At 69.1% G+C, this 48603-nt stretch carries 42 protein-coding genes and 1 pseudogene; 22 read left to right on the top strand and 21 right to left on the bottom strand.

The window, feature by feature from the left end; translation table 11 throughout:
- Positions 1–548: cation transporter (locus tag H0B54_RS30345; protein WP_188262951.1), on the bottom strand; the 548-nt coding region annotated here is incomplete at its 3' end.
- A 171-nt stretch (positions 549–719) separates the two neighbouring features.
- Complete coding sequence (locus H0B54_RS27360; RefSeq protein ID WP_188262950.1) at positions 720–1646, bottom strand: cation diffusion facilitator family transporter; 927 nt, start codon at positions 1644–1646, stop codon at positions 720–722.
- A 188-nt stretch (positions 1647–1834) separates the two neighbouring features.
- Between H0B54_RS27360 and H0B54_RS27355 the strand changes: the two genes are divergently transcribed.
- The 3 genes and pseudogenes from H0B54_RS27355 to H0B54_RS27345 all read left to right on the top strand — a co-directional run.
- Positions 1835–2272 carry a CBS domain-containing protein gene (locus tag H0B54_RS27355; protein WP_145628624.1) on the top strand — a complete coding sequence of 146 codons (438 nt, stop codon included), beginning with the start codon at positions 1835–1837 and terminating at the stop codon, positions 2270–2272.
- Between the two features lie 181 nt (positions 2273–2453).
- Positions 2454–3485, top strand: coding sequence for a response regulator (locus H0B54_RS27350; RefSeq protein WP_188262949.1), 1032 nt, complete (start codon positions 2454–2456; stop codon positions 3483–3485).
- A gap of 362 nt (positions 3486–3847) precedes the next feature.
- Positions 3848–7354, top strand: a pseudogene (locus H0B54_RS27345) (indolepyruvate ferredoxin oxidoreductase family protein); the annotation flags it as partial.
- A gap of 22 nt (positions 7355–7376) precedes the next feature.
- Here the strand turns inward: H0B54_RS27345 and H0B54_RS27340 are convergent.
- The 5 genes from H0B54_RS27340 to H0B54_RS27320 form a co-directional block, all read right to left on the bottom strand.
- On the bottom strand, positions 7377–8042 hold the full coding sequence (locus H0B54_RS27340) for an SGNH/GDSL hydrolase family protein (protein ID WP_188262947.1): 666 nt from the start codon (positions 8040–8042) through the stop codon (positions 7377–7379).
- A gap of 174 nt (positions 8043–8216) precedes the next feature.
- Entirely contained in the window at positions 8217–9164 is a 948-nt protein-coding gene (locus tag H0B54_RS27335) for an anti-sigma factor family protein (RefSeq protein ID WP_188262946.1), read from the bottom strand.
- On the bottom strand, positions 9164–9673 hold the full coding sequence (locus H0B54_RS27330) for a sigma-70 family RNA polymerase sigma factor (RefSeq protein WP_014239953.1): 510 nt from the start codon (positions 9671–9673) through the stop codon (positions 9164–9166). Before H0B54_RS27330 ends, H0B54_RS27335 begins: the two co-directional genes overlap by 1 nt.
- Positions 9674–9884: 211 nt before the next feature.
- Positions 9885–11123 (bottom strand): YeeE/YedE family protein, encoded by a 1239-nt coding sequence (locus tag H0B54_RS27325; RefSeq protein ID WP_246472883.1) that lies wholly within the window; start codon positions 11121–11123, stop codon positions 9885–9887.
- A 72-nt stretch (positions 11124–11195) separates the two neighbouring features.
- Entirely contained in the window at positions 11196–12158 is a 963-nt protein-coding gene (locus H0B54_RS27320) for a sulfurtransferase (protein ID WP_188262944.1), read from the bottom strand.
- Between the two features lie 270 nt (positions 12159–12428).
- Between H0B54_RS27320 and H0B54_RS27315 the strand changes: the two genes are divergently transcribed.
- Positions 12429–12725: a DNA-binding protein gene (locus H0B54_RS27315; protein ID WP_188262943.1), complete on the top strand. Its 297-nt coding sequence runs from the start codon at positions 12429–12431 to the stop codon at positions 12723–12725.
- A 75-nt stretch (positions 12726–12800) separates the two neighbouring features.
- Here H0B54_RS27315 and H0B54_RS27310 read toward each other — a convergent pair whose 3' ends face one another.
- Entirely contained in the window at positions 12801–14723 is a 1923-nt protein-coding gene (locus H0B54_RS27310) for a propionyl-CoA synthetase (protein ID WP_188262942.1), read from the bottom strand.
- A 183-nt stretch (positions 14724–14906) separates the two neighbouring features.
- Positions 14907–16034: an extracellular catalytic domain type 1 short-chain-length polyhydroxyalkanoate depolymerase gene (locus tag H0B54_RS27305; protein WP_188262941.1), complete on the bottom strand. Its 1128-nt coding sequence runs from the start codon at positions 16032–16034 to the stop codon at positions 14907–14909.
- A gap of 246 nt (positions 16035–16280) precedes the next feature.
- On the opposite strand from H0B54_RS27305, the gene H0B54_RS27300 reads away from it, so the two are divergent.
- From H0B54_RS27300 to queG, 11 genes are all read left to right on the top strand, one after another.
- Positions 16281–16637: a hypothetical protein gene (locus H0B54_RS27300; RefSeq protein WP_188262940.1), complete on the top strand. Its 357-nt coding sequence runs from the start codon at positions 16281–16283 to the stop codon at positions 16635–16637.
- A gap of 137 nt (positions 16638–16774) precedes the next feature.
- The gene (locus H0B54_RS27295) at positions 16775–18580 is read left to right on the top strand and encodes a M3 family oligoendopeptidase (RefSeq protein ID WP_188262952.1); all 1806 of its coding nucleotides are present in this window, start codon (positions 16775–16777) and stop codon (positions 18578–18580) included.
- A gap of 81 nt (positions 18581–18661) precedes the next feature.
- On the top strand, positions 18662–19063 hold the full coding sequence (locus H0B54_RS27290) for a bacteriohemerythrin (RefSeq protein WP_172428710.1): 402 nt from the start codon (positions 18662–18664) through the stop codon (positions 19061–19063).
- Positions 19064–19242: 179 nt separating this feature from the next.
- Positions 19243–20667, top strand: coding sequence for an FAD-binding oxidoreductase (locus H0B54_RS27285; RefSeq protein WP_188262939.1), 1425 nt, complete (start codon positions 19243–19245; stop codon positions 20665–20667).
- 76 nt (positions 20668–20743) lie between these two features.
- The gene (locus tag H0B54_RS27280) at positions 20744–20893 is read left to right on the top strand and encodes a FitA-like ribbon-helix-helix domain-containing protein (RefSeq protein ID WP_188262938.1); all 150 of its coding nucleotides are present in this window, start codon (positions 20744–20746) and stop codon (positions 20891–20893) included.
- A gap of 71 nt (positions 20894–20964) precedes the next feature.
- Positions 20965–21420: a type II toxin-antitoxin system VapC family toxin gene (locus tag H0B54_RS27275; protein ID WP_188262937.1), complete on the top strand. Its 456-nt coding sequence runs from the start codon at positions 20965–20967 to the stop codon at positions 21418–21420.
- Positions 21421–21471: 51 nt separating this feature from the next.
- Positions 21472–22818, top strand: coding sequence for an ABC1 kinase family protein (locus H0B54_RS27270; RefSeq protein ID WP_188262936.1), 1347 nt, complete (start codon positions 21472–21474; stop codon positions 22816–22818).
- Between the two features lie 72 nt (positions 22819–22890).
- Positions 22891–23910 (top strand): tRNA preQ1(34) S-adenosylmethionine ribosyltransferase-isomerase QueA, encoded by a 1020-nt coding sequence (gene queA / locus H0B54_RS27265; protein ID WP_188262935.1) that lies wholly within the window; start codon positions 22891–22893, stop codon positions 23908–23910.
- Entirely contained in the window at positions 23910–25112 is a 1203-nt protein-coding gene (tgt, locus tag H0B54_RS27260; RefSeq protein WP_188262934.1) for a tRNA guanosine(34) transglycosylase Tgt, read from the top strand. Before queA ends, tgt begins: the two co-directional genes overlap by 1 nt.
- A complete protein-coding gene (gene queF / locus H0B54_RS27255) occupies positions 25105–25569 on the top strand; it encodes a preQ(1) synthase (protein ID WP_188262933.1) in 465 nt (154 codons plus the stop codon). Before tgt ends, queF begins: the two co-directional genes overlap by 8 nt.
- A 67-nt stretch (positions 25570–25636) precedes the next feature.
- Complete coding sequence (queG, locus tag H0B54_RS27250) at positions 25637–26692, top strand: tRNA epoxyqueuosine(34) reductase QueG (RefSeq protein WP_188262932.1); 1056 nt, start codon at positions 25637–25639, stop codon at positions 26690–26692.
- On the opposite strand, the gene H0B54_RS27245 is transcribed toward queG, so the two are convergent.
- The 11 genes from H0B54_RS27245 to H0B54_RS27195 form a co-directional block, all read right to left on the bottom strand.
- The gene (locus H0B54_RS27245; RefSeq protein WP_211109593.1) at positions 26670–27674 is read right to left on the bottom strand and encodes a lysylphosphatidylglycerol synthase transmembrane domain-containing protein; all 1005 of its coding nucleotides are present in this window, start codon (positions 27672–27674) and stop codon (positions 26670–26672) included. The genes queG and H0B54_RS27245 overlap by 23 nt on opposite strands.
- 28 nt (positions 27675–27702) lie before the next feature.
- Complete coding sequence (locus H0B54_RS27240) at positions 27703–28641, bottom strand: glycosyltransferase family 9 protein (protein ID WP_188262930.1); 939 nt, start codon at positions 28639–28641, stop codon at positions 27703–27705.
- A 2-nt stretch (positions 28642–28643) separates the two neighbouring features.
- A complete protein-coding gene (locus H0B54_RS27235) occupies positions 28644–29867 on the bottom strand; it encodes an O-antigen ligase family protein (protein ID WP_246472881.1) in 1224 nt (407 codons plus the stop codon).
- Positions 29868–30003: 136 nt separating this feature from the next.
- Positions 30004–32406 (bottom strand): methyl-accepting chemotaxis protein, encoded by a 2403-nt coding sequence (locus H0B54_RS27230; protein ID WP_094306657.1) that lies wholly within the window; start codon positions 32404–32406, stop codon positions 30004–30006.
- Between the two features lie 122 nt (positions 32407–32528).
- The gene (locus tag H0B54_RS27225) at positions 32529–33761 is read right to left on the bottom strand and encodes a GNAT family N-acetyltransferase (protein WP_343069038.1); all 1233 of its coding nucleotides are present in this window, start codon (positions 33759–33761) and stop codon (positions 32529–32531) included.
- Positions 33758–35413, bottom strand: coding sequence for an acyl-CoA synthetase (locus tag H0B54_RS27220; RefSeq protein ID WP_094306658.1), 1656 nt, complete (start codon positions 35411–35413; stop codon positions 33758–33760). The genes H0B54_RS27225 and H0B54_RS27220 overlap by 4 nt, the downstream gene beginning before the upstream one ends.
- A gap of 151 nt (positions 35414–35564) precedes the next feature.
- The gene (locus tag H0B54_RS27215) at positions 35565–36047 is read right to left on the bottom strand and encodes a YbaK/EbsC family protein (protein WP_094306659.1); all 483 of its coding nucleotides are present in this window, start codon (positions 36045–36047) and stop codon (positions 35565–35567) included.
- A 6-nt stretch (positions 36048–36053) separates the two neighbouring features.
- The gene (proC, locus tag H0B54_RS27210) at positions 36054–36881 is read right to left on the bottom strand and encodes a pyrroline-5-carboxylate reductase (protein ID WP_188262928.1); all 828 of its coding nucleotides are present in this window, start codon (positions 36879–36881) and stop codon (positions 36054–36056) included.
- A 5-nt stretch (positions 36882–36886) separates the two neighbouring features.
- The gene (locus tag H0B54_RS27205; protein WP_094306661.1) at positions 36887–37390 is read right to left on the bottom strand and encodes a type III secretion system chaperone family protein; all 504 of its coding nucleotides are present in this window, start codon (positions 37388–37390) and stop codon (positions 36887–36889) included.
- A 201-nt stretch (positions 37391–37591) separates the two neighbouring features.
- A complete protein-coding gene (locus H0B54_RS27200; RefSeq protein ID WP_188262927.1) occupies positions 37592–37927 on the bottom strand; it encodes an accessory factor UbiK family protein in 336 nt (111 codons plus the stop codon).
- A gap of 117 nt (positions 37928–38044) precedes the next feature.
- Positions 38045–41440 carry an AsmA family protein gene (locus H0B54_RS27195; RefSeq protein ID WP_188262926.1) on the bottom strand — a complete coding sequence of 1132 codons (3396 nt, stop codon included), beginning with the start codon at positions 41438–41440 and terminating at the stop codon, positions 38045–38047.
- Positions 41441–41644: 204 nt separating this feature from the next.
- Here H0B54_RS27195 and H0B54_RS27190 point away from each other — a divergent pair, with 204 nt between their 5' ends.
- Both H0B54_RS27190 and H0B54_RS27185 read left to right on the top strand, forming a co-directional pair.
- Positions 41645–41866, top strand: a complete 222-nt coding sequence (locus H0B54_RS27190) for a DUF4169 family protein (RefSeq protein WP_188262925.1) — start codon at positions 41645–41647, stop codon at positions 41864–41866.
- A gap of 318 nt (positions 41867–42184) precedes the next feature.
- Complete coding sequence (locus tag H0B54_RS27185) at positions 42185–42850, top strand: DUF2189 domain-containing protein (RefSeq protein ID WP_246472880.1); 666 nt, start codon at positions 42185–42187, stop codon at positions 42848–42850.
- Positions 42851–43026: 176 nt separating this feature from the next.
- On the opposite strand, the gene H0B54_RS27180 is transcribed toward H0B54_RS27185, so the two are convergent.
- A complete protein-coding gene (locus H0B54_RS27180; protein WP_094306666.1) occupies positions 43027–43215 on the bottom strand; it encodes a DUF1192 domain-containing protein in 189 nt (62 codons plus the stop codon).
- 211 nt (positions 43216–43426) lie between these two features.
- Here H0B54_RS27180 and H0B54_RS27175 point away from each other — a divergent pair, with 211 nt between their 5' ends.
- From H0B54_RS27175 to H0B54_RS27155, 5 genes are all read left to right on the top strand, one after another.
- Positions 43427–44431 (top strand): NAD(P)H-quinone oxidoreductase, encoded by a 1005-nt coding sequence (locus H0B54_RS27175; protein ID WP_094306667.1) that lies wholly within the window; start codon positions 43427–43429, stop codon positions 44429–44431.
- Positions 44432–44751: 320 nt separating this feature from the next.
- On the top strand, positions 44752–45369 hold the full coding sequence (locus H0B54_RS27170; protein ID WP_014239918.1) for a DUF1013 domain-containing protein: 618 nt from the start codon (positions 44752–44754) through the stop codon (positions 45367–45369).
- A 144-nt stretch (positions 45370–45513) separates the two neighbouring features.
- The gene (locus H0B54_RS27165; RefSeq protein ID WP_188262924.1) at positions 45514–46107 is read left to right on the top strand and encodes a UbiX family flavin prenyltransferase; all 594 of its coding nucleotides are present in this window, start codon (positions 45514–45516) and stop codon (positions 46105–46107) included.
- Positions 46108–46164: 57 nt separating this feature from the next.
- A complete protein-coding gene (locus tag H0B54_RS27160; RefSeq protein WP_188262923.1) occupies positions 46165–46857 on the top strand; it encodes a carbonic anhydrase in 693 nt (230 codons plus the stop codon).
- 215 nt (positions 46858–47072) lie between these two features.
- Positions 47073–48443, top strand: coding sequence for a flagellar hook-basal body complex protein (locus tag H0B54_RS27155; protein ID WP_188262922.1), 1371 nt, complete (start codon positions 47073–47075; stop codon positions 48441–48443).
- Positions 48444–48603 lie beyond the last annotated feature (160 nt).

The raw sequence follows: 48603 nt of genomic DNA, 5'->3' as shown, positions 1-48603 counted from the left end.
GGCGCGTGCCACGCGCGCCGTCCCCCCACCGCCTGCCGCAGCGCCGCCACCGCGGCGGACAGCACCGTGGCAGCGACCACCGCGGCGACCAGATGGTCCGGCCAGCCCTGCCCCATCGTCCATGCGCCCGCCGCCGCCATCATCACCGCGGCGTTGGTCAGCACGCCGTTGCGGGCGCACAGCCAGACCGCGCGCAGCGACACTACGCCGCGCCGTCCGGCGAACAGCAGGACCGCCACCGTCAGGCTCGCCCCCATCCCGAGAAGCGCGACGAGGCTCATCACCGGTGCGTCGGGAACCGTTCCGGCGTAGGCGCTCCACGCCGTCGCGGCCACCACCCCCAGCCCGAGCACGGTCAGCGCCAGCCCTCTCGCCAGCGTCGCCCAGCCGCGGGCCTCCAGCCCCCGCCCCATCATCCACAGGCCGACGCCGTGGGTCAGCGCGGCCGCCAGGAAATCCAGCGCGCTCGCCCGCAGGGCCATGGATTGCGTCTCCAGCCCGGCGGCCAGGGCGACGGCGGCCATCAGCCCGTTGACGAGCAGCGCCATGCGCAGGGTGCGGCGGTAATCGGCTTGTCGTCCACTGTTTGAACGACCATCACTCCCACAGGAGCCTCCACAGCAATTGCCGGCCATCCCGTCGCCCTCCGCCCGCGCCACGCGCTCCGTTTCTCACGGAAAGCTAATGTACGCGGTCCGGCCCGTCCATAGGCCAGGCCGTCATTCAGCCCATTCCGGATCGCTGGTGAAGGCGATGGTGAGCCACCGGTCGGGACTTTCGCCGCCGATCGCCGCGCCGACCTCGTCGCGGATCCTGTCCCACTCCTCAAGCGTGCGCGGCGGCCAGCCGCTCGGGACGATGAAGAACAGCTCGATCTGCCGGCCCCGGCCCACCCGCGCGACGTAGGCGCGGTAAGAGGAGAAGCCGTGGCGCCGCACGATCTCCGACGCCACGGCATCGACATGCCGCTTGAGGTCGACGGGCGTGACCAGCAGGACGTCGGCCAGCGCTTGCCGCATCGTCCCCACCGGAATCGGGATGACCACCAGACAGACCAGGGCCAGCACCGCCGGGTCGATGTAGGGCGACATCCATTGAAGCCGGGTGCCCTGGATCAGGTAGCCGAAGACGAAGGCGACGAGCAGGGCCGCGGTGAGCGCCGCCGACATGATCCAGGCCTTCGCGTCGAGCGCCAGGAAGTCGGAGCGGACCGTCCGGTTCGCCCGCGTCGCGAAGACCGCCATGCCGGCCGCCACGAGAACGGTCACCGCCGCGTAGACGATCGCGTGGTCGAAAGCCAGATCGCGGCCCCCCGTCATCAGGCTGCCGACAGCGTTGATGAGCGCGTAGATCGCCGCTCCCATCAGCAGGGTGGCGTTCAGCCCGAGGACCATCGGTTCGAGATGCCAGAAGCCCATGGTGAAGCGCTCGACCAGTTTGCCGCGGCGTGGGCCGGCACTGGTCGAGGCGGCGATCAGGTTGGACACCAGCAGCGTCACCATCGTCATGCTGGCGTCCACCAGCGAATAGATGCCGTCGAAGACGATGGCGAAGGAGCCCGACAGAAGGCCGAACAGGATGCCGGCTCCCGCCAGAAGCACCGTGACGGCGATGGACAGGCGAAGAACCTTCTGCTCGGCGGTCATGCGTGCTCTCCCTTTCCCCTGTCCATGATTCAGCGGTCGCCATGCTTTCATGCATAACGGCCCCGGCAACACGGCAAATCCGATTTTCCAATCCGGACCGCCAAGCCCTTGCCGGAACCGCCGGCCGCTCCAGGCTCATTTCGAATCGGACCCCGCCGATTCGCCAACTCCAAAATGGGAGGGTGGACATGACCGTCGTTGCCGAGGTTCTGAACCGCAAAGGCCATACCGTCGCCTCGATCCTGCCGTCCGAAACCATCCGGACCGCCGCCCGCACGCTGACCGACCGGCGCATCGGCGCCCTGGTGGTGTGCGACCGCCGGGGCCGGCTGGCCGGCATCCTGTCGGAGCGCGACATTGTCCGCGCCGTGGCGATGCATGGCGCCGACGCGCTGGATATGCCGGTGGAGGATCTGATGACCCGGCAGGTCAAGACCTGCCGGCCGGAGGACACGATCAAGGACCTGATGCAGATGATGACCCTGCGCCGCCATCGCCATGTGCCGGTCTGCAACGAGGCGGGCGACCTTGCCGGCGTGATCTCCATCGGCGACGCCGTGAAGGCCCGGTTGGACGAGCAGGCCCACGAGGTGGCCGTTCTGAAGGATCTCGCCCTGGTCCGCTAGTGGCACCTCGGACCTCGACCGAGCCCCCGGACGGGGGAGCCGAAGACCAAGCGCACTCCATGAGGCGAAGAGGCTCCCCCGGTCGCGCGCCGATTGGCGCTAACACGTCTCCGCGTCCTGAAATCCCAGGGCGGCGTTCGGATATTCGGTAACGCTTCGTTCCCGAACCTTCGGACCCGACATGCCACGCCGCTACCCGACCCACCTGAAGATCCTGGTCGTCGAGAACAACCCGCTGCTGCTGCGGGCTCTGCGGGACATGCTGGAGCATTGGGGGGTCGGTCAGGTCGCCCCCGCCGCCAATGGGCAGGAGGCGATGGAGCTGCTGCGCCGGGAGCCCTACGACCTGATGGTCACCGACTGGGTGATGGAACCGGTGGGCGGCGGGCAACTCGTCCGGTGGGTGCGCAGCTCGGTCAGTTGCCTCAGCCCCGATCTGCCGATCATCGTCCTGACCGCCAACGCCGACGTCGCCACCGTGCGCGCCGCCTGGGACGCCGGGGCTGACACCGTGCTCGCCAAGCCGGCCTCGGCCGCCACCATCGCCCGGCGGATCGAAACCGTGCTGAACAATCCCCGCAGGGGTGGACGTTCCCAGGCCGAGGCGGCCACGGCGAAGCCGATGAACAACAACACGCCTCCCTCCTCCCGCCCGGCGCCGGCCCGTCCGGCGATCTCCTCCGCTCCGGCTCCCCTGCGCCTGCCGCCCCCGCCGCAGCGCCTGCCCGGCGCGTCCACAACGGAAACGGGTTCGCTGCGCTCGACCGATCCGAAGATGGTCCGGCTGGTGCTGGCGCTCGACCGGATGGAAAGGGCGCTGGCCTGCCCTGACGCGCTGGGCACGCGGCTGCGCCACGCGGTGTCCGATCTGCAACTGGCCGCCGCCGGCAACGCCGCGGCAACCGCCATCGTCGCGTCGCTGTCCATCTGCGTCACCTGGGTGGAGCATGACGGTGAGAGCTTCCAGGAGGCGGTGCAGGCCCATATGGACGCCCTGCGCTGGACCATCAGCATCGGTGGCGGGGCAGACTCCTCCGCCGCCTTGCGGGTGATGGTCAGCGCCCTGCGCGCCATGGTGCGCAGCCTCAGCCTGCGCGACGGCAATGGTCCCAGCCTGTGGCCGGACGGCGTCTTCGGCGCGCCGGATCACGGCGGCGACGCGGGTCATTCATCCGGTCATTCTCCTGGCCATTCTCCCCTGCCGCCCGCCTGAAGACTTCCCATATCGGGTAAAGAGCCCCCACCCTAACCCTCCCCCGCTCTCGCAGGGGAGGGGGCTGCCGCCGCTTCGCAGAAGGCACACTCCCTGGCGAAGCGGGGGAGGACCGCGGTGAGGGCAAGGTTCCAGCGCCTATGGACGCGAGCGGGAATGTCCCGCCGGAGGGCGATTCCCGTCCGTCCGTTTCACAGCGCTGCGAGCGCCGGACCGTTCCTTGCTTTTTGCATGGGGAGGCCCGGCGCCGGTTGCCGAATAAGACAGCCTTCGTTACCTTTTTGCTTGTCGAACAAACACAAGAAGCGGCGCGGCGAACGCGCCCCGAACAGCGCTTTTCAGGGCGCCATAAAGGGGATGGAACAATGGCTCTCGCAACCGTGACCCTGGACGACAAGTACGCGCTTGAACAAGGCCGCGTGTACCTGACGGGAACCCAGGCGCTGGTGCGCCTTCCGATGATGCAGCGCCAGCGCGATCTTGCCGCCGGGCTGAACACCGCCTGTTTCATTTCGGGTTACCGCGGATCGCCATTGGGCGGCTTCGACCAGAATTTGTGGAACGCGCGCAAGTTCCTGGAGAAGAACCACATCCGCTTCCAGCCCGGCGTGAACGAGGAGCTGGGCGCCACCGCCGTCTGGGGCAGCCAGCAGGTCGGCATGTTCCCCGGCGCCAAGTATGACGGCGTCTATTCCATGTGGTACGGCAAGGGTCCGGGCGTCGACCGGTCGGGCGATGTGTTCAAGCACGCCAACGCCGCCGGCACCTCGCGCAACGGCGGCGTGCTGGTACTGACCGGCGACGACCACAACGCCAAGTCCTCCACCTTCCCGCACCAGTCCGAACACGCCTTCATGCACGCGATGATCCCGGTGCTGAACCCGTCGGGCGTGCAGGAGATCCTGGATTACGGCCTGATCGGCTGGGCGATGAGCCGCTGGTCCGGCTGCTGGATCGCCATGAAGACGATCGCCGAGACGGTGGACACCTCGGCCTCGGTGTACATCGACCCGCACCGCGTCAGCCCGATCGTCCCCGCCGACTTCCCGATGCCGCCGGGCGGCCTGAACATCCGTTGGCCCGACCCGCCGCTGGAGCAGGAATACCGGCTGATGAAGCACAAGCTCTACGCCGCCCTGGCGTTCGCGCGTGCCAACCGGCTTGACAAGGTGATGATGGCCTCGCCGCGCCCGCGCTTCGGCATCGTCACCACCGGCAAGAGCTATCTGGACGTCCGGCAGGCCTTCGACGAGCTGGGCATCACCGAGGAGATGGCCGCCGACTGGGGCCTCACCGTCTACAAGGTCGGCATGCCCTGGCCGCTGGAGCGCGACGGCGTGCGCCACTTCGCCGAGGGGCTCGACGAGATCGTCGTGGTCGAGGAGAAGCGCGCGGTCATCGAGAACCAGCTCAAGGAGCAGCTCTACAACTGGCACCCCGACGTCCGCCCGAAGGTGGTCGGCAAGTTCGACGAGCATGGCGAGTGGATTCTCCCCTCCGCCGGCGAACTGTCGCCCGCCCAGATCGCCGTGGTCATCGGGCGCCGGCTGGAGCGCTTCGTCGACAACGAGAACCTGAAGCGCCGCGTCGCTTTCCTCGACGCCCAGGAAAAGCAGAAGGCCCATCAGGCCCGCGTCATCCGCAAGCCGACCTTCTGCTCCGGCTGCCCGCACAACACCTCCACCCATGTGCCGGAGGGCAGCCGGGCGCTGGGCGGCATCGGCTGCCACTACATGGCGACGTGGCTGGACCGCAAGACCGACACCTTCACCCAGATGGGCGGCGAGGGCGTGCCCTGGGTCGGCCAGGCGCCCTTCACCGAGGAGAAGCACATCTTCGCCAACCTCGGCGACGGCACCTACTACCATTCCGGCATCCTGGCGATCCGGCAGGCCATCGCGGCGAAGGCCAACATCACCTACAAGATCCTGTTCAACGACGCCGTGGCGATGACCGGCGGCCAGCCGGTGGACGGCACGCTGACCGTCCAGTCGCTCGCCAACCAGCTCCGCGCCGAGGGCGTGGGCCGCATCGTCGTCGTCTCCGACGAGCCGGAGAAGTACGGCATCGGCGACGGCCTGCCGCAATACACCAGCGTCGAGCACCGCGACGACCTGGAGCGCGTGCAGAAGGAGATGCGCGAGGTTTCCGGCGTCAGCGTCCTGATCTACGACCAGACCTGCGCCACCGAGAAGCGCCGCCGCCGCAAGCGCGGCAAGATGGTCGATCCGGCCAAGCGCGTGATCATCAACGAGCTGGTCTGCGAAGGCTGCGGCGACTGTTCCGTCAAATCCTCCTGCGTGTCGGTGGTGCCGCTGGAGACGGAGTTCGGGCGCAAGCGCCAGATCGACCAGTCGAGCTGCAACAAGGACTATTCCTGCACCAAGGGCTTCTGTCCAAGCTTCGTGACGGTCGAGGGCGGGCAGCTCCGCAAGCCCAAGCCCGCGGCCGCCAAGGCCGGGGCCGACCCGTCCGATCTGCGCACCCCCACCCTGCCCGCGCTCGACCGGCCCTGGGGCATCTACGTCACCGGCGTCGGCGGCACCGGCGTGGTGACCATCGGCGCCCTGCTCGGCATGGCCGCCCACATCGAGGGCAAGGGCGTCGGCGTACTGGACATGACCGGCCTCGCCCAGAAGGGCGGTGCGGTGACCAGCCACATCCGCATCGCCGCCACGCCGGAGGACATCCACTCCGTCCGCATCGCGGCGGGCGGGGCCGACGCGGTGGTTGGCTGCGACCTGATCGTCGCCGGGGCGGGCGACGCCCTGTCGAAGATGGCGCACGGCCACACCCGCGCGGTCATCAACACCCACGACACCATCACCGTGGACTTCCTGAAGAAGCCGGACTTCGCGATTCCGGTCCGCGATCTGGTGGCCGACATCCGCAAGGCCTGCGGCGAGGGGGCGGTGAACGCCTTCGACGCGACCAAGCTGGCGACCGCGCTGATGGGCGACAGCATCGCCACCAACCCCTTCCTGATGGGCTACGCGTGGCAGAAGGGCCTGATCCCCATCACCGCCGAGGCCATCCTGAAGGCCATCGAGCTGAACGGCGTGGCCGTCAGGATGAACACCGACGCCTTCAACTGGGGCCGCCGCGCCGCCGTCGATCTGGCCGCGGTGGAGGCCGCCGCCAACCCGCCGCAGGAGCAGGCCGCCGCCCATGACCTGTTCATCCTCGACCAGCGGCGCGCGTCGTCCAGCCTGGACGAGGCCATCGCCCGCCGCACCGCCTTCCTGACCGACTATCAGGACGCGGCCTACGCCAGCCGCTACCACGCGCTGGTCGACTGGACGCGGCGCGTCGAAGGGCAGAAGATCCCCGGCTCCACCGCCCTGACCGAGGCTGTGGCCAAGGGCTACTTCAAGCTGCTCGCCTACAAGGACGAGTATGAGGTGGCCCGGCTCTACACCGACACCGGCTTCGTCGAGCAGGTCGGGCGGATGTTCGAGGGCGACTACAAGCTGGTGTTCCACATGGCCCCGCCGGTGATGGGCGAGACCGGCGAGGATGGCGGCGAGCCGAAGAAGAAGCGCTTCGGTCCGTGGATGCTGAAGGCCCTGCGCCTGCTCGCCAAGGGCAAGCGGCTGCGCGGCAGCCCGCTCGATCCCTTCGGCTGGCTGGCCGAGCGCCGCATGGAGCGCCGCCTGATCGCGGAGTATGAGGCCATCATGGGCGAGATCCTGCACGGCCTGACCCGCGACAACCACGCCACCGCGGTGGAGATCGCCAGCCTGCCGCAGGAGATGCGCGGCTACGGCCCGGTGAAGGCCCGCAACGTCGAGGCGGCCAAGGCGAAGGAGGCCGCCCTGCTCGACGGCTTCCGCCAGCCCGCCGCCCCGCAGCCGATGGCCGCGGAATGAGGACGGTCCTGTAGAGGGAGAATCAGGGCGGCAGGTCCAGCCTGTTCAGCGCCTCCGCCCAGACCTCCGCGGCGCGGACGGGCTCCAGATGATGGTCGCGAGGGTTCCGGTTGCGGAACTCCTCGGCGACCAGCCCGCTCTCCGGATCGGTGATGCACGGGGTTATGTCGACGAAAGGCAGCCCGCGCGCCTCCGCCTCGTCCCGCAGGCGGGCGTTGTAGCGGTGGGTCAGCTCGGTGCGCTGGCGCAGCGTGGCCGTCACCTCATGCCGGGCGCGGGCGACCTTGCCCTGGCTCTGGCCGTCCCGGATGGTCGGCAGCACCGCCCCGGTCAGCACCAGCGTGGGATAGCCGGCGTCCAACAGATCGTCCACGAAGGCGGCGCAGGCCGCCACCGAGTCCGCCAACTGCCGCTCGACACTGTCGCCGTGCTTCTGCGCCCGCCACCAGATGACGAAACCGCAATCGACTTCGCCAAGCTGGATGACGGGGATGGCGTCCGCAAGGGCGGGCAGAAGCGCCTCTTTGAACAGGGCGACGGCGTGGGTCTGGCTTTCCGGGTTTCGCAGCCCGATCGAGGTGGCGCCGGGAACCAGCAGGCAACGCGCCTTGCGGTTCAGCAGGCGGAGCGCCGCAGCGACCTCGAAGGATTGCACGTGGCTGTCGCCGATGAAGTACCAGTCCCGCATGCCCCACGTTCCACGCCGTCGTCGGCATAGAGTGGAGCGGCGGTAGGGTGGGAGTAAACCGGGAAAGCAAGAGTGGCGGGCCATCCCGACGCGATGGCTCGAAGGTCCAGCCACCCCGTGGCAGGGGAGCGCGAGGGGCGGCGGGAGCCCCTCGCAAAACGCACTCTCCCCGTCTCAGCTGTCTTTCGGCTTGTGCGTGTCGCTGATCGGCTGGACACCGCCCGGCTGCTGCTCCTGCTGTTGCTGGGGCTGCTGGTCCTGCGGAGGCTGCTGGTTCTGGTTCTCGTTCTGCTGCGGCTCGGGGCGGCGCGGGCCGGCCTTGACGTCGTTGTAGACGGCCTCGGCGACGCGCAGCAGGTCCTCCTTGGACATCCGCCCGGCCAGCGCGTAGGCCAGCGGGCCTTCCACCCAGTAGATGGTCGACACGTCGCCGTTCTGCGAGAAGCCGAACTTCGCCTGGTTGCCGGAGCGCGGGGCGCCGACGAACAGGGTGACGCGCTTGTTGGCCTCGTTCACGTACATGTACTGGGCGCCGGCCCCCAGTTCGGTGGGCAGCGACCGCCCGCCGATCAGCCGCAGGCCGACCTTGCCCAGGTCCGGGCCGAACACGTCGCGCCCGACGCGCTTGGACAGCCAGCTGTTCAGCTCGTCCTGGTTGTCGGCGCCAAGTTCGACCTGGAAACGCTCGTCGGAGGTGTAGAAGCGGTGGGCCTGGGTGGCCTCCTCCGCAAAGGTCTGGAGCGTCTGGCGCTGCTGGACGACCGGCGACTGGTCGACAGCGCCGCGGCCCAGCCAGCCACCGCCGGCACCGCCGACGATCAGCATGATCGCCGCGGCCATGCGCACCCAGGAGCGGGCGTGCCAGGGGGCGGCGTTGTCGTTGCCGGGCATGCGCCCGCGCAGCTTGCCCGTCAGCTCCTCGACCGGGCCGCTGGCCGGCTCGCGCAGCACGGGGTCGAAGAGTTCGTGCAGCAGCGCGGCCTGGGCGCGGTAATCCTCGGCCCGGCGGGCGGCATCGGGGTCGTCGGCCAGCCATCGCTCCACGAAGAGCCGGCGTTCCGGAGCCAGTTGCCCATCCACGTAGGCATGCAGTTCGTCGTCCGTTACGCAATGCGCGTTCATCACTTCACCCGCCTGAGGGCCACCGAGCCCTCGTTCGCCAGCTTCGCCCTGACCGCCTCGCGCGCCCGTGAGAGGCGCGACATGACGGTCCCGATCGGAACGCCGAGCGTCTCGGCGACCTCCTCGTATTTCAGGCCCTCCAGCGCGACGAGGAGCAGCACCTTGCGCTGCTCCTCCGGCAGGTCGTCGAGCGCGCGCATCATCTCGCGCAACTCCACCCGTTCTTCCTGCCGGGCCGGCGTCACCAGCTTCGACTCGACGCTGTCCACATCGACCTCGTCGGGCCGCGACGCTTTGGAGCGGACCTGATTGACATGGACGTTGTGCAGGATGGTGAAAAGCCATGCCCGCAGATTCGTCCCCGCCTTGAAGGTGTCGGCGCGCGCCACCGCGCGCGTCAACGCCTCTTGCACCAGATCCTCGGCATCCGAACGGTTGCGCAGCAACGCGCGCGCGTAGCGGCGCAACGACGCAATGTGGACTTCCAGCTCGACCCCGAACGTGCTCAACCGCGCACCCGATTGTTGCCTCGAAGGCTCCACGGACCGCCGGGTGGCGGATCATGGCACTCCTTCAGGTAGGAACGGGTGGCGCGCCCTCCCAGGGCCGAGCCCCCTGCAGGACCCGGTACGCCAGGATGAACGCCCCCCGCTTATCGTTTATTCCAGACTTTGATGCGCGTGCAGCAAAAATTCGGCGAAATCGGGGCGGAGCGTTCGGTCAAGTCCGGGCAAAGCGCCGCGGCAGGGTCAGACCGGCCCACACGCCGGCCAGGACGGTCAGACCGAACACCCAGCCTGACAGGGCGCCGGCCATGGTGCCGGACAGCAGCGTGCCGACCGTGCAGCCAAGCCCGGTCATGCTGCCCCAACCGAGCAGAAGCCCGCCGCCGAGGCCCCGCGCGGCGTCGCTCAGCGTCGGGCGGCGCGGGGTGAACTGGCCGGCGGCGAGTGAGGCGGCGAAGCCCCCGACGACCAGACCGGCGACCAGAAGACCGTTCGGGGTCAGCCATGTGTCGCCCGGAACGGTGGCGCAGCCGGCGAAGCCGTCCAGCCCCTCCAGCCGCAGGGGAACGAGCCCGACCTCACTGCCCAACTGGCGGGCGGCGCTGCCGATGGCCGAGGTGACGCCCAGCGGCTTCAGCCGCAGGATCACCAGAAAGCCGATCAACCCGACCCCCAGCCCGCCGATCCAGTAGGGCCAACGCCCGTCGAACCAGGAGCGCAGCAGGCCGGTCAGGGTGTCCGGTGGCTTGCGGGCCGGCGCTTCGGAAGCGGCGACCGCGCGGAAGCGCCAGAGCAGAGCCGCAAGGCCGCCGAGCGCCAGAAGCTGCACCGCCAGCGACCCGCCATAGCCCAGATGATGGGGCAGCCAGACCACCGGGGCGGTGATGATGGTGGACAGGTAGAGGTCGTTCCAGGTGAGGAAGCCGAGCAGGAATCCGCCCGCCGCCCCGACCAGGGCGAAGGGGGAGACCGGCGAGCCCTCGCCCAGCCGGTAGAGATGGGCGCTGATGCAGGAGCCCGACACCGCCATCCCCAGCCCGAAGGCCAGACCGGCCAGCGCCAGCACCCAGCTCACCGGGCCGATGTGGGCGTCGGGCGGCAGGCGCGGGGCGACCGGGTTGGGCACCCAGGCGCCGAAGACGATGTGATAGCCGACCGTTCCCACCGCCAGGGCAAGCAGGATCGCCAGCAGGCCGCGCGGGTCGCGGCGGTCGATGAAGTCGCGGGCGTGGCAGAGGAAGCAGAAGCGCGTCCGCTGCAGCAGCGCACCGAACACCGCGCCGAGCGTCAGCGCAAAGGCCAGCGACGGACCGCCGCCGGGCTGAGCGGCCAGCGACTGGGCCGCAGCGACGACGGCGCCGGTCAGGAGCAAGGGAAGCAGCACCCGCCCGGCCAGCGCTTTGGCGCCGGATGCCGGGACGGAGGCTGAGCGGGGCGTCGGGGAAGCCCGCAAGGCGGGCTCCCCATTGCGGGTCCGGGCCGTCATGCGACGGGCGTCAGTTGGCCATCCATCCATGGCCCCCCGTCACTTGGCCGCCCAGACCGTACCGGCAGGGTTGTTCACCGGGACCCCGACGGCGTTGCCGTATTCGGTCCAGGACCCGTCGTAGTTCTTCACCTGATAGCCCAGCAGCTTGGACAGGGCGAACCAGGTGTGGCTCGACCGCTCGCCGATGCGGCAATAGGTGATGACCGGCTTCGAGCCGTCGATGCCGACGGAGGCGTAGAGCGCCTTCAGTTCCGCCACCGGCTTGAAGGTGCCGTCGGCCTCGTTCACCGCTTTACCCCAGGGGACGTTCACCGCGCCCGGCACATGGCCGGCGCGGATCGACAGCTCCTGGATGCCCTGCGGGGCGAAGACTTTGCCCTGGTATTCGTCGGGCGAACGGATGTCCACCAGCTTGGCGTCGCTCTTGCCGTCGGCCACCGCCACCACGTCGGACAGGCGGGCGCGCAGGCCGGTGTCGACCTTGGAGACGGCGTAGTTGCTGGGTTTCACTTCCGCCGGCTTGGTGGACAGGGCGCGGTTCTCCGCCTCCCACTTCTTGCGGCCGCCGTCCAGCAGCTTCACATTGTCCACGCCGTAGATGTCGAACACCCAGGCACCCCAGGCGGCAAACCAGTTGTTGGTGTCGCCGTAGAGGACGACCGTGCTGTCCTTCTCCACCCCGGCCTTGGACAGCAGGGCCTGGAACTGCTCCTTGCCCACGATGTCACGGCGGACGGTGTTGTTCAGGTCGGTGTGCCAGGAGAAGTTCACGCTGCCGGGGATGTGGCCGCGCTCATAGACGCCGGGATTCACGCTGACCTCGATGATTTTCACCTTCGGGTCGTTGAGGTTCTTTTCCAGCCAGTCGGTGGTGACCAGCGGCCCCTCTGGGGCGGCGGCCAGGGCGGATCCGGAAATCGTCGTCGCCAGCAGGACGCCGAAGGCGGCGGCGAAATGGCGCTTGGCCAAGCGGATTTTGGAGGGCAGCGGCGTGTTCATCGTGTCTCCTGGTTCGTCAGCGGTGCGGAAGCGGATCGGTGAAGCGAGAGACTGGCGCCCCAGATTGAACGGCAATCCTTGTGTTATTATGTATATAAATCTACTATGAAAATAGATTTATCGCAAGAGCGCTTCGTTCCCAGGAGCGGGAATGAGTGTTTCCGCAGAAGTTTGTGGCAATTCGCCGCTGCGTGCGGCTGCGTGTGGATGAACCACGATTTCGGCGCGCGGCTTGGCAGATTGCCTGCACTGCGTCATAAGGGCGGAGCCATGGCACGCCATCACGACACCATCGAAATCCTGGTCACCGCCCGCCACCTGGAGGCTCAGGGCATCCGGCCGACCACGCGCATGGTGCGGCTGGCGCTGGGCGGCGGCAGCAACGCGGCGATTGCCCAGGCGCTGGCCATGGCGGAGCTGACCCCGCTGGAGGAGCTGATCCGGCGGCGGCGCGACCAGCTCGACCTCGACATCGCCAACGCCCGCCGCGCGCTCGCGGAACTGGAGGCCGAACAGGCCCGGCTGGACGAGTTGGACGATTCCCTGACCGCGCTGGACAAGACATAGCCGAAAAAGAAACCCCTTCCCCGGATGGTGCCGGGGAAGGGGCTTGGAACGCGGCGCCTGTGCCGGCGGAAGCGGTCAGCCGGGCTGATGCGCCTTGGCGTAGCCCAGCGACTGGAGCGCCTCGGCGATCTCCGGCAGGATGCCCGGATCGTCGATGGTTGCGGGGGTCTTGTAGTCCTGGTTGTCGGCGATCTTCTGCATGGTGCCGCGCAGGATCTTGCCGGAGCGGGTCTTCGGCAGGCGTTCCACCACCACGGCGCGCTTGAAGTCGGCAACCGGGCCGATCTGCTCGCGCACCAACTGGACCACCTCCTTCACGATCTCCTCGTGCGGGCGGGTCACGCCGGCTTTCAGGCAGAGGAAGCCCAGCGGCACCTGCCCCTTCAGGTCGTCGGCGACGCCGATCACCGCGCATTCCGCCACGTCCTTGTGGCTGGCCAGAACCTCTTCCATGCCGCCGGTGGACAGGCGGTGGCCGGCGACGTTGATGATGTCGTCGGTGCGGGCCATGATGTAGACGTAGCCGTCGTCGTCGATGAAGCCCGCGTCACCGGTTTGGTAGTAGCCGGGATAGTCGGACAGGTACGACTTCCTGTAGCGGTCGTCGGCGTTCCACAGCGTCGGCAGCGTGCCCGGAGGCAGCGGCAGCTTCACGCAGATGGCGCCGATGTCGCCGCGCGGCACCTCCTTGTTCTCGGCGTTCAGGATCTGCACGTCCCAGCCCGGCATCGGGCGGGTGGCTGAGCCGTACTTGATCGGGAAGAGCTGCACGCCCAGCGGGTTGCCGGAGATCGCCCAGCCGGTCTCGGTCTGCCACCAATGGTCGATGACCGGAACGTTCAGATTGTCCTCGGCCCAATGCAGCGTGTCGGGGTCCGACCGCTCGCCGGCCAGGAAAAGGGCGCGGAAATGCGACAGGTCGTACTTCTTCAGCAGTTCGGCGTTGGGGTCCTCGCGCTTGATGGCGCGGAAGGCGGTCGGGGCGGTGAACAGCGTGCCGATCCTGTGCTGCTCGATCACCCGCCAGAAGGTGCCGGCGTCCGGCGTGCCGACCGGCTTGCCCTCGAACACCACCGTGGTGCAGCCGTGCAGCAGCGGGCCGTAGACGATGTAGGAGTGGCCGACCACCCAGCCCACGTCCGACGCCGCCCAATACACCTCGCCCGGCTCAACGTTGTAGATGTTCTTCATCGTCCACTTCAGCGCCACGGCGTGGCCGCCGTTGTCGCGGACGACGCCCTTCGGCTGGCCCGTGGTGCCGGAGGTGTAGAGGATGTAGAGCGGGTCGGTCGCGGCCACCGGCACGCACTCCGCCGGCTCGGCCTTGGCGACGGCCTCCGCCCAGTCCACGTCGCGGCCCTCGACCAGGGTCGCGGTCTCCTGCGGGCGCTGGAAGACGATGACGCTCGACGGCTTGTGCTCCGCCTGCTCGATGGCGGCGTCGAGCATCGGCTTGTACTTGACGACGCGGTTCGGCTCGATGCCGCAGGAGGCCGAGACGATGGCCTTCGGCTTGGCGTCGTTGATGCGGGTCGCCAGCTCGTGCGGGGCGAAGCCGCCGAACACCACCGAATGCACCGCACCGAGACGCGCGCAGGCCAGCATGGCGACCAGCGACTGCGGGATCATCGGCATGTAGAGGATGACGCGGTCGCCCTTCTCCACGCCCTGGGCGCGCAACGCGCCGGCGAAGCGGGCGACCTGATCCTGGAGTTCGGCGTAGGTGATGGTCTGCACGGTCTTGGTGACCGGGCTGTCGTAGATGATCGCCGCCTGGGCGCCGCGTCCGGCCTCCACATGGCGGTCGACGGCGTTGTAGCAGGTGTTCAGGACGCCGCCGGTGAACCAGCGGTAGAAGGGCGCGTTGCTGTCGTCCAGCACCTTGTCCCAGCGCTTGATCCAGGTGATGTCTTCCGCCGCCTCGCCCCAGAATCCGTCGGGATCGGACAGGGAGCGGGCGTGGATCTGGTTGTAGCGATCGGCCGAGCTTTGGCTCATGGGGGGCGTCCCTTATATTTTGTTTGGTTCGCGTTTCTCCGCAGCCGCGCAATGAACGTTCACGCGGCGGCCCCAATCTGCGTCAAATCTGCATCGTTTGGCAAACGGCATTCCGGAAGGTGCGGCGGGCTGTCGCACCACTTTGGTGAGCGCTGAACCCGCCCTCCGCCCCTTCGGCGGGTGTTACTGTTCCAGTTGCAGGAAGCCGGCGGCCAGCGCCGCGCCGCAGAAGCCGACATCCTCGATGTAGGTCTTCGTCTCCGACACCCGCACCCGCCCGCAGGGGCGTTGCGGGTTGTGGGTGTCGATGGGCATGACATGGCCGACGTCCTTCAGCAGCACCGTCTCCACCCACAGGGCGTTGGCGCCCGCCGGGGCGTAACCCTGTCGCACGGCGCGCTCCGGCCAGGACGGCTCCTGCCCGATGACCACGGGGGAATTTGCCTTCAGGCCGTGGAAGGCCGTCCACTGGTTGGTCAGGTAAAGGGCGTTCTGCGGGTCCACGGTGCAGTCCGCCGTCCCCTGGACGATCAGCACGCGCGGACGCCCCACGGGGTGCTGGGCGCGCTGGATCGCCTTCGTCCATTCGCGGCTGTCGTAGCCGCCGGAGCGCGCCTTCACCTCGGCGCAGCCGCGCGACACGGAGATGCCGCAGAGCGACGCGGCCGACTGCATGCTCTGCGCGCACATCACCGGCACGCCCGCGAAGAGCGCCCCGCCCGCGAAGAGGTGCGAATAGTCGGCCAGCAGAACCGCGGCCATGCCCGCCCCCGCCGACAGGCCGGTGACGGAGACCTGCTCCGCGTCCACCGTCGGGCCGTTGGCGCCCAGCCCCTTGCCGGAGACGACCGCGCCGACCATCGAGGCGATGGCCGCCGCCTCGCTCGGCACGAAGCCCTTCAGCGGGCTGTTCAGCCGGTCGGCGAAGTTGAAGCAGCCGAGCGGGTTGCCGTAACGCCCGAAGCCTCCCGTCCCCACCATGGAGAACAGGTTGTGCTTCTGCGCCGGCAGCAGGGCGACGAAGCCATGGGCGTCGGCCATGTCCTTCCAGCCCGAATCCTCGAAGAAGGTCCGGGCGTCCTGCTCGCAGCCGTGCAGCAGGACCAGCAGCGGCGCCTTGCCGCGCCCCCGCACGCTGTCCGGCACATAGACCAGAGCCGACAGGGCGGTGCCCTGCGCGTCATAGCTGCCGACGGGCAGTTCGACGGGGGCCGGTTGGGTCTGGGACTGCACCGCGGCGGCGGGCAGAAGCCACGACAAGAGGAAGAACGCCGCCAGCACCGGCTTTCGTAAGCGCACCAACAATGTCATCGCCGCCTTCTCCTTCCCGCGTCCCGAGATTTGATTCGTCAGGAAGCAAATCGTCTCATCATTTCCCATGGAAGGCGCGCAACAATCACTTGTGAACCGCTAAATTTTAAATCGGACGATCAAGCGCATACTTGCGTATGGCTGCGTTCATTTTTCGCAGGCCGTGACCTCCTGTCCATCGTCCGGCTCCCTCTCCTACGGCCTTGTCTCTGGCCTATTGGAGACCGGAACGCTATGCATGTCCCCATGAGCATTGACCCGCCCGTCTTCGGCATCCGCCCGATCCTGACCGTCATCCATCCGAACGGCGAGCGGCTGATCGTGGCCCGGCTGACCAGTCTCGGTGGGTCCAGCCAGTCCAACCGCTTCGTCCTGCGCCGCGCCGATTTCCGCGCTCCGTGGGAGCAGCCGGACAAGGGCTATTTCGGTTATGCGGAGGTCGCCCGCGCGCTGGACGGCAACGGCTGGCGCGGCTGCGCCATCGAGGCGATGCCCACCACCGACCTGGAGGAACGGCGGACCCGCCAGCTCGCCCGCAAGAAGCTGCACCTGCAATGCGTGGAGGCGGCGATCCGCCGCGCGCAGGAAAGCCAGGCTTCCTGAGCGGGCACCACAGCACAGCCTTCCCCCGAACCCGCGCGGCGCTTATATCCCGTTCCAAGCACAGAACGGAGGGACAGATGACCCGCAGCGCCACCCGGCACCCGATTGGCAATTTCCTTGGCGCTCCCAAGACCACCATGCCCGACACCGCCCTGGCCGCCACGGGGGACGGGCCGGACCTCGGCGTCCTGCCTTCCTGGGACCTGACGGACCTCTATCCGGGCATGGAGTCGCCGGAGCTGAAGGCCGACCTGGAGCGGATGGAGCGCGCGTCCAAGGACTTCTATGAAGAATACGCGACCAAGCTGGCCGGGCTGGACGGCAACGCCTTCGCCGCCGCCATCCGCGAGTACGAGCGCATCGACGAGGTGCTGTCGCGGGTGATGTCCTACGCCGGGCTGGTCTACAACGGCAACATGACCGACCCGGCCATCGCCAAGTTCTACCAGTCGGCGCAGGAGCGGGTGAACGGCATCTCCACGCACCTCGTGTTCTTCACGCTGGAAATCAACCGGTTGGAGGACAAGGTCCTGGACGCCAAGCTGAAGGCGTCGAAGGAATTGGCCCGCTACGCCCCCTGGCTGCGCGACGTCCGCCTGTTCCGCGAGCACCAGCTCTCCGACGAGGTCGAACGCCTGCTCCACGAGAAGCATGTGGTCGGGCGCGCCGCCTGGAACCGCCTGTTCGACGAGACCATCGCCAGCTTGCGCTTCCCCATCGGCGGGAAGGAACTGACCTGCGCGGAGGCGCTGAACCGCCTGTCCGACCGCAACCCCGCGGTCCGCAAGGAGGCCGGGACGGTGATCGGCCGGGTGATGGGCGACAACATCCGCCTGTTCGCGCTGGTCACCAACACGCTGGCCAAGGACAAGGAGATCGACGACAAGTGGCGCAACTACAAGGCGCCGACGTCGGCCCGCAACCTGTCCAACCGCGTCGAGGACGAGGTGGTGGACGCCTTGGCCGCGGCGGTGAAGGACGCCTACCCCGCCCTGTCCCACCGCTACTACGCGATGAAGGCCAAGTGGTTCGGGCAGGACCATCTGGATTACTGGGACCGCAACGCGCCGCTTCCCGACGACGCCGACCGCAGCATCCGCTGGGACGAGGCGCGCGATCTGGTTCTGGGCGCCTATGGCCGCTTCTCGCCGGATCTGGCCGCGCTCGGCAAGCGCTTCTTCGACAACGCCTGGATCGACGCGCCGGTGCGCCCCGGCAAGGCGCCGGGCGCCTTCGCCCACCCCACGGTGCCCAGCGTCCACCCCTATCTGCTGGTCAACTACCAGGGCAAGACGCGCGACGTGATGACGCTCGCGCATGAGCTGGGCCACGGCGTGCACCAGATCCTGGCCGGTGGGCAAGGTCACCTGCTGTCCGACACGCCGCTGACCCTGGCGGAGACCGCGTCGGTGTTCGGCGAGATGCTGACCTTCCGCGCCCTGCTCGACCGCGAGACGGACCCGAAGTGCCGCAAGATCATGCTGGCCTCCAAGGTCGAGGACATGCTGAACACGGTGGTCCGCCAGATCGCCTTCTTCGACTTCGAGCGCCGCGTCCATACCGAGCGCCGCGAGGGCGAACTGACGGCGGAGCGGCTGGGCGAGATCTGGATGGCGGTGCAGACCGAGAGCCTCGGCCCGGCGCTGCGCTTCGACGAGGGCTACCGGAACTACTGGTCCTACATCCCGCACTTCATCCACTCGCCCTTCTACGTCTACGCCTACGCGTTCGGCGACTGCCTCGTGAACTCGCTTTACGCGGTCTACCAGGAGTCGGAGACGGGCTTCGCGGAGAGGTATCTGGCGATGCTGTCGGCGGGCGGCACGCTGCGCCACCAGGAGCTTCTGGCCCCCTTCGGGCTGGACGCCAGCGATCCGGCCTTCTGGCAGAAGGGTCTGAACGTCATCCGCGGCTTTGTTGACGAGCTGGAAAATCAGTCCTGACCGGGTTTTCTTGACGAACGTCAAGAATCCCCAATCGGGGGATGGGTATGGTGGCCTCCAATGATCCCTTCGGAGAGCACCATGCCCACCCTCTCGATCCCCGCCTGGAGCCCGTCCCTGGAAGTCGGCAACGCCATCATCGACGCCGACCACAAGGAGACCATCGAGCTTCTGGCCGAAGCCGCCAAGGCGTCGGACGCCGACCTGCCCGCCCATTTCACCGCCTTCGCCCAGCACCTCCGCGACCATCTGGCCCGTGAGGAGGAGCTGATGCACCAGTATGGCTTCCCGCCGACCCCCATCCACGTCCACGAGCACAACCGCGTCCGTCTGGAGCTGGAAGGCATCGCCAAGCGCATGGCCGCGGGCAATCTGGCGCTCGTCCGCGGTTACCTGACCGAGGTCGTGCCGGAGTGGTTCATCAACCACAAGAACACCATGGACAGTGCCACCGCCGCCTGGATCCGCAGCCAGGGCGGCTGATCCACCGCCTCCCGCCGTCAAAGCCGCGCAGACACCGAATTGAGGGGTGGCTCCGTCCGGAAGAACACCGGAGGGAGCCCTTTCCCGGATGGCCTGAACATGGGCGCAACTTTACCCTTGTTGCGCTGATCCACTCCGGATATTCGCGAAAATTGCTGCTTTGACGTGGGAGGTGCTTGATGGGCGATTTCACGCTTCGCACCGCCGACCGGCGGGACGCGACCCTTTCCGAGGACGCCGTCAACGATCTTGCCGCCCGTCTGCGCGGCCCGCTGCTGACTCCGCAGTCGCCGGGCTATGACGAGGCCCGGACGATCTGGAACGCCATGATCGACCGCCGGCCCGGCCTGATCGCCCGCTGCGCCGGGGCCGCCGACGTCATGCAGGCGGTGCGCTTCGCGCGGGAGAACGGGCTGCTGGTTTCCGTGCGCGGCGGCGGTCACAACATCGCCGGCAATTCCCTGTGCGACGGCGGCCTGCTGATCGACCTCGGTGCCCTGCGCTTCGTCCATGTCGACCCGGTCAGCCGGACGGCGCGGGTGGCCCCCGGCGCTACGCTGGGCGACCTCGACCGGGAGACGCAGGCCTTCGGGCTGGCCGTGCCGGTCGGCATCAACTCCACCACCGGCATCGCCGGGCTGACGCTGGGCGGCGGGTTCGGCTGGCTGACCCGCAAATACGGTCTGACGGTGGACAATCTGCTGGGCGCCGACGTGGTCACCGCCGACGGGAAGTTCCTGCGCGCCAGCGCCGACGAGAACGCCGACCTCTTCTGGGCCATCCGCGGCGGCGGCGGCAACTTCGGCGTCGTCACCTCCTTCACTTTCCGCCTGCATCCCGTGGGACCGATGGTGTTCGCCGGGCTGGTCGTCCATCCCTTCGCCGGGGCCGGCGCCCTGATGCGCCGCTACCGCGACGCCACGGCGGCCCTGCCGGACGAGGCCACCGCCTGGATGGTGCTGCGCAAGGCGCCGCCCCTGCCCTTCCTGCCGCCGGAGGTGCACGGCAAGGAGGTGGTGGTCATGCCTGTCATCTGCGCCAGCGACGACGAGGCGGCGGCCCGCAAGGCGCTGGAACCGGTGCTGTCGCTGGGCACGCCCGTCGGGGAGCATGTCGGCCTCATGCCCTACGCGGCGTGGCAGGCGGCCTTCGACCCGCTCTTGGTGCCGGGCGCGCGGAACTACTGGAAATCGCAGAACTTCACGGGGCTGGAGGACGGGCTGATCGACATGCTGGTCGAGGAGGCCGGGAGACTGCCCTCCGACCAATGCGAGATCTTCGTCGGCCTGCTCGGCGCTGCGGCCAACCGCGTGCCGGCGGACGCCACCGCCTACCCGCACCGCGACGCCCTCTTCGTCATGAACGTGCACGCGCGCTGGAACACTCCGCCGGAGGACAGCGCCTGCATCCAATGGGCACGCGGCGTTTCTGACCAGGCCGCCCGCTACGCCACCGGCGGGGTCTACGTGAACTTCGTCACCGACGACGAGCAGCGCGTCCAGGCCGCCTACGGGCCGAACTACGAACGCCTGCGGGTGCTGAAGGCGAAATACGACCCGACCAACCTGTTCTGCGTGAACCAGAACATCGCGCCGGGCGAGTGAGTTCGGTAATCCTGCGGAACGGTGGCACCATCCCGCGCAAGCGGGTTACAGTGTCACCGATCCCCAGGAGAGCGAAATGGGCAAGATCGTCAGGCTCGAAATCGACGAAGCGCTGCACGCGACTCTGACCGAACGCGCCGCGATCAACGGGCGTTCGGTCGAGGAGGAGGTCGGCGCCATCCTGTCGCAGGCCGCACGCCCCGGCCGTGCGGCGCTCATTGAGTAACTCCAGCGGGAGCAGGACGAACTTGCCCGCAAATACGGTGTGCTTCCCGACAGCACGCCGCTGATCCGTGAATGGCGCGACCGGTGAGCGTGGTGGGCCAAGCGGTCGTCGTGGACGCCAGTGTCGCCGTGAAATGGATCATCAGGGAAGACGCAAGCTCAGACGCACTTGCGTTCCTTGCCCAGGAAAAGCCGCTGCTGGCACCCGATATTTTGCTCATAGAAGTGGCTGCAGCGCTGGCCAAGCGAGTCCACACGGGCACTTTGGAAAAGTCGGATGCCGATATGCTCTTGGGCCGCTTGCGAGGATTGGTCGCTCAACTCCCGCCGACGCTGACTCCGGCGGTGGATGTGGCGGAGCGTGCGCTCGACCTCAGCGGCACACTTCGGCATCCATTGGTCGATTGCCTCTGTCTGGCTCTCGCTCGGTCGAGGAACGCGGGACTGGTGACCGCTGACCGCAAATTGGCGGAAGCCGCCGCCCGAAGCGGGTTGACGGGTCTGGTCCGGATCGGCCCCGCCACCTGAGGCGACGCCAGGGGACTCGCCTTTCGGCCCCGCCGCACCCACCTATTCGGCATGCCGAACACGGATGAGAACAGGCTTGGCGGCCGGATCGCGCGGTATGCGCGGGTCGGGACCGCCGTAGGGGGCCTTGCGGCCCGTTTCGCCGGAGAACGGGTGCTGGGCATTCCCCTGGAGCGGGATCGCCACGCCGCCGAACTGCGCGCCGCGCTGGGCGGGCTGAAGGGACCGTTGATGAAGGTGGCGCAGCTGCTGTCCACCATCCCCGACGCCCTGCCCCGCGAGTATGTGCAGGAGCTGTCGCAGCTCCAGGCCGACGCCCCGTCGATGGGCTGGCCCTTCGTCAAGCGCCGCATGGCGAGCGAACTGGGGCCCGCCTGGCACAAACGCTTCCGGCACTTCGAACAGACCGCGGCGGCGGCGGCCTCGCTGGGGCAGGTGCACCGGGCCGTCGGGCTGGACGGGCAGACCCTCGCCTGCAAGCTCCAGTACCCTGACATGGCCTCCGCCGTCGAGGCGGACCTGCGCCAGCTCGGGCTGATCTTCGCCATCTTCGAACGCACCGACAGCGCCATCTCCACCAAGCAGATCCAGGCCGAAATCGGCGCCCGGCTGCGCGAGGAGCTGGATTACGAGCGCGAGGCCAAGCACGCCCGCCTCTACCGCGCCATGCTGGCCGACACCCCCGGCGTTCATGTGCCGGCGGTGGTGCCGGAGCTGTCCACCCGGCGCCTGCTGAGCCTGGAATGGGTGGAGGGCCGCAAGATCCTCGACTTCGTCAAGGACCAGCCGGACGCCCGCGACGCGCTGGCGATGAACATGTTCCGGGCTTGGTACGTGCCCTTCTACGGCTACGGGATCATCCACGGCGACCCGCATCTGGGGAACTACACGGTGCGCCCCGACCGGTCCATCAACCTGCTGGATTTCGGCTGCATCCGCGTCTTCCCGGCCCGCTTCGTGAAGGGGGTGATCGACCTCTACGACGCGCTGCAGACCGGCAACCAGGACAAGGCGGTGGAGGCCTACCGCACCTGGGGCTTCGGCAACCCGACCAAGGAGCTGGTGGACGTTCTGAACATCTGGGCGCGCTTCGTCTACGCCCCCATCATGGACGACCGCAGCCGCCGCATCGAGGAGACCAACTCCGGCCATTACGGCCGCGAGACCGCCGCCAAGGTCCATGCCGAGCTGCGCCGCGTCGGCGGGGTGGAGGTGCCGCGGGAGTTCGTCTTCATGGACCGCGCGGCCATCGGGCTGGGCTCCGTCTTCCTGCATCTCCAGGCCGAGGTGAACTGGTACCGGCTGTTCCAGGAAATGATCCAAGGCTTCGACGTGGATGTGCTGCACGCCCGCCAGACCGCCGCCCTGACCGCCCAGGGCCTCCCCCTGCCCGAATGATCCCAACCCGAGTAAGCGCCGACTCGTAATGCTTCCCCCGTCCCACCGCTTTGGTCTATACGAGCGGCTCCCATGAAGACCGCCGATTTCGACTTCGACCTTCCGCCGGACCGCATCGCCGAGCATCCGGCCAAGCCGCGTGACGCCGCCCGTCTGCTCGACGTGGCGGAGCGTCTGCACGACCGCACCGTGCGCGACCTGCCCGCCCTGCTGGAGCCGGGCGACCTGATGGTCGTCAACGACACCCGCGTCATCCCCGCCCGGCTGGACGGCCGGCGCGGCGAGGTGCGGGTGGAGATCACGCTCCACAAGCGCGAGGGCGAGCGGGAATGGGCGACCTTCGCCCGCCCCGGCAAGCGGCTGAAGCCCGGCGACGTGATCGCCATCGCCGAGGACTTCGCGGCGGAGGTCGTCGCCAAGGACGGGATGGAGGTGCGCCTGCGCTTCTCCAAGGGCGGGCCGGCGCTGATGGAGGCGCTGCACCGCCACGGCCGGATGCCCCTGCCCCCCTATATCCGGCGCGAGGCGGACGAGCAGGACGCGGCGGACTACCAGACCGTCTTCGCGGCACGGGAGGGCGCCGTCGCCGCCCCCACCGCCGGGCTGCACTTCACGCCGGAGCTTCTGGCGGCGCTCGACGCGCGCGGCATCCGCCGCGTGCCGGTGACGCTGCATGTCGGAGCCGGGACCTTCCTGCCGGTCAAGGTGGACGACATCGCCGAGCACCGCATGCACAGCGAGTGGGGCGAGGTCTCCCCCGAAACTGCCGACGCCATCAACGCCACCCGCGCGGCGGGCGGGCGGATCGTGTCGGTCGGCACCACCGCGCTGCGCATCCTGGAGACGGCAGGGCTGGACGACCGCAGCATCCGGGCCTTCAGCGGCGACACCGACATCTTCATCACCCCCGGCTACCGCTTCAAGATCGTGGACCTGCTGTTGACCAACTTCCATCTGCCCCGCTCCACCCTGTTCATGCTGGTCTGCGCCTTCGCGGGCATGGACACGATGAAGGCGGCCTACGCGCACGCCATCGGCCAGAACTATCGTTTCTTCAGCTACGGCGACGCGTCGCTGCTCCGGAGGGTGTGATGACCGGGATCGGGTTCGAGCTTCTGAAGACCGACGGGCGCGCCCGGCGCGGCCGGGTCTCCACCGCGCACGGCGTCATCAACACCCCGGCCTTCATGCCCGTGGGCACCGCCGCCACCGTCAAGGCGATGACCAGCGACGCCGTGAAGTCCACCGGCGCGGAAATCCTGCTGGGCAACACCTACCACCTGATGCTGCGCCCCACGGCGGAGCGCGTCGGGCAGTTGGGCGGGCTGCACCGCTTCATGAACTGGGACAAGCCGATCCTGACGGACAGCGGCGGTTTCCAGGTGATGTCCCTGTCGGACCTGCGCACCATGACCGAGGAGGGGGTGACCTTCAAATCCCACCTCGACGGCAGCAAGCACCATCTGACGCCGGAGCGCTCCATCCAGATCCAGCATCTGCTGGACAGCAACATCACCATGTGCCTGGACGAGTGCACCCCCTTCCCGGCGACGGAGGCCCAGGCGGCTTCGTCCATGCGCCTGTCGATGCGCTGGGCGAAGCGCAGCAAGGACGCCTTCGTCGAGCGGCCCGGCTACGGCCTGTTCGGCATCGTGCAGGGCGGTGTCTACGCGGACCTGCGGGCGGAGAGCGTGGCGGCCCTGACCGAGGTCGGCTTCGATGGCTACGCCATCGGCGGGCTGGCCGTGGGCGAGGGCCAGGAGACGATGTTCACCGTGCTCGACTTCACCGAGCCGCTGATGGTCACGGACCGTCCGCGCTACCTGATGGGCGTGGGCCGTCCCAGCGACCTGATCGGCGCGGTGCGGCGCGGAGTCGACATGTTCGACTGCGTGATGCCCACCCGCTCGGGCCGCACGGGGCAGGCCTTCGTGCGGCGCGGCACCATCAACATCCGCAACGCCCGCCACGCCCACGACGAGCGTCCGCTGGACGAGGAGTGCGGCTGCCCCGCTTGCATGAATCACAGCCGTGCTTATCTGCATCACCTGTTCAAGGCGGGCGAGATGCTGGGGCCGATGCTGCTGACCTGGCACAACCTGCATTACTACCAGGACCTGATGGCCGAGCTTCGGCAGGCCATCGAGGATGGCCGGTTCGAGGAGGTCGCGAGCGCGCTGGAAGCCCGCCTGAACGAAGGCGACGTCCCGGCCACCGAGGACCCGCTGGCCTCCCTGAAGGCCAAGCCGGCCAAGCCGGCCAAGCCCGCGAAGAAGGAATCCGCCGATGTCTGAGAATATCTATTCTGGCCTGACGCAGCTCGGCGGCGCCACCGTCCAGCCGAAGACGCCGGAAGAGGCGGTGCTGGAGCGCGTGCCGAACCCGAACCCCGGTGAGAACTACGTCGTGCGCTTCACCGCGCCGGAGTTCACCTCGCTCTGCCCGATCACCGGCCAGCCGGACTTCGCCCATCTGGTGATCGACTACGTGCCGGGCGAGTGGCTGGTCGAATCCAAGTCGCTCAAGCTGTTCCTGACCAGCTTCCGCAACCACGGCGCCTTCCACGAGGCCTGCACCGTCGGCATCGGCAAGCGTCTGGTCGACGAGCTGAAGCCGGTGTGGCTGCGCATCGGCGGCTACTGGTACCCGCGCGGCGGCATCCCCATCGATGTGTTCTATGCCACCAGCGAGCCGCCGAAGGGCGTGTGGATTCCGTCGCAGGACGTCCAGACCTACCGCGGCCGCGGCTGATCCGGACCACCCCAAGCAAAAGCCCCCTCTCCCCGGAGGGGAGAGGGTTAAGCAGTTCAAAACCACCATGCCCGACCCAGACACCTCCACCCGTGAAGCCATCCGCGACCGCGCTCTGTCGCTGGGCTTCGACGCGGTCGGCTTCGCGCGGGCGGAGTTGGGCGAGGAGGCCAAGGCGCGGCTGGCGGAATTCCTGCGCCAGGGCCGGCACGGCGACATGGGCTGGATGGAGGACAAGGCCGACCGCCGCGTCCATCCCCAGGCCCTGTGGGCGGAGGCGCGCACCGTCATCGCGCTCGGCACCAGCTACGTCCCGGCGGAGGACCCACGCGCCCTGCTGGCGCATCCCGACCGCGGCATCGTGTCGGTCTATGCCAAGAACCGCGACTACCACGACCTCATCAAGGGCCGGCTGAAGACGCTGGGCCAGTGGATCGCCCACCGCTTCAAGGCGGAGTTGAAGGTCTTCGTCGACACCGCCCCGGTGATGGAGAAGCCGCTGGCCGAGAAGGCCGGGCTGGGCTGGCAGGGCAAGCACACCAACCTCGTGTCACGGTCCCACGGCTCCTGGCTGTTCCTCGGCGAGGTCTACACGACGCTGGAGCTTCCGCCGGACCCGCCGGGGGTGGACCGCTGCGGCCAGTGCCGGCGTTGCCTGGACGCCTGCCCCACCGCCGCTTTCCCCGCCCCCAACCAGCTGGACGCGCGGCGCTGCATCTCCTACCTGACCATCGAGCACAAGGGACCGATCCCGGAGGAACTGCGCCCCCTTATGGGCAACCGCATCTACGGCTGCGATGACTGTCTGGCCGCCTGCCCCTGGAACAAGTTTGCCCGGCGCTCGCGTGAGGCGGCCTTCCTGCCGCGGGCGGAGCTGACGGCGCCGCGGCTGGCCGATCTGGCGCAGCTGGACGACGCCGGCTTCCGGCAGGTCTTCAGCGGTTCGCCGATCAAGCGGATCGGGCGCGACCGTTTCGTGCGCAACGTGCTGGTGGCTCTGGGCAACAGCGGCGCTCCGCGCCATGCCGCCGTGGCCGAACGCCTTTTGGAGGACCCAAGCGAGGTGGTGCGGGACGCCGCGGGCTGGGCGCTGGCCCGGCTCAGGGCCGCCCAACCTCTTTAGCACCCTTCAGGCTGAGCCAGAGCAGGCCACCGGGCAGGGACGACAGGGTGACCGACAGCCCGATCATCAGCGACAGGGCCAGCGCGTCGGTGGCGCCGAGGCCGTAGAGCGCGAAGCCGGCGACGAAGGCCCCTTCCCGCACGCCCCAGCCGTTCAACGAGATGGGCAGTGCCGCCGCGAAGATCGTCATCGGAACCACGGCCAGCGCGTCCAGGACCCGGACGGGGATGCCCAGCGCCTGGGCGTAGGCGATCACCGCGAAAATGGTGCACAGATGCACCGCCGCGCTGTGCAGCAGCCCGACCAGCGCCGGCCGGCCGAACAAGGCACCGCGCAGCCGCGCCACCTGCGCCTGCGCCGCCCGGACCGGCGGGCGCAACAGGATGCCCGGCAGAGGAATACGGTCCACCTGGAGCCCCGCCAGAAGGCCGACGGCGAGCAGAACGACCGCCACCGGCCCGGCCCAGGCGACCGAGGGCGGCGCGGTGGCGACGAGATGCGGCAGGCCGAGGAACAGAAGCAGGATGCAGCCGACCAGCGCCAGCAGCCGGTCCAGCACCAGCGCCAGCACCACGGCAGAGGACGATGCCCCGCCCCGGTAGGTCAGCCAGCCGCGCACCACGTCGCCGCCCAACGCGCCCGGCAGCACCTGTCCGAAGAACAGGCCGGTGAACATCAGCCGCATCGCCAAGCCATGCGACACCCGTTCGCCCGCGGCCCACAGGGAGTCGCGCCAGCGCTCCGCAGCGCAGACCACCGACAGAAATTTGGCCAGGAAACCGGCGCCCAGCCAGACCGGGTCCGCTCCGGCAACGCGCGCCAGCAGCGCCGGCCAGTCCGCCTTGACACCCAGCACGCCCAGAACCGCCAGGGTCACCGCCAGCTTGGCAAGCAGCATCAGGCGCCCGCCCGGCTTTCCCTCGGGCAGGGTGACCGGTTCGGTGGGCATGGCGCTGGCGTCCTGGCTGCTCAAATCCTTCATGACTCCTGGAGAAAAGCCGGCCGGCACTCTACCGGTTCGGCGGAAGAGCGTCCATCGCCGCCAGCACACCCGCCACGTCCATGTCGGCGAAGGACGGCCGATGGTGAACGACCATGCGCGGTCCATTGGCCTGGATGGGGATGGAGGCGTCGCAGAAAAGTCCCAGAGTCGGGCAGCCGACGGCGGCGACCAGATGGGTGGGCCCGGTGTCGTTGCCGACCGCCCCCCAGGCCCGGCGGGCCAGCCCGGCGATCTCAGGCACGCTGGTGCGGCTGGTCAGGTCCACCGCCTGCGGGCAGGCGGCGATGATGACCCGCGCAAGATCGGCCTCGATCGCCGTGCCCAGAACGACCGGCGTGATTCCACGCGTCGCCAGCGCGCACGCCAGTTCGCCGTAGCGTTCGACCGGCCAGCGCTTTTCGGGCCGCCCGGGAGAGCAGCCGGGGATCAGCAGCGCATAGGGCGCGGCGATGCCGAACCCGCCGATGTCGGCATCGAGCCAGGACAGATCCGGCACCGCGTCCGGCACGATTCCGAAAGGGGCCAATTGCCGGATGTAGCGCTCGGTCGCCGGGACCTTGCGGCGGCCCGGATACTGGTCGCGGTGCGAGGCGCCCCACGCCGTGCCCGACCACTCCGGCCAGGGACCGGGGGCGAGCAGCCACCAGTAGCGGTCCGTGCGCCGTTGCGCCTGGAGATCGTAGATCCGGTCGAAGCGTCCGGCACGCAGCTGTCGGCGGACGCGCCGGTAGGCGCCGAACGAGCGCTCGCGCGGGTCCTCCAGCACCTCGTCGAACAGGCCGCTGAGGCGGGCGAGCGGCGCCAGGGACGGCAGGGTCAGCAGCGTCAGATGATCGGCGGCGTGGTGCCGCCGGATGGCCGAAAAGGCGGTCTGGGCGAGAATGAAGTCGCCGAAGGCCCCCAGCTTGATGACCAGGACGCGGCGGGATTCGGTGCCGCTGTCCACGGTTACTCTCCCCCCGCCGGGGTGCGGGCGGCCAACCGGAGCATCAAGCCGGCGGCCAGCATGCCGCCCATCCACCAAGCCTGCCAGATCCCGTAGGCCGTGCTCGCCATGGCAAGGCCGGACGCGAACAAGGCCAGCGCGAAAGGTTGCAGCCGCCGCTCCATCCGCCCCGTGCCGAACAGCAGAAGCAGCGTCACCGCCAAAGCCAGCGCGGCGCCGACGGCGCCAAGCTCCAACCAGACCTGCAGAAAGGCGTTGTGGGGATGCAGCGGCAGCAGGCTGTCGGTCAGCGTGCCGAAACGCGACACCGCCCCGTCCGGCTCCAGCGCGCGCGAGGCGTCGATGCCTTGCCCGAAGACGGGCGTCTCCAGCGCCCGGCTGGCCGCCATGCCCCAGATCTCCACCCGATGCTGGGCGGACCGAAACAGCCAGGGAGCCCCATCCAGGTTCAGCACGCGGTCGAACAGCAGAGCCAGCGGCAGCACGAAGGTGAAGGCCACCGCGAGGATCGCCGCCAACACCCCGCGAACCAGCCGCGGCGACCAGACGGCCAGCGCGAAGGCCACCCCGCCGGCGGCGATGCCCAGCATGGCCGACCGGCTGGTCAGCAGCAGGCAGGCGCCGGCGAAGATCGCCGGCAGCGCGACCGCCGCCCCGCGCCGGCCGGCCCGGTCGAGCGCCATCGCCGCCGGCCAGACCAGCAGGCAGAGCAGCACCGCGGTGCGCTTGGGAACGTTGGTCTCGGCGATCTCGGTCCCGGCCGGCACATGGTTCCACCAACGGTGCACTGGGAAATCCAGGGCGGCTTCCACCGCGAACAGCAGAACCCCGGCGAACACGCCGATCAGGAACAGACCGATCAGCCGCCGCGCCTCCACCCCCGGCAGCGAGGACAGCCACGCCCCACCGGCCAGGGCGCCGAACCCGATGTAGCCGATCTCCACCACCGTCAGGCCGGCGCGCGGCGACGGGCTCCACAGGATGGACAGCGAGGCCAGGGCCAGGAAGGCCAGAACCACCGCCGTGCCGGGCATCGCCCGTTGCAGCCGCCCCAGGGCGTCGCGGCGGGCCAGACCGGCCAACCCGATCAGGGCGATCAGGATGGCCCAGACCGGCAGCCCGCGCGGCGCGATTGAGGCCAGCGGGCCGAGCGCCACCGCCGCGACGCCGGCCAGACCGGCCAGCACCGCGTCGGGAATCCCCCGTGTGGAATCGCGCTGTGACAAGGGGAAGTCCATGAGATCTCGCGTCCGTGAGGCACGGCGCGGCTTAACAGATGCCCCGTGCGAAAGCAACGGGGACGGGCCGGGGGATTTTTCGGCCCCGCCCCCGCGATGGAGGACACGCCCCGTGGAGGACGGCTCAGGCGGTTCGCACCTTGTTGAGGAAGCCCTGCACCTCGGACCGCAGATGCTCGGCCTGCCGGGCCAGCGTGCGGCTGGCGCTCAGGACCGCGTCGGCGGCACCGCCGGTCTTGGTGGCGGCGTTGGTCACCTCGGCGATGTGATGCATCACCTCCTGCGTGCCCTCGGCGGCCTGGTTGACGTTCTGGGCGATCTCACGGGTGGCGAGACCCTGCTGCTCCATGGCGCGGGCGATCTCGGTGACCGTGCTGCTGATGGTGCCGACCGCGTCGGAAATGGTGCGGATGGCGCCCACCGCCCCACCCGTCGCCGCCTGCATCTGCGCCACCTGGCTGGAGATCTCCTCGGTCGCCTTGGCGGTCTGGCCGGCGAGGTTCTTGACCTCCGTCGCCACCACGGCGAAGCCCTTGCCGGCCTCCCCGGCCCGTGCCGCCTCGATGGTCGCGTTCAGGGCCAGCAGGTTGGTCTGCTCGGCGATCTCGCCGATCAGATCCACCACCTGCCCGATGCGCTGCGCCGCTTCGGCCAGCCCCTCGACGATGCCGTTGGTCTCGGTCGCCTTGGCCGCCGCGCCGACCGCCACCTGCGAACTGCTGTTGAGCTGGCGGGAAATCTCGGCGATGGAGGAGGAGAGTTCCTCCGCCGCCGCCGCGACGGTCTGCACGTTGCTCGACGCCTGTTCCGACGCCGCGGCGACGGCGCTCGACTTGGCGGTGGTCAGGGCGGCGTCCGACGACATCTCCTGCGCGTCGCGGCCCAGATTGCCGGCGGACTCGGTCAGCGACAGGACGACGCCCGACACCGCCTGCTCGAAGCCGTTGGCGAACTCGTTCATGGTGCGGCGGCGGTCGGCGTCGATCTGCCGGCGCATCTCCTCCCGCTCGCCCTCCATGCGTTGCATCTCCAGGGCGTTCTCCTTGAAGACGCTGAGCGCGTCGGCCATGGCACGCAGCTCGTCCTTGCGGTCGCCGCCGGGGATGTCCACCGTCAGATCGCCTTCGGCCAACCGCCCCATCGCCTTGGTCATGGCGTGCATCGGGTGGGTGATGGCGCGGTCGATGATCCAGGCCATGACCATGCCGAGCGCCAGCGCCACGGCGGCGCCGATGATGATGATCAGCTCCGCCCCGCTCCGCCCGTTCTCACGGTCGTCGCGCTGGATGGAGACAAGACGGGCCACCTGCTCGCTGACGTCGCCGGCCGCCTTGGCCATGGTCTTGGAGGCGGCGCGCTGGTTCTCGCTGGTGGTGACGAGGGCGGCGAACTCCCCGTCGAAGGCCTGGGCCGCCTCGGTGATGGCGGCGATCAACGCGCGCCCTTCCGAATCGACGAGCACGGCTCCCGCCTGGGTCGCGAGGGCCAGCGTCTCCTTGACCGCGCCATGCACCCGGGCGCGGGCATCCTCCCCGTTCATCAGGATGAAGTCGCGCTGCCCCAGCATCGCGGACTGCGCGCCCTGGATCAGGCGCATGGCGATGCCGCGCAGCTGGACGGCCTCGTTCACCTCGCTCTGGGCGAAATTCGCGGCCTCCTGGAGCGCGCTGGAGACCATCGCCTGGTTCTCCTGCATCTCGTGGGCGAGGTTCTGGATCTCGTGGGCGTGGCGATCCAGCGCCTGGATGCGGCCGCTGGCCGGCTCGCCGGCGCCCTCGCCGCGGGCTTGATCGAACACCATCCGGTAGGCGCCGGCGATGGTGACGATCCGCTGGGCCAGTTCCTCGTCGTTGGTGCCGACGAGATCCTTCTCGATGGCCTCGGCGTTGGCCAGGAGCGCCGCGATGGCCTCCCCGGCGGCGGCCATCGTGGCCGGGTTGCGGGTGTGCGCGAAGTCGGACTGAAGGCGCCGCGCCTCCAGCACCATCTCGATCAGCCGGTCGGCGCGGTCGGAGGTGTCGCGGCTCTGCCGCACGGCGTGCTCCGCGTCCTTCAGGCTGATCATGTTCTGGTCGTAGCGGTCGGACTGCTGCTTGCCGATCTTTTCCGCGATCTCCCGCAGGGCCTGGGCACGGGTTTCCATGCTCTGGGTGCGGGCGCGCGCCTCCTTGTCCTGGGCCACGAAATTGGCGAAGGCGCTGCGATAGCCGGCGATGCCCGCCAGGATCTCGTCCACCAGCCGGACGCTGCCGGCGTCCTCCAGCGCGGACCGCGTGCCCTGCGCCTCGTCGCGCAGCCGGTCCAGCATACCGGGAACATTGTCGGCGGCCTTGGCGTCGCGCTCGGTGACGAAGCGGGCTTCCTCGATCCGCACGGTTTTCAATCGGGCGTCCAGCTCGGCGGTGTGCGCCGCCAGATCGACACGTCCGGCGTAGGTGCGCAGGCTGTTCCAACCAACGAACGCCACGGCAACCGTCATCAGTAGGACCGCCGCAAAACCGAGCGCAATCCGCGTTCCAATCGTCATGAAATCGGGCTCCCCCGGATCGTACGGCCTTTGTGTGTTGGCCGTCGTCATGCCTTTGTCGCTAAGGGATACATCAGAAAGGGTTAATTTCTGGTTTGATAAACTCTACTGGTAACACCGCTTCAGAACCGGTCCGGCATCCATGGCGTCGGTCCCGAGAAAAACAGCGCCGCCAACGCCACCGCGTCTTCCCCACCCCGCAAGAGACCAACCTGGCGGAGAGCGTGAGGCCCCTTATGCCCGCTGTAGAGGCTGGCGAGAGCGGCGATGGACAGCGACAGAACCGCCTCATCTGTCCTCCCACCCGCCTTTGGAGCGCTGTCCGGCCCCCTCGGCAGGGAGCGCACGGAGGCTGTCCCGCCGCACAGGCGCAACCGGAAGCAGCCGGAATTCTCCGGAATCAGCGCGTCTGACACGTCCAGCACCAGTTCGCCCGAAACTCCAGGTGGGTACCCCCGGCTTTCCAGAGCGCGCGGCAGGTCGAGAATGCGCAGCAACCAGTCGTCGCACGCGTCGACACGCACCCCACGCTCCGGCGCCAGCAAAACCAGCGCGTCGTCGGGTCCGCCGCGCCAGGACACGCGGTCGACCTGCGCCCGGTAGCCGGCCAGGAAGCTCTGCGCCAGCCGCACCGCCCGCGGGCTGAGAAGGCAGAGATCCGCAACAGTCAGTTTCCGATCGGCCGGCGGAACCACCGCGATGTACCCTTCCGGCCCGCCCGCACCACCCAAAGTGTAAACGTCGGACGGGGCGCCGTCCGGGCAGAGGGCGAAGCTCCACAACCCCTCATTGCGCTCCACCAGACCGTTTGTGGTGGTGAGCAGGGTGCGGCGTAGCGCCGCAAGGGGGCTGGCGTCGCTGGCGTCGGCGCGGCGAACCCATCCGTCAGTCGGCGGCGGCCCGGCGGACAAGGCAGCCGGCGGCGCGCTCCAGTCGAAAGACACCCCGCCCCGCCCGAAACCCAGGCGGGTGTAGACGGGAAGAGTCGCCGGGTAGAGCACCGACAGCGCGGCCCCTCCGGCCCGCGCCTCCTCCAGCAGACCGCGCATCAGCGCGGTGCCGTAGCCGCGCCCGCGCTCCGCCGGATCGACGGCGACCGCCGCCACGCCGCAGGACGGCACGGGGCGCCCGCCGAACCATTGGTCCATCGGCCAGACGGCGGCGCAGGCGACGAGCCGACCGGCGTGGCCCGTCTCCGGACCGGCGCGCAGGCCGCGCATCACGTCCGGACCGAACAGCTCCACCGACCGGTCGAAATACTCACGGGGAATACCGAAGCCCTGGCGGACCAGGGCCGCGGCGTCCGCCCGCTCCTCGGGCAGAAGGGGGCCGAAGCCCCCGGTCACAGCGGTCACGCCTTCGCCCCGTTCAGCGCGCGGGCCTGATCGCGCAGCACGTACTTCTGGATCTTGCCGGTCGAGGTCTTCGGCAGGGCGGTGAAGACGACGGTGCGCGGGCACTTGAAGTGGGCCAGATGCTCACGGCAATAGGCGATCACCTCCGCCTCGGTCAGCTGCTTGCCCTCCTTCACGGTGACGAAGGCGCAAGGCGTCTCGCCCCACTTCTCGTCCGGACGGGCGACCACGGCGGCCTCGACGATGTCCGGATGCTTGTAGAGCACCGATTCGACCTCGATGGTCGAGATGTTCTCGCCGCCGGAGATGATGATGTCCTTGGACCGGTCCTTCAGCTCGATGTAGCCGTCCGGATGCCAGACGCCGAGGTCGCCGGTGTGGAACCAGCCGCCGGAGAAGGCCTCCTGCGTGGCCCTTGGGTTCTTCAGATAGCCCTTCATGACGGTGTTGCCGCGCATGAAGATCTCGCCCATCGTCACGCCGTCCTTGCGGGTCGGCTGGAGCGTGTTGGGATCGGCGACCATCAGCCCTTCCAGCGTGGCGTAGTTCACGCCCTGTCGCGCCTTCAGCGCCGCGCGCTCCTCCAGCGGCAGGTCGTTCCAGTGCTCGTGCCAGGCGCAGATGGTGACCGGTCCGTAGACCTCGGTCAGGCCGTAGACATGGGTGACGTCGAAGCCCAGCCGCTCGATCTTTTCGATCACCGCGGCGGGCGGAGCGGCACCGGCGGTCATCATCTTCACGCCGGTCGGGATCTCCCGCTTCTGGTCCTCCGGCGCGTTGACGATCAGGCCCATGATGATGGGCGCGCCGCACATGTGGGTGACGCCGAGGTCGGCCAGCGCGTCGTAGATGCCCTTGGCGGTGATGGTGCGGACGCAGACGTTGGTGCCGGCCATGGCGGTGACCGTCCAGGGGAAGCACCAGCCGTTGCAGTGGAACATCGGCAGCGTCCACAGATAGACCGGGTGGTGCGGCATCGCCCAGGTCAGCACGTTGCCCATGGCGTTCAGGTAGGCGCCGCGGTGGTGGTAGACGACGCCCTTGGGGTTGCCGGTGGTGCCGCTGGTGTAGTTCAGCGCGATGGCCTGCCATTCGTCGGCCGGCATCGGCCACTCATAGGCCGGGTCGCCGGTTTCCAGGAACTGCTCGTAGGTCTGCTCCCCGATCAGTTCGCCGCCCTTGGCCTGCGGGTCGTCGATGTCGATGACGATGGGGCGGCGCTTCGGCTCCAGCATGTGGACGGCCTTGGAGATGACGCCGGAGAACTCCCGGTCGGTCAGCAGCACCTTCGCCTCGCCATGCTCCAGGATGAAGGCCAGCGCCTCGGCGTCCAGGCGGATGTTCAGGGCGTTGAGGACCGCGCCGGTCATCGGCACGCCGAAATGCGCCTCGAAGGATTCCGGCGTGTTGGGGGCCATCACCGCGACCGTGTCACCCAGCCCGATGCCGCGCTTCGCCAGCGCCGAGGCGAGGCGCACGCAGCGCTCGTAGGTTTCCGCCCAGGTGCGGCGGACCGGGCCGTGGATCACGGCGATGCGCTGCGGATAGACGGCGGCGGTGCGGCGCAGGAACGAGAGCGGCGACAGCGGCACCGTGTTGGCGGCGTTCTGGTCGAGGTCGGTCTCGTACGGGTTGTGCCGGGCGTCAGTCACGGGGGGCCTCCCTGATGCGTCTCTGTTCAAGAACTCGTTGGGAAGAGTCTTGCCAGAGAATCCAGAGGCTTGGAAGAGGGGTGGCCGGGCGATGCGCGGTCATGCCGCGCTGCGGCATCCTGCCCGCTTGACCGGCTCGGCCATCGGGCGGTCAGCCCTTGCGAACGGCTTCGACCCGCCCGCCGGTGATGGCGACGAGCTGCGCCGGGGTCAGGCGGAAGACGGCGTTGGGGGTGCCGGCGGCGGCCCAGATGGCGTCGAGGGCCATCAGGTCGGCGTCGATCAGGACGAGCGGCGGCACGGCGTGACCAATGGGCGGCACCCCGCCGATGGCGAAGCCGGTGGCCTCGCGGACGAAATCCGGATCGGCCCGTTCGATCTTCTCGCCGATCAGACGGCCCACCGCCTTCTCGTCCACCCGGTTGGCCCCGCTGGCCACCACCAGCACCGGACGGCCGCTGTCCTTCGCACGGAAAATCAAGGATTTGGCGATTTGCGCCACGGCGCAGCCGACGGCGTTCGCGGCGTCCTCCGACGTGCGGGTGCTGCCCTCATGCTCGACCACGCTGTGGCCGTGGCCGAAACCGTCCAGCAAGGCCTGCACCCGTTGGGCGGAGGGGCTGAGGGCCGCCATGACGCCTTACTTCGCCAGTTCGCGGGAGCGGTTCGCGGCGGCGGCGACGGCGCGGTCGAACAGCGGCTGCATCCCATCCCCGGCCATCAGCACGTCGAGGGCCGCCTGGGTCGTGCCGTTGGGGCTGGTCACCGCCTTGCGCAGGTCGGCGGCGGCGGTTGGGGACTGGTGAAGCAGCTCGCCCGCCCCCGCAACGGTGGCCCGCGCCAGACGCATGGCAAGCTCGGCGGGCAGCCCGGCGGCCTCGCCGGCCTTCGCCATCGCCTCGACCATCAGGAAGACGTAGGCCGGGCCGCTGCCCGAGACGGCGGTCACCGGGTCGAGAAGCGACTCGTCCTCCACCCAGGCCACGTCGCCGACCGCGCGCAGCAGCGACTCGCACAGCGTCTTCTGCGCCTCGGTCACCATCGGGTTGCCGACGGCGACGGTCATGCCGCGGCCGATGGCGGCGGGCGTGTTGGGCATCGAGCGGACGATGGCCGCCCCCTCTCCCAGCGCCGCTTCGAAGGAGGCGATGGTCTTGCCGGCGGCAACGGACAGGAACACCGTGCCCGGACGGACCAACGTCCGATAAGCCGGGAGGACCGAGTCCATCACCTGCGGCTTCACGGCCAGAACGACGACATCCGGCGCAAAGCCGGCGGGCAAGGCGTCCGGACCGCTCGCCAGGACGACGGCGGGGTTGCCGCGCAGCGACTCTGGCAGGCCGGACGGCTCGACCACGGCGACGCTGGACGCGATGCCGGCCTTCAGCCAGCCGTCGAGCATCGCGCCGCCCATCTTGCCGCAGCCGGCCAGAAGCAACGAGCAACCCTGCGTTCCACCCTGCGCCATGACGGTCACGCCTCCCCGGCGGTGTCGAGGATGGCGGCGGACACCGCCTCGGCCGCCGACTTGCCGCCCCAGATCACAAACTGGAAGGCGGGGTAGAAGCGCTCGCACTCCGACAGGGCGATCTCGACGAGGTCCTCGAGCTGCTCCACCGTCGCGCCGCGCGAGCCGCGCAGCAGCATGGTCTGGCGGAACATCGGGGTGTGCTCCTCGGCGCAAACGTCGAAATGGCCCAGCCACATGCGCGCGTTCACCTCAGCCAGCAGATCGTTGACGGAGGACCGGCGCGCCGCCGGAACCTTCATGTCGAACTGGCAGGAGAACTGCATCGCGCTGACGTCGGACTGCCAGACGAAGTAGAGCCGGTAATCGCACCAGCGCCCGCCGATCTCGACGATCAGCTCGTCCTCGCCGGCCCGCTCGAAGGGCCATTCGTTGGCGGTGACGATCTCCTCGACGATGTCCAGGGGATTGTGCGCGGATGAGGGGGTGTCGACGGCAACAGCCGACATGTCGGCGTCCTCCTGTAAAGGCGCGGTGGACGGAACCGCCCCGGTGCCGGTCCGCCTTCGCGCAAGAAGGGGAAGCCCCGAGATGTTGTGGCTGGCAGACGGATGAATACCACCGAATGCACCGTGCCAAAAGGGTTTGGCCGGCGCAACTGGTTTTCGGCGGTGCATCCGTGAAGGATTGGTGTCGTGGCGGGGACCGGATCAGACCGGTCCGACGCCTCCTCCGGCGATGGGACCGACCGCGGGGGGAGAAGCGCCCGCTTCCGGCTTCGGCTCGCGCGCGGCCTTGAGGGCCGCGACCGTGGCCTCCAGCGCGGCGAGCCGCTCGGCCATGGCCTCCTGCTCCTCGCGGGCCTTGGCGGCCATGGCGCGGACGGCCTCGTGCTCTTCGCGGCTCACCACGTCCATGCGCGACAGGACGCGCTCGAACTGCTGGCGCATCTGCGCCTCAGCTTCCTCACGCAGGGACGACAGCGCGCCGAGCGCACCGCCCGCAACGCGGGCCAGATCGTCCAGAATCTTATTGTCCACCTGCATCGACTCAAAATCCGCTTCTTGTCTGCCGCATTATGGGACCCGCCCCACGGAACTTCAACGGGCTTGGACGCAATGCGTCACGGGGCTTGGACGCAATGCGTCACGCGCGCCCCACCCTCAACGCCGCAATCCGTCGATCAGCCCCTTCAACAGCGCGTCCGGCTTCGGCGCGTTCCCGCCACCGGGAATCGGCAGATCCTTCGGCACCACCTTGTTCAGCAGCCCCTCGGCAGCGCGGCGGGCGAAATACTCCTGCACCTCCTGCATCTCGAAGGAACGGGTGGGCTTGTCGAGCGCGCCGGTCATGCGCACGGTCAGCGGCGGCAACGACTGGTCGGACTGCACGGTCAGGCGGACGCGCATGTCGATGGTCTGCGCCGGCAGATTGACCTGCCCCGCCGCCACCGCCTCACCCAGTTCGGAGGTCAGGCGCGTGTCCTCCGTGCGCGCCACGCCCTTGTCGATGGCGAAGCTGCCATCCAGCCGGGCGAAGCGGGTCTCCCCGCCCTGAAGTCCGCCCATCACCGCGCCCAGCAGCTCCTGCGGTCGCTCCAGCTTGGTCAGCCGGTCGCGCAGGGCGCCCAGGTCGAAGCCGCGCAGCAGGCCGTCGCGGGCGCTGATACGGCCCTGGCCGGCCAGAGCCTTCAACATGGCGTCGCCGCCGGCCCCGCTGGTCGTCAGATTGGCCTCGGCGTCCAGCACACCCCCGGTGATCTCCAGCGCTCCGCCACCCAGACCGCCGCCCACCGCCTCGGCCAGCTTGGCCTTGGACAGGGTGACGGTGGCCTCGGCGGACGGCGTCTGGTTGCCCGGCGCGGCGAGCCGGCCGGTGGCGCCGAGTTGGCCGCCCATCAGGCCGCCGTCGAACCGCTCCACCGTCAGCACGCCGTTCGTCACGGTGGCGCGCAAGGCCGGCTTCTCGATCCGCGTAGCGCCTTTGACGAGCGCGGAGGAGGTCAGCGCGAAGCGCCCGTCGAAGCGGCGCAGCCAGCCGAAATCCGCCGTGCCGGCGGCGGGCGCGCCCGGTGAAGCCTCGGCCGCCGGGGAGGAGGCGCCCGCGGGACGGGAGGCCGCCGCGGGGAGCGCCGCCAGCCGGTCCAGCTCCAGGTCACCGGTCTGCAGGTCGGCCTCCACCCGCGGCTTGCTCCCGTTCAGGTCTGCGCTCGCCTTGCCCTTGACGGCGACGCCGGCCAGCACGCCCTGGATGTTGCCGAGCGTGAAGGCCTTCCGCGTCCCCGCCAGCTCTGTATAAAGGTCCATCGGGCCGTAGGAGCCCGACACGGCATCATCGGCGAACAGGCTGGCCAGCCGGGCCAGTTCCGGATGCTTGGCGCGCAGCTTGAGGTCGGCGGAGGGGTCCTTCTCGACGTTCGACAGCGTGCCGCCCGCCTCCAGAGTGGCTTCGGCCGCATCGATGCCCAGCTCGACCGCAAGACGCTCGGCGTCGCCCGACAGGCGGGCCTGCGCCTTCACCGCACCCAGCCGCTCCGGCGCGGGGGCGCCTTCCGGCCAGGGAACCGCGCGCGCCACCCCTTCCAGGCTGGGAGCCTCGGCGTTCAGCGCCAGATGCGCGCCGCGCAGCGGCTCCAGCCCGGCGATCTGCCCGTCCAGGCGGAGCTTCACCCCGGCGGCGTCCTGCACCGTCGCTTCCTTGATCGACAGGGCACCGCCCGCAGCGGTGGCGTCCAGCCGCAGCCCCTGCACCGGCGTGTTGCGCACGGTCAATTGCCCGACCGAGAGTTCCAGGTTCGCGTCCACGCCGGCCAGCAGCGGGGCCGGGGCCACCGCCGACCCCCCGGAGGACCTCCCGTGGCGGCCGCCCGCCGGTGCGGCGGCTCCGTTGGCGGCGGGGGCGACTTGGGGCGCCGCGCCGCCGCCCGGAGGGGGCAGATAGGCGTCAAGATTCAGCCGGTCGAGGTCGAGCCGCGCCCCGAAGGCGGGCCGGCCACGGTCCACATAGGCGATGGCGCCGGTCAGGCGGCTGGCGTCCACCCGCAGATCCAGCCCGCTGACGTCCAGCCGTCCGGGCTTCCCCTGCAGCTGCGCGGCGACGGACGCCCGGCGCAGGCGGTCCGCCGGCACGGCGTGGACGTCCACCCGCAGCCATTCCAGCAGGGCGCGCAGATTGTCGGCGTTCGCCTCCATCCGCAGATTGAGGTTCGGCTGGCCGTTGGCCGCCGCCAATTCCCCCGCCGCCACGATGTCGGATCCGCCGGGCAACAGCGCGCTGACGCGGTCGATGTTCAGCGTGCCGCCGGTCAGGCTGGCCTCAACCCGCCCCTGGCGGATCACGCCGCCGTTGTAGGTGATGCCGTCCACCGCCAGGTCGAGCTTGGCGTCCAGCGCGTCCGGCAGAGCGAATCCCCCCGGCTGGGCAGCGCCGCCGGTTGAGGCGCCCCCGGATGGAGCGTTGGGCGGCGCGTTCTTGACCGCATTTCCATTGCGGGCGGCGTCCGAGCCGCCGCCCGACCGCGCACGGTCCAGCCAGGCGTCGAGGTCGAGTCGGTTCAGGGCGAGGGTCAGCTCCGCCCGCGCCGGCGTGCCGCTGCGCAGGGTCGCCGTCCCGGTGGCGCGCGTGTCGCCGAGCTGCGCCTCCAGATTGGTGAAGCTCGCCGCGGTCGGGGACGCCTCGACCGCCGTGCGGATGCCGAAGGATTGGGCGAGCAGCGCGTTCGCCTTCCTGTCCTCGCCAGCCGCCGAACCGTTGCGGACCAGAGCCAGCACGCGGGACAGGTCGCTGCCTTCGGCGCGCAGGTCGCCCTGAGCGCGCGACCCGCCGCTGCCCGGCGGGTTGGTCACGATCCCGGCGAAGCGCAGCGTGGCGTCGGTGTCGGCCATCGACAGCGCCGCCCGGACTTGGACGGCGGCGCCGTCGATCAGGCGGCTGACGAACATCTCGCCGCGCAGCGGCACGCCGCGCGCCCGGAAACTGCCCTGCCCCTGGAACGGCCCGGTGAAGCTGCCGGCGACGATCCGCGCGTCGATCTGGTCGATCACCTCGGATTGACCGGTGCGGGTGTCGCGGTACTGGATGGTGCCGTTCTGCACCGTCACCTGATCGAAGCTGACCGCCGAGGCCAGCCCGTCGCCGGACGCGCTCCGCTCGGTGCCGGTCGAACGCCCGGCGCCGGACAGATCCCAGTTGAAGCGCCCGTCGGGCAGCGTTTCGAACAGGAAGGTGGGATCGATCAGGCGGATGCTCTGCACCTGGATGTGGCCGCTGAGCAGCGGGCCGAGCGCCACGCGGACGTCCAGCTCCTTCAGGCGGGCCATGTCCTGCTCCGACCCGCCGGGCGCGTTGGCCAGACGCGCGTCGCGCACCGTCAGCGCCGGGGCGGGCAGCAGCGACAGGCCGATGTCGCCCCTCAGCTCCACCTCGCGCCCCGTGGCGGCGGAGACCCGCTCCGCGATCTGGGCCTTGTAGGCGTTCCAATCGACGACGCTGGGCACGACCAGCACCGCGGCCACCAGCAGACCGACGAGTATCAGAGCAGCGATCAGGAATCTCTTCACCGGTTGACCCGCCTTCCCCACCGTTCGGCTGTTGAGTCGCCGTGTTTCCGCCACAAGCCGCGAGAACCGCTGGCGCCCGCTCCGGTCTTCCGGGTGGCACGGGGTTTCGCTAAACTATCGTCCCGAAAGAGAACAAGCAATTTGGGCATTCCAACGGCCGAGTTGATCAAAGGACGAAATGCCCCGCCCTCCGGAGATGCGCCCATGGCCGATGTCGTGAACCTGAACCGCTTCCGGAAGATGCGCCAGAAGGAAGAGCGCGAAAAAACCGCCGACGAGAACCGGGTCCGCTTCGGCCGCACCAAGGCCGAGAAGCTGCGCGACCGCCAGGAGGCCGAGCGCCGCAGGGCGGATCTCGACGGGAAGAGGGTCGAGGGCAAGGCGGTTGATGGCCGGAAGGTTGATGGCAACACGGTTGACGAGTGACGGCCAAGCCCGTGCTTTGGTATCGCTTTTGTGACAATTCGGTACTCTAACAATTCGTCCATAAGACAATCTGGATCGCTGCGGACCGCTTTGCTACAGTTCCCCTCACGAGAGGCGCAATGGGCAAAGGGGAGGACCATCATCATGGTCGACATGTCGTCTCACCGCGGTGCGTCCCAATTCCATCGGCCGGTCCGGCGCAAGGAACCCTCCGAATTCCACAAGCCGGCACCCTATCTTCCGCGAATCCGCAGAGTCGACGTCGACCGCCCCTGGGTATGGCTGAGCGCCGCTTGGCGCGACATGTGCGCCAGCCCCATGATCAGCGCCGCCTACGGCCTGCTGGCGGTCCTGTCCAGCCTCGCGCTGGTGGCGGTGCTGTCGATGCAGGACATGCAGTATCTGGTTCTGCCGATGGCGGCCGGCTTCATGCTGCTGGGGCCGGTGTTCGCCGTCGGGCTTTACGAGACCAGCCGCCTGCTGGAGCGTGGGGAAACGCCGACCCTGATGAAGGTCGCCGGTGCCTACCGCCGCAACGGCGTGCAGATCGCCGGGATCGGGCTGGCGCTGATGCTGGCGATGCTGGCCTGGATCCGCATCGCCTTCCTGTTGTTCGCGCTGTTCTTCGCGACCGAGCCGCCGGCCTTCGACCAGCTCGTCGACCGCATCTTCTTCTCGGCGCAGACGATCCCGTTCCTGCTGACCGGCACCATCGTCGGCGGCGTCATCGCCACGGCGGTCTTCGCCATCAGCGTGGTGTCGATCCCGATGCTGCTGGACCGCGAGACCGACAGCTTCACCGCCATGGCGACCAGCGTCGCCGTGCTGCGCGAGAATCTTCGCACCATGGCCGGCTGGGCCTTCCTGATCGTTCTGTTCACGGCGGCAGGGATGGTCACCGGTTTCCTCGGCCTGGCGCTGGCGCTGCCGCTGATCGGCCACGCCTCCTGGCACTGCTACCGCGATCTGGTCGGCGCGGATTGAGATTTCATGGCCTTAAACCCCTCTCCCGTCCCGGGAGAGGGTGGCCCGAAGGGCCGGGTGAGGGTAAGGCCAGGATCATATGACAGCCCGTTGCCGGCACCCTCACCCTTCCCGCGCGGTGCGCGGGCCCCTTCCCTCTCCCGGGGCGGGAGAGGGAAAATCATCATTCCCCCTCCTCAGGACGGCTTTTTGAAGAAGGCTTCGGCGGCGTTCTTCTGCGCCTCCTTGGCGGCGATGGCCGCGCGGGCGCGGGCGATCTCGGCCTCCAGCCCGGCGATGTAGTCATTCAGCTCGGCCACGCCCAGCGCGGTCAGATCCTTCAGCGCCGGCTTGGCCTTGCGTGGCTCCAGATCGTCGATGTCCATAGGGCTTCTCCTCCCGCATCCGCGCATCCCTGCCCCGCGCCGTCCGCTTCCCGCCCGTCGGAAAGGCCGGCGGGGCGTGCTTGTCAGCGCCGGTGCGGAATTCTAACTTTGGACGCCTGCGGACACAAACGGCCCGGCCGCCTGGATTGGAGACGACCGGATCGGCGCCGGATCGGCGGACGCCGCGTCAACGAGGAATGGGGAAGACACCATGGGCATCGCCCTGCCGGACAGCATGACCTGCGTGGAGATTTCGCAACCCGGCGGCCCGGAGGTCCTGCGCACCGTGCAGCGCCCCGCCCCCGTGCCCGGTCCCGGCGAGGTGCTGGTGGCGGTGGAGGCGGCGGGCGTCAACCGTCCGGACATGCTGCAGCGCCAGGGCCGCTACGACCCGCCGCCGGGCGCCTCCGACCTGCCCGGCCTGGAGATCGCCGGGCGCGTCGTCGCCATCGGCGAGGGCGTCACGGAGTGGGCCGCCGACGACGCGGTCTGCGCCCTGGTCGCCGGCGGCGGCTATGCCCAGTATTGCGTGGTCCCGGCCCCGCAGCTCCTGCCCGTGCCCAAGGGCTACGGCATGGTCGAGGCCGCTGCGGTCCCTGAGACCTTCTTCACCGTCTGGACCAACGTGTTCGAGCGCGGCGCGCTGAAACCCGGCGAAACCCTGCTGGTCCATGGCGGCTCCAGCGGCATCGGCACCACGGCCATCCAGCTCGCCAAGGCCTTCGGCTCACGAGTCTTCACCACCGCCGGCAGCGCCGAGAAGTGCCGCGCCTGCGAGGAGCTGGGCGCCGACCGCGCCATCGACTACAAGACCGAGGACTTCGCCGCCGTCATCCAGAAGGAGACCGGCGGGCGCGGCGTCGACGTGGTGCTGGACATGGTCGGCGGCGACTACATCGCCCGCGACATCGGCATCATGGCCCCGGACGGGCGGCACGTTTCCATCGCCTTCCTCCAGGGGCCAAAGGTCTCCATCAACATGTTCCCGGTGATGACCAAGCGCCTGACCCTCACCGGCTCCACGCTGCGCGCCCGCTCGGTCGAGGAGAAAGGCCGCATCGCCGCCGCCCTGCGTGAGAAGGTCTGGCCGCTTCTGGAAGGCGGTACGGTCAAGCCGGTGATCCACAAGGTTTTCACGCTGGAGCAGGCGGCCGAAGCGCACGCCCTGATGGAATCCAGCGCGCACATCGGCAAAATCGTCATGACGGTGGGGTGAACCCGCGGGGTGGCCGACCGCCACCGCGCACCGTTGGATTGCGAAGGGAATTCCGCTGCTTCACAGCCGGGAATTCCCTTTCAAGCATTTTTTTCGCTTCATTCTTGTTTGCGGACCGCGGGGTGGGCTTGCTAAAGCGCGCCAAGACGGTTAGCAGAGGGATCGGTGTCCGGGTTTTCCCGGCCGCCTGCCCGAGCACGCTTACATCGACCGGTTCCGGCCCTATATGGAGGGCGAAGCTCGGGACCATCCGGTTAAAGTATGGCCGATCGCGCCACCCGCCAGCGGGTGCGGTCGGGTTGGAGTTGTCAGGAGGGACGATGGCACTGCCCTTGATGCCGAAAGCGACGGCCGTCTGGCTGGTCGAGAACACATCCTTGACCTTCGAGCAGATCGCCGCCTTCTGCGGCCTGCATTCCCTGGAGGTCCAGGCCATCGCCGATGGCGAGGTGGCGGTCGGCATGGTCGGGCTGGACCCGGTGGCCAACGGTCAGTTGACCAAGGGCGAGATCGAACGCTGCGAGCGCAATCAGGATCTGCGCCTGAAGCTGCTGGTCCCCGACCTGCCGCTGCCGGCGGCCCGGTCCAAGGGGCCGCGCTACACCCCGATCACCAAGCGCGGCGACAAGCCGGACGCCATCGCCTGGCTGCTGAAGCACCATCCGGAGCTGTCGGACGCCCAGCTGTGCCGCCTGATCGGCACGACCAAGCCGACCATCGCGGCGGTGCGCGACCGCACGCACTGGAATGCCCCGAACATCAAGCCGCGCAACCCGGTGCTGCTCGGCCTGTGCACCCAGCGCGAGCTGGAGGAAGCCCTGGCACTGGCCGTCCGCCGCGGCGGCGTCCCTCTGTCGCAGGAGGAGCGCGAGGCCCAGGACGGCGAAGACGGCTACGGCGACGAGTCGCCCTATTCGGAGCAGGAAGAGGCGCGCTGACGCCGCTTTCCCGGCCCCTCTCCCCCGCGGGAGAGGGGCTTTTTGCTTTTGCGGCCCGGGGGCGGCCCGTCCCTCCGCCCCCGGTTTCCGGTCCGTGAAGACCGCGCTCTGGACGACACCCGGCCCGCGCGCTACTTCTTCGGCATGACTGCACCCTCCCGTCTTGTCGTCGGAATCAGCGGAGCCTCGGGCGTGATCCTGGGCATCCGGCTGCTGTCCGTGCTGCGCCGGATCGGCGTCGAATCGCACCTCGTCGTCAGCCGATCCGCCGAGGTCACCCTGGCCCATGAGACGGACATGAAGGTGTCGGAGCTGCGCGCTCTGGCCGGCGTGTCCTACGCCGCCGCCGACATCGGCGCGGCCATCGCCAGCGGCAGCTTCCGCGCCATGGGGATGATCGTCGCCCCCTGCTCCGTCCGCACGATGAGCGAGATCGCCACGGGCGTGACCTCCACCCTGCTGACCCGCGCCGCCGACGTCACGCTGAAGGAGCGGCGCCCGCTGGTGCTGATGGTGCGCGAGACGCCGCTGCATCTCGGGCATCTGCGCACCATGACCCAGCTGGCCGAGATGGGCGCGGTGATCGCCCCGCCGGTCCCCGCCTTCTACAGCCGCCCGCAGACCATCGACGATCTGGTGGACCACGCCGTGGGGCGGGCGCTCGACCTGTTCGGGCTGGACGCGGGCATCGTCCGCCGCTGGGGCGAGCCGGCGCCTGCGGAGGTTCTGGAAACATGACCCGGCCTGGGCTATACCGCATCCGCTAAATCCCGACCGTAGAGGGGTATCAGAACGATGCCACACACCCGCGACCAGGACGTTCCGATTCGTCAGCTTCTCGCCGGGATGAAAGGTTTCCGCGCCCGTTACTACGAGCGCCGGCCCGACAGCATGCGCCAGCTTGTCGAAGAGGGGCAGAAGCCGAAGATCCTGATGATCGGCTGCTCCGACAGCCGCGTCGATCCGGCGCTGCTGACCGAGGCCGAACCGGGCGAGATGTTCGTCGTCCGCAACGTCGCCAATCTCGTCCCGCCCTACCAGCCGGACGGCAGCTACCACGGCACCTCGGCGGCCATCGAGTACGCGGTGCGGGTGCTTCAGGTCAGCCACGTCATCGTGCTGGGCCACGCCCTGTGCGGCGGCATCCAGGGGCTGATCCGCCTGCGCAAGGGGGAGCCGGACCAGAACGACTTCGTGTCGCCCTGGGTGTCCATCGCCAGCGCGGCGCTCGATCCCTACATCCCGCCCGCACAGGGGGACACCGACGACGAGCGGCGCAAGGCCGAGTTCGAGCGGCTTCAGCAGAAGCCCGACGTGATCGAGCGCGCCGCCGTCCGCACGTCGGTGGACAATCTGATGACCTTCCCGTTCGTCCGCGAACGGGTGGAAGCGGGTACGCTGGAGCTGCACGGCTGGTGGTTCGACCTGGACAGCGGCGACCTGTGGGCCATCAACTCCCAGACCAAGATGTTCGAGCCGGTTGATTGAGGCCAAAGGGTGGGCGAAAGCTGCCCAGCGGAGGGTGATGAGCCGTTTCCGCTGGGAATTTTCTGCCCACCCCCTGTGTCCGCGGCCCGAACAAATCCCTCGTCCACCCCGGAGAGGATGTTTCGGCAGCGTCCCGTCTTCTGGCACGACGGTTGCAAATGCCTGATCGGCGCGTTCCGGCGGACGCGTGTCGACGGGAATGAGGCGGCCGGACCATGGGCATCACCACGATCTTCAACAATGGCGTTCTCGGGCTGACGGCGCAGAACCGCGCCCTGGGCACCATTTCGAACAACATCGCGAACGCCTCCACGTCCGGCTTCAAGGCGTCGGAAACCCAATTCTCCGACTTTGTGCTGGGCGACCGCACCGGCAACAAGGACCCCGGCAACGGTGTGCGCGCCTTCGAGCGGCTGGACCACACCGGCGGCACGGTCACCCAGACCGGCGTCACCACCAACGCGGCCATCGTCGGGAATGGCTTCTTCGTCGTCCAGGACATGGACCTCCAGGCCGGCACGACCGCGACGACCACCGAGACAAGCGAGGATACGGTCTTCCTGACGCGGTCGGGCGACTTCTCTCCCGACAAGGAAGGCCGTCTGGTGAACGGCGCCGGCAAGGCGCTGATGGGCTTCAAGCTCGACCCGGCCAGCAGCACCGGCTCGTTCGGCAGCCTGAGCAGCATGACGCCGGTCTCGCTGAGCGGGCTGCAGGACTACCGCGAAGCCTCGACCCAGGCGTCGCTGAATCTCAACCTGCCGCGCGACCAGGACCCGGTGACGGGCCAGATCACCACGGCGAACACCACCGGCGTCGTTCTGAACATGGTTGACAGGAACGGCGCCGACGGCGCGATGTCCCTGCGCTTCGTGAAGACCGGACAGGCGGAGGACGGCACGTCCACATGGCAGGTCTTCAACGCCGGCGTCATCGGCGCCGACGGCAACCCGGTGGGCAACGGCAACGTGAACGACCCGACCACTTGGCAATCGCTCGGCACGCTGAACTTCGCCCGCAACGGAACGCTGACCGGCGGCCCCAACGGTGCCCCGGTGACCCTGACGCTGAACCCCGGCGGCGACTTCGCCCAGACGACGCTGGATCTCGGTTCCTATGGGAAGATGAACAATTCCATCACCAGCATCGCGGACATGGATCTGGGCGTCGTCCAGGGCAACAACGGCATCCGGGCCGGCACCTATCAGGGGGCGGAACTGACCGCGGACGGCTTCGTCGCGGCGAACTTCCAGGGCGGAAAGCAGCGCTACATCTACCGCATCCCCGATGCGACGGTGGTCAACCCGACCGATCTGGAAAGCGTATCCGGAACCATGTTCCGGACCACGGCCAATTCGGGCGCCATCCGCCTGAACTCCTTCGGCAACCTGACCAACGAGACCGGCACCAGCGCGCCGAAGACCGTTGGGGCGTCGCTGAGCACGGCCAGCGTCGAGGGCTCCAACGTCAAGATCGAGGAGCAGTTCACCACGCTGATCCAGGCGCAGCGCACCTACTCCGCCGCCTCCAAGCTGGTGTCCACCGCCGACGAGATGACCCAGACGACGATCACCCTGAAATCCTAAAAGGCGACGTCGGAAGCGGCGACGCGAGGCTCATGGCCCGCAGCGCATCGGCGACCCGTCCGGCCACCTCCGCCCAATCGCCGACGCGCGTCTGGCGGAACAGGCGGGCGGTGGGGTACCAGGGGCTGTCGTCCCGCCCCAGCAGCCAGCGCCAGTCCGG

It is taken from the genome of Azospirillum tabaci, from assembly GCF_014596085.1.
Lineage (GTDB): Bacteria > Pseudomonadota > Alphaproteobacteria > Azospirillales > Azospirillaceae > Azospirillum > Azospirillum tabaci.
Note: the sequence above shows the minus strand (reverse complement) of the source record. Positions and strands in the feature narration are given on the sequence as shown.

Coding starts and splice junctions, on each gene's coding strand:
- H0B54_RS27185 (WP_246472880.1), top strand. CDS start 42,185: ATGATCAGCGCCGCCTACGGCCTGCTGGCGGTCCTGTCCAGCCTCGCG.
- H0B54_RS27340 (WP_188262947.1), bottom strand. CDS start 8,042: ATGCGGGACTGGTACTTCATCGGCGACAGCCACGTGCAATCCTTCGAG.
- H0B54_RS27315 (WP_188262943.1), top strand. CDS start 12,429: ATGGCACGCCATCACGACACCATCGAAATCCTGGTCACCGCCCGCCAC.
- queF (WP_188262933.1), top strand. CDS start 25,105: ATGTCTGAGAATATCTATTCTGGCCTGACGCAGCTCGGCGGCGCCACC.
- queA (WP_188262935.1), top strand. CDS start 22,891: ATGAAGACCGCCGATTTCGACTTCGACCTTCCGCCGGACCGCATCGCC.
- H0B54_RS27285 (WP_188262939.1), top strand. CDS start 19,243: ATGGGCGATTTCACGCTTCGCACCGCCGACCGGCGGGACGCGACCCTT.
- H0B54_RS27335 (WP_188262946.1), bottom strand. CDS start 9,164: ATGAACGCGCATTGCGTAACGGACGACGAACTGCATGCCTACGTGGAT.
- H0B54_RS27280 (WP_188262938.1), top strand. CDS start 20,744: ATGGGCAAGATCGTCAGGCTCGAAATCGACGAAGCGCTGCACGCGACT.
- queG (WP_188262932.1), top strand. CDS start 25,637: ATGCCCGACCCAGACACCTCCACCCGTGAAGCCATCCGCGACCGCGCT.
- H0B54_RS27155 (WP_188262922.1), top strand. CDS start 47,073: ATGGGCATCACCACGATCTTCAACAATGGCGTTCTCGGGCTGACGGCG.
- H0B54_RS27295 (WP_188262952.1), top strand. CDS start 16,775: ATGCCCGACACCGCCCTGGCCGCCACGGGGGACGGGCCGGACCTCGGC.
- H0B54_RS27305 (WP_188262941.1), bottom strand. CDS start 16,034: ATGACATTGTTGGTGCGCTTACGAAAGCCGGTGCTGGCGGCGTTCTTC.
- H0B54_RS27160 (WP_188262923.1), top strand. CDS start 46,165: ATGCCACACACCCGCGACCAGGACGTTCCGATTCGTCAGCTTCTCGCC.
- H0B54_RS27355 (WP_145628624.1), top strand. CDS start 1,835: ATGACCGTCGTTGCCGAGGTTCTGAACCGCAAAGGCCATACCGTCGCC.
- H0B54_RS27200 (WP_188262927.1), bottom strand. CDS start 37,927: ATGCAGGTGGACAATAAGATTCTGGACGATCTGGCCCGCGTTGCGGGC.
- H0B54_RS27245 (WP_211109593.1), bottom strand. CDS start 27,674: ATGAAGGATTTGAGCAGCCAGGACGCCAGCGCCATGCCCACCGAACCG.
- H0B54_RS27180 (WP_094306666.1), bottom strand. CDS start 43,215: ATGGACATCGACGATCTGGAGCCACGCAAGGCCAAGCCGGCGCTGAAG.
- H0B54_RS27190 (WP_188262925.1), top strand. CDS start 41,645: ATGGCCGATGTCGTGAACCTGAACCGCTTCCGGAAGATGCGCCAGAAG.
- H0B54_RS27275 (WP_188262937.1), top strand. CDS start 20,965: ATGGCGCGACCGGTGAGCGTGGTGGGCCAAGCGGTCGTCGTGGACGCC.
- H0B54_RS27290 (WP_172428710.1), top strand. CDS start 18,662: ATGCCCACCCTCTCGATCCCCGCCTGGAGCCCGTCCCTGGAAGTCGGC.
- H0B54_RS27360 (WP_188262950.1), bottom strand. CDS start 1,646: ATGACCGCCGAGCAGAAGGTTCTTCGCCTGTCCATCGCCGTCACGGTG.
- proC (WP_188262928.1), bottom strand. CDS start 36,881: ATGGCGCAGGGTGGAACGCAGGGTTGCTCGTTGCTTCTGGCCGGCTGC.
- H0B54_RS27230 (WP_094306657.1), bottom strand. CDS start 32,406: ATGACGATTGGAACGCGGATTGCGCTCGGTTTTGCGGCGGTCCTACTG.
- H0B54_RS27310 (WP_188262942.1), bottom strand. CDS start 14,723: ATGAGCCAAAGCTCGGCCGATCGCTACAACCAGATCCACGCCCGCTCC.
- H0B54_RS27350 (WP_188262949.1), top strand. CDS start 2,454: ATGCCACGCCGCTACCCGACCCACCTGAAGATCCTGGTCGTCGAGAAC.
- H0B54_RS27170 (WP_014239918.1), top strand. CDS start 44,752: ATGGCACTGCCCTTGATGCCGAAAGCGACGGCCGTCTGGCTGGTCGAG.
- H0B54_RS27270 (WP_188262936.1), top strand. CDS start 21,472: ATGCCGAACACGGATGAGAACAGGCTTGGCGGCCGGATCGCGCGGTAT.
- H0B54_RS27205 (WP_094306661.1), bottom strand. CDS start 37,390: ATGTCGGCTGTTGCCGTCGACACCCCCTCATCCGCGCACAATCCCCTG.
- H0B54_RS27175 (WP_094306667.1), top strand. CDS start 43,427: ATGGGCATCGCCCTGCCGGACAGCATGACCTGCGTGGAGATTTCGCAA.
- H0B54_RS27300 (WP_188262940.1), top strand. CDS start 16,281: ATGAGCATTGACCCGCCCGTCTTCGGCATCCGCCCGATCCTGACCGTC.
- H0B54_RS27165 (WP_188262924.1), top strand. CDS start 45,514: ATGACTGCACCCTCCCGTCTTGTCGTCGGAATCAGCGGAGCCTCGGGC.
- tgt (WP_188262934.1), top strand. CDS start 23,910: ATGACCGGGATCGGGTTCGAGCTTCTGAAGACCGACGGGCGCGCCCGG.
- H0B54_RS27320 (WP_188262944.1), bottom strand. CDS start 12,158: ATGAACACGCCGCTGCCCTCCAAAATCCGCTTGGCCAAGCGCCATTTC.
- H0B54_RS27215 (WP_094306659.1), bottom strand. CDS start 36,047: ATGGCGGCCCTCAGCCCCTCCGCCCAACGGGTGCAGGCCTTGCTGGAC.